Origin of the sequence: Paenibacillus sp. UNC451MF, assembly GCF_000686845.1 — a bacterium.
GTDB lineage: Bacteria > Bacillota > Bacilli > Paenibacillales > NBRC-103111 > Paenibacillus_S.
Window position 1 is genome coordinate 1 of the sequence record NZ_JMLS01000030.1, and the last position, 55,646, is coordinate 55,646.

Here is a 55,646-nt window from a genome sequence, read left to right on the forward strand (position 1 = left end):
TACTATAACTCAATTCGCATTCAAACGAAACTAAATAACCAGTCGCCTATAGATTTTCGGCGACTGGCTGCTTAAAACTTGAAAGGTGCTTTGATCCCTGTCTCACAAACGGGGGTCAGTCCCTAAACAAAGCTAGAGGGTCTTTTGCTATTGAACTTATGCTTTTTGGAAAGAAGGATCTGCAAATGGGTGAGCAATCCAACCTTCGGTTTCGATAAATAAACGAACAGCTACGATTTGACGATTATCCATCAAAGTGAAGAAATGCGGCTTGTGTTCAGGGACGGAGATAACATCGCCGGCTTCAAGCTCCACATCGAAATAACCAACATCTTCGGTGCCTTTGATGATGAAAATACCTTTACCAGCAGTAATGGCACGAACTTCATCTTCAGTATGTGTATGAACTTGCTCAAACTTTTTAAGCAATTCATCCAGATTTGGAGTTGCATCGGACAGGGCGATAATATCCCAAGTCAGATAGCCGCGGCGGCTTGCAAGGTCTTTGATCTCAGGATCGAAAGTAGATAGAATTTCAGCTTTATCTTCATCAGTAAATACGAATTTATTTTGCAAATGTGCAGGAAGCTTGGTAGGATTCCAGTGCTCATACAATACTTCTTGTTTATCCAAAAATGCTCTAACATTTTCTTCGCCGGAAATACGCTCATCGGTGCTACGAATACGAATTTCTGCCATGCTCATCCCTCTTTCAATATCATAAATAAGTTCTTTACTTATTATAATTTAATTTTTCAATTCTGTCGATAATGTATTTACGACAATACCAATAGGAATTATATGAAATATATATAAGCACAGTAGTCGGGAATACCTTTTCATTAACGAACGTTTCTGATAAACTTAGGGTTACAATATTCGCCTTTTTATGGTCTGCATGAAGAGATAAAATAGACGTTTTCATAGAAAGTTGTCGGAAGGATGTAGGTGAAAGGAAGATCGTGATGAGTAAACCATCTTTGAAAGAGCAGCTACAAAAGAAGATTATGATTTTGGACGGCGCCATGGGCACGATGATTCAACAAGAGAATTTGACGGAAGCCGATTTTGGTGGCGAGGATTTAGACGGCTGTAATGAGTATTTGGTCGTTACCCGTCCAGACGTTATTTCTAAAATCCACGAAGCTTATTTTGCCGCGGGTGCGGATATTATTGAGACAAATACTTTTGGTGCTACAAGTGTAGTATTGGCGGAATACGATCTGCAAGATCGTGCTCGTGAACTCAACTTGCGTGCAGCCAAATTGGCGGTTGATGCAGCTAATAAATTCAGTACGCCAGAATGGCCTCGTTATGTTGCGGGTGCGCTTGGACCTACAACGAAGACCCTATCGGTCACAGGTGGCGTAACCTTCGATGAACTGGTTGACAGCTATTACGAGCAAGCTTTGGCCTTAATCGAATCGGGTGTGGATGCACTGCTGCTTGAAACGTCCCAGGATACATTGAACGTTAAAGCTGGCAGCATAGGTATTCGTAAAGCCATGGATACTACGGGCATTGAACTACCACTTATGATTTCCGGTACGATAGAACCAATGGGTACTACGCTGGCCGGTCAAAATATTGAATCCTTCTACATCTCCTTGGAGCATTTGAAGCCAGTATCCATTGGGCTAAATTGTGCGACAGGACCGGAATTTATGCGAGATCATATTCGTACGTTATCTGAGCTGGCAACTACAGCGGTTAGCTGTTATCCGAACGCAGGTTTGCCTGACGAGAATGGTAAGTACCACGAATCTCCTGAGTCGCTGGCTAAAAAGCTGGCTGGTTTTGCAGAGCAGGGTTGGCTTAATATCGCAGGGGGCTGCTGTGGCACGACTCCGGATCATATTCGCGCTATGGCAGAAACGTTATCCCAATACAAGCCTAGAGAAAGCGCAAAAGGCCATCTGCCAGCGGTATCGGGTATCGAGACGGTTTATCTAGAAGATGCTAACCGACCTTATATGGTTGGGGAACGTACGAACATATCGGGATCCCGTATGTTTAAACGCCTTATGAAGGAAGGCAAGTTTGAAGAAGGTGCTGAAATTGCACGCGCTCAAGTAAAGAATGGTGCGTATGTCATCGACATTAACGTACAGGACACAGATATCGATGAAGCCTATGCTATGGAAAACTTCCTGAAGGAAGTTGTTAAGAAGGTTAAGGTTCCTTTGATGATTGACTCGACCTATGACCATATTATCGAGCTTGGCTTGAAATATTCCCAAGGGAAAGCGATTATTAACTCCATTAACCTTGAAGATGGGGAAACGAAGTTCCAAAATATCGTACCGTTGATTCACAAATACGGTGCTGCCGTAGTTATGATTCTTATTGACGAACGCGGTCAAGCGGTATCACGTCAAGCGAAGATGGAAGTTGCAGATCGCGCCTATGAGCTGTTAACTCAAAAGTACGGCTTGAATCCTTCGGATATTATATTTGACCCTAACATGTTCCCAGTAGGCTCTGGAGACCCGCAATATATCGGTTCAGCAGTAGAAACCATTGAAGGCATCCGGATGATCAAGACGAAGTATCCTGAATGTAAGACGATTCTAGGATTAAGTAATATTTCATTTGGTTTGCCTCCGGCTGGCCGTGAGGTGCTGAACTCTGTTTATTTGTACCATTGTACGAAGGTTGGACTAGATTACGCGATCGTTAACACACAAAACCTGGAGCGTTACGCCTCTATCCCTGAGCATGAGAGAGAACTGGCGGAACGCTTAATCTTCAATACGAATGATGAGACTTTAGCTGAATTCGTCGCGCACTTCCGTGAGAAGAAAGTAGAGAAGAAGGAAAAGATCTCGAACCTGACTTTGGAAGAGCGTTTAGGATCTTACGTTGTTGAGGGAACCAAGGAAGGTCTAATCCCCGACCTGAACGAGGCAATGACGAAATATGCACCACTCGAAATCATTAACGGACCTTTGATGAGAGGGATGGAAGAGGTAGGCCGATTATTTAACAATAATGAGCTTATCGTTGCCGAAGTACTGCAAAGCGCTGAAGTTATGAAAGCGTCCGTTGCCCACTTGGAACCGTTCATGGAGAAAAATGAAACTGCCGTAAAAGGGAAAATCATTTTAGCAACGGTAAAAGGCGATGTTCATGACATCGGTAAAAATCTTGTGGAAATCATCTTATCCAACAACGGATATAAAATAATTAATCTGGGTATCAAAGTACCGCCGGAGCAATTGATTGAAGCCTTCCGTAAAGAAAAGGCAGATGCGATTGGTTTGTCCGGACTGTTAGTCAAATCCGCTCAACAAATGGTCATTACTGCCCAGGATTTGAAAAATGCGGGTATTGACGTGCCTATTATGGTCGGCGGTGCTGCATTAACCAGAAAGTTTACGAAAACCCGTATTGCACCTGAGTATGAAGGTTTGGTTCTTTATGCTAAGGATGCGATGGACGGCCTCGATATTGCCAATAAGCTAAGTGATCCGAAACAAAGAGAACAGCTTGTTAGAGAGCTTAGGGAAAGTATGGAATCCGATGTTAAGGAAGTAGGCAAAAAGACGGAGACCATGCCGGAGCTGACCCGGGTTAGAACTTCAACCATAGACCGCACATTGCCGGTTCAAGTGCCGCCAGATTTGGAGCGCCGCGTACTTCGCGATTTCCCGATCAGCCATGTGATGCCTTATATTAATATGCAAATGCTGCTCGGACATCACCTCGGTCTTAAAGGCAAGGTCGATAAGCTGCTTGCAGAGAGAGATCCTAAAGCCGTTCAACTGAAGGAAACGGTAGATGAGATTTTAGATGAGGCACAGAAGGATAATATTATTCGCGCACATGGAATGTATCAGTTTTTCCCTGCGCAGTCGTCCGGAAATGACATTTTAGTTTATGACCCTAATGATTTCACGAAGGTGATTCAGAAGTTTAGTTTCCCGCGGCAGGAGACAGAGCCGTATCTATGTCTTGCTGATTATTTGAAATCTACAGAAAGCGGAGAAATGGATTACATCGGTTTCCTCGTCGTTACTGCAGGTCATGGAATCAACGAGAAAGCAGCAGAATGGCGTGAGAAGGGCGATTATCTGCGTTCCCATGCGTTACAGTCTACTGCGTTGGAGACGGCAGAAGCGTTGGCTGAGCGTGTCCACGAACTGATGAGGGATACATGGGGGTTCCCCGATCCGGCTGAAATGACAATGCAGGAACGCTTTGGGGCGAAATATCGCGGCCAACGTTTCTCGTTTGGTTATCCTGCTTGCCCGAATTTAGATGATCAGCAGCAGCTGTTCGCTTTGCTGAAGCCTGAAGATATTGGCGTACATTTAACTGAGGGCAGTATGATGGAACCGGAGGCTTCGGTTTCGGCGATTGTTTTCGCTCATCCGCAAGCACGTTATTTTAATGTAGAGAAAGTTTAGGCATGATAAACAGAGTGGAGTTCGCATATTGGACTCCGCTCTTTCCCTATAATCCAGCATAATGAAACGGAGCAGCGTACGTGGAACTTTATTTTTTGGGCACAGGGGCGGGAATGCCTTCCAAAGAAAGAAATGTGTCTTCAATTGTTTTGAATTTGCTTGCTGAACGAAACGTATATTGGATGTTCGATTGTGGTGAAGGGACCCAACACCAGGTACTCCATTCGCCAATTCGGATCGGAAAGCTTGAGAAGCTGTTTATAACTCATCTGCACGGGGACCATTTATACGGACTGCCGGGGCTACTAACCAGCCGTTCCTATCAAGGTGGAGATACTGGCACTCCTTTTAAGATCTATGGACCAAAGGGGACAGAGACGTTTGTTCGAACGGCGCTAGACGTGAGTCAGGCGCATTTGGGTTATGAATTGGAGATCCAGGAGTTCTCTGTTTCCGAAGAAACCGTGCTGTTCGAAGATGAGCAGTTTACAGTCAGTACGGCTCCGTTAGTCCATAGAATCGACAGCTATGGTTATCGTATCGTTGAGAAAGAACAGAAGGGACGCCTGATGGTTGAAAAGCTGAAGGAGCTTGGACTTACCTCTGGTCCTTTATTTGGACGAATAAAACAGGGTATAGATGTTGCTTTGGAAAATGGGAAGCAATTAAAAGCCGCAGATTATATTGGACCTTCGTATCCCGGGCGCATCGTAACCATTTTGGGCGATACTCAGCCGTGCGAGTACTCGTCGAAGCTGGCGCAGGGAGCGGATGTGTTAGTGCATGAGGCGACGTTTGCCGAGCAGAAAAAAGATCTGGCTGTCGCTTATGATCATTCCACCGCAATGGATGCTGCTCGAACAGCTCGGGAAGCGGGTGTAAACATGTTGATCTTGACACACATCAGTTCACGGTATCAAAAGGATGAGGCCGAGCTGCTAACAGAAGAAGCTAAGCAAATACATCTGAATACGTTTTTGGCAAGAGATCATGTCTCGTATGAAGTGTTGCGAAAAAAACTAAATTGAAGATCGCCTGCTCAAAAGAAAAATAAAAATGCCCTGTCCGAAGACGGGGCTATTTTTGAGTCTAAAAGTAACTGTTTGATACTAGTGGTTTAAGATTCTTGACTCGCTTCATCCTTCATCTCTTCACGGAAGGAATTCAGACTTTTTTCTCTACGCTCATTTTTAGATTGCAGGGTTTGTTTCTCCTGAGGGCTTATTTCGTCAGCATGTTCGGCTAAATATTGCTCCGTTTGTTCTAAATTTTCAATAGTGTTATTAATGCTTTTTTGTAAATGCTCTGCATTGTCTGCACGATTGTCCGGTTTTGCCATGAGTTGAATTCAGCTCCTTAGTTATATTGGTACACGATAATCGCATACCAGAAATACAATCCCACATTGAAGCATTAAATATACATAGTAGCTTAAGAATGGTTGAAGAGGAGAGGTGAACAATGCTAGGGTTAACCATCCTGGTTGGATTTTATTTTCTAGGTTATGTACTACATTCCGCGGCTCATATTCCATTGCCTGCTAACGTCATAGGGCTTATTCTATTTACGGCTTGCTTATTTTTGAAACTGGTGAAGCTTGAGTGGGTGGAGGATGCAGGAGAATTTTTAATCAGACATATGCTGCTCTTTTTTATTCCTTTTGTTGTTGGTACGATGGTGTTCTTCCATTACATTGGTATTTATGCAGTCCAGCTGCTAGTCAGCTTATTTGCAAGCACAGCGGGGGTGCTCTTGGTGGCAGGATGGACAGTCAAATTGATAAATCGCAAGGGAGGAAAGCAGCGTGAGTCCAGATGAGTTCACCCGGCAGCCACTCTTCGGAATAGCTCTTTCTTTGATTTGCTATACGTTGTCCTTGACATTAAATCGAAGGCTGCCCTGGCTTCATCCTTTATTCTTAAGTTCAGGCTTGATTATTACGTTCTTATTGTTAGGTCACATCCCATATGAAGCATATCAGCAAGGGGGGGACATGCTTGTCTTTTTCCTAGGTCCGGCAACGGTGGCGTTAGGGATTCCTCTTTATAAAAATGCGCTTCGTATTCGTGAGCATATCCGCGCTATCTTGGGGGGAATCACTGCAGGAACGGTTAGTGCTCTTGTTCTGTCTGCGGGCTTCGTATGGAGCTTAGGAGGTACCAAAGAGATGATGCTAACGATGATGCCCAAATCAGTTACTTCACCAATAGCATTGGAGATTTCCCGACAAGCTGGGGGAATACCGGAGCTTACGGCTGTATTGACGGTCTTGACAGGGTTAATTGGAAGCATGTTTGGTCCCTATTTGTTAAGGAAATGCGGGGTCCGTGATGATGTATCGATTGGGACCGCCATGGGGACGGCAGCACACGGAATTGGCACTGCACGGATTATTAGGGATTCGGAGCTTCAGGGGAGCATTAGCGGGTTTGCAATGGGGATTGCAGCTATTATAACGTCGATCTTATTTATACCCTTATATGCTTGGCTTCGCTAATGAATAGAATATGCTGATTAAACAGGGTGCCGTTAAGGCGCGCTGTTTTTATTTTGAAAAGATATTCAATCATTACAAAATATTAACAACAAGCAAATGTCCGTTTAATAATCATCTGTTACGCTAACTATGTAGTTCATTCCACTTTCCTGAGAAAGGCGTGTTGTCCATGATCCAAACGGCTGCTCAAATCAGCCCTCAATCTTCAAACTTGTACGTCAAGCTGGTCACTCATTCCGATGAATTGGAGCAGGCTATGCGTTTAAGGTATCAAGTTTTTGTTGAAGAGGAAAAGAACATGCGGTTGTTGAACGACACAGGCTTGGAACAGGATGAGTACGACTTTTTGTGTGATCATTTAATTGTAAAAGATATGAACCGGGATCAAGTTGTTGGGACATACCGACTGCTGCCGGGAGAACGTGCTGTGAGCAGCAATGGCTTTTATTCGGAAACGGAATTTGATTTGTCCGCCTTTCAGGAACATAAGGAGTATTCGCTGGAGCTTGGTCGCAGCTGTATTGATCCGGCATATCGCGGTGGGAAAGCTATACAAATGCTGTGGGAAGGAATTGCCCGTTACATTGCGGTTCGGAATTATCGTTATTTAATTGGGTGTGCGAGTGTTCATTTGCAGTCATTGGAGGATTTAAACGTCATCTACAGTATGCTTAAAATGAAGCAGGTCATTACGGACCGATTCGGTATTCAGCCTTTAGCTACTCATCAAATTCAAGGCCTACAGCTTTCAGAATATGAAATGACAGATAAGGAAGTATTCCGCAAGCTTCCTCCTTTGATGAAGGGTTACCAGTGGCTGGGAGCAGAAATAGGCGGTGACCCGGCTTATGATGAATGGTTTAATACGGTTGATTTTTTCATTGTGTTGGAAAAAGATCGCGTAACCCGCAAATATCGAAAGCATTTTTTAATGGATGAGGATAAAGGATTGTAGCATCCCATCAACCCTTGTTTACAGGGGAAGGATTTGGAGGGCTTTTATTGTACGAGTGGATAGGTGCTATAACGAAACAGCGGAAAGTATGGGGAAAGTTAGAGTCGGCGTGCTCCAGGATTCCCAGGCCAATTATGCTGTTGATATGCAAATGCCTTGGAATGATATGGTTTATAGCTGTGTCGAGAGGGTTTGGGAGACGAGTAAAGCACAATTTGCAGGAACTGTTATCAGAGCGTTCAAAATTAAAGGTTAAGGGCTATCAAGTATCTTATTATCAAAACCTTATTATCACTTTATATGAGCTATGGCTCGATACGCGTCGATTAAATGAAATAGGAGCACGTCGCTTTCAGGCCGAAGGGGAAGAGCATTTGGAAGAGGCCCTTCGATTAAGCCGGGGAGCGATCGTGTATACACCGCATGTTGGTAATTTCTTTTATTACTATTGGTATTTATGCCAAAAGTATTCATGTCTCACTATCGTAACCAGCGGGTGCGAAGAACTGCAGCCACTGTATTATCGATTCCGGGATATGGGCTGCGCCGGTCTGGATTATGACGATACGCCTCCATTGGAGCTGGTCCGCAAGCTACGCAGCCATTTGGCAGCTAACGGGGTTGTATTTATACTGGGTGATTTTTACCGTCCTACATTTCCGTTGTCCCGATTCTTTGGAAAAGCCACGAGGACCCCTGAGGGTGCAGCTTCTCTGGCGATTGATTACCAGGTTCCTATTATACCGTTCCACGGACATAGAGAAAAAGGGTTTAATCATAAGCTAAAGTTTGAACAGCCGCTTCACCTGTATGCAAGCTTTCAGCGTTCCCAAAGAACTGAAGCGACAAAAGTGCTGAACCGGTATATGGAACGTGTTATACGAGAATATCCAGCCCATTGGTTTTACTGGTTTAATGCGGATGAACGCTGGGAAAACGAGTGTTTAACGGATTCTAAAGAAGATTCCCATTCCATGGTCAATCTCTCTGCTGGTAGGGAGCTGAAAAAGCAGCATTCTGCTTGAAATGTAGTGAATTTTTCCTTTGGAAAACACAGTTAGCGCTTAAGAAGGTTTGCCTTCGCAAAACTCGGAGGAGGTGCGCATGGACACAGCAAGTCACCTTATGTTCGGAGCAACGCTGGGAGGGCTAGCTTTACTTGATCCCGCAGTTGCTCAGCAGCCTGTTCTTGCACATGCTATAATGGCAGCCACCTTGGTTGGGTCGAATGCTCCGGATTTCGATACGATTGTACGGTTAAAAAGTTACTCTGCCTATATCCGTATCCACCGTGGAGTTACGCATTCTATACCCGCCTTACTGATCTGGCCCCTTCTAATATCTTTTCCGGTAACAGGCTTATTTCAAGTATGGGAGCATTTTCATTTGATTTTCTTATGGGCAATGGGGGCTGTGCTTTATCATGTATTATTGGACTGGTTTAACGTGTATGGAGTTCAATGCTTTAGACCTTTGTCGAATAAATGGAAAAATATGGATATATTATCTTTATTCGAGCCATTCCTATTTGTGATACATGGTGCTGGACTGATCATCTGGAGCTTTATGGGGTCGAAGGTTCATACGGGGTGGTTATTTCTTGGGATATATGCCGCAACACTCATTTATATCGTTGTACGATCCTATCAGCACCATAAAGGTCAAAGCCTTCTTGTACTTTGCGCAAAGGGTGCATGTCAGCTGTACGGAGCAAGGTGACGGTTATGTTGTGAAATGGAGAGATGTACGCTTCTGGTACAACCACCGACTTCCATTCGGTGTTGATGTGCAGTTGGATCGCAATTTGAATGTGGTAGACCATTCCTTAGGCTGGTGGAAAAAGGCATGGGATCCCCCGTTTGTCTGAAGGAGGCCTGAGAGGGCCTTTTTTTTTTTTCTGTGAGTTCTATTTCTCGGGTAATGAAGGTAAGCATTGAATGAATATCCTCTTATTGGGATAGAATAGATGAAGTGAAAAATGATAGTCGAGAGGGTGTGCGCTATGGATTTTACAAGTCACGATATTGCTATAATCGAACAAGCGTTACAACGGGCGATTAGCTCGGAACCAAAAGACTCGAAGGTCAATCACTACCGTGAAGTGTTGAGCAAGCTGCGAAACAATGCGGCTGCAGCTATGATCGGATCAGATAAACGGGCGGTCCTTCATGATGGATTACGTTACGACTATGATGATTCATCGGACATGCTCTAAAAACTTTTCCCGGGAAAGCGCAGGAAACGACATAACATTCTGAAAATTTAAACATTTATCCTTTAGATTTCTTACACCTTTCGACTGCATTTCGGATGTTCCTGCCTAATACAGCAAGACGTGTAACGAATTAACGATGAACTGTCGAAATAATGAACCCTTGCGGAATTTCCGTATAGGGTTATTTTATTTATTTGCCGATGATTCGCGAAAGTTACATTCCGTAGTAGAGATGCTAGATTCGATAAGACGAACTCCCGAAACAATATTACAAGTGACTTATTGGTACATGATACCTCTAAGGGACTTATCGTAATGACTTTACCGAATAAATCCTTGACAATTATAGGTTGAGGAACTATATTTATAACAAATAATATGAATATGTACGGCGAGGGCTTGAGTCTTGGAGAAAACCTTATCCCGTAAGCATACACATCATTTTTTGGTGAGTCATGTTTACTTTGATAAGGTTTTTTCAGCTTTTGTCGGTTATAAATGTAAGCGGAAACATGGTTCGAAAACACTTCAGCTTTATGTAATGTCAAGACAACTGAAACATGAATAAACTCGAATTATTATGCAAGCTTTGAACTGACAATCATGATACGTTATCGCGGCGGTGGCGGCGAATTCAAAGGCAGTAAGGGTGGTGGTTAACGATCGACTTTCCAAGTGTAAGCACTTGATACGATTGTAAGCGCAAACAAAATGATTAAAGGGGGAGAAAAAAACATGTTCAAACCGTTGAAAAAAATTTCTTTGCTAAGCATTATAGCCATCATGGCGTTAACTGGTTGTACCTCTGGCAGCAAGCCGGCTGCAGAACCAAAACCCGAGGAGACAGAATTTAAGGTATCTACGGAGCCTGTAACGTTAAAGTTTTATGTCAATGTAACTAGACTTTCACCTCTTGAGTACAATACGTTCTTTGTAGAGCCAATCAAAAAGAAGTATCCGCACATTACGCTGGAAAAAGTTGAGGGGGATCTGGAAAAGCTTATCGTCGCTGGGCAAACGCCAGACCTTATTTTCTCAGACAACGATTGGCATATGCCGCTAGTTTCCTTGGACCTGCCTGCGGACTTAACTGATTTGGTCAAGAAATCCAAGCTGGACCTCGGTAAGTTTGTCCCGGAAACAATTCAAGCGATCCGAAATCTGGATCCTAATGGGAAAGAACTGCAAGGTATTCCTTTCAGCCGTAACACGGGAGTGTTATTTTACAATAAAGATATTTTTGATAAGTTCGGTGTTCCTTATCCGAAGGATGGCATGCTCTGGAGCGAAGTACTGGATTTATCCCGCAAGTTAACGAGAATGGAGGACGGTGTTCAATATATTGGCTTTGACCCGCGTTTTCCTGATCATATGATCAGCCAGTATTCCCAGCCATTTGTAGATCCAAAAACCAATAAAGCGCTTGTCGATATACCTCTTTACCATAAGATTCTGGAAGTGTTCCGTGCGAATTACGATCAACCTGGTGTTGTCAATGGGACTTCGTATGCTTACGCAGATGGTACATTTATAAAAGAGAAAAGATTGGCCATGCAGCCGGATTGGGCATCGAAAATTATGAGTGACCTTCTTCAAGCTGAAGCGGATGGCCTTGCTCCGAATTGGGATATGGTGACGAATCCTACCTTCGAGGATAAAGTCGGGAAAGGACGTCATGCGTTGGCGGATATGCTGGTCATTACGAAAGGAAGCAAGTATAAGGAACAAGCGATGCAAGTAATTGAGCTGCTCACCTCTTCAGAGATGCAGATGCTGATTAGTAAGCATTCACGGATTACGGTTTTGAACGATCCGGAAATTATAAAAGCATTCGGTTCGGAGAACCCATCGCTTAAAAATAAAAATACAGCAGCCATTTTCAAATATCCTTCATCTCCTACGCCGACACCAAATAAATATGACAAAGAAGTACAAACGTTGATTCGTAACATGCGTAAAGATATGGCTTTAGATAAAAAGGATATCAACACGGTGCTTAGAGAAACGCAAGCAGCGGCCGACAAGAAAATAGCTGATTTAATGAAGCAGCAATGAGAAATAACCAAAAGCACTGACCCTACGGGTCAGTGCTTTTGATTTAATTAAGGTTTTGAATAGAAAGGGGCACGTGCACTATCCATTTCTTTCATTGAGTTACGAACATGTATTCGATATAATGGATATAACTAAGGGAAGAACGGAGATGTTGCAATGAACCCGTTAACAGGAAAGGTATCTTCGATAGAAGAAATGATAGATTTGGTTAAAAGAACGCCAGAAATTATGTCACAAGTAACTTATTGGCACACGATTCCTCCAAGGGACGCATCATATGAGGCTTTCCCGGAGAATATTCATCCGATTTTGAAGGCTGCTCTAATGGAAAAAGGAATTGGGCAGCTTTATACGCATCAGGCGATGTCGTTTCGCGAAGTGCAGGAGGGGCGCCATCTTGTGACTGTAACACCGACGGCTTCAGGTAAGACGCTTTGTTATAATCTTCCCGTACTGCAAGGGATTCTGAATAATGATAGTGCGAGAGCACTCTATTTGTTCCCTACTAAAGCTTTGGCTCAGGATCAGGTAGCTGAGCTTCAGGAGACCGTGAATCGAATGGGGGCCGATATCAAGACACATACATATGACGGCGACACACCACCGACGGTACGGCAAGCGATCCGCAATGCAGGTCATATTGTCGTTACTAACCCGGATATGCTGCATTCCGCCATTTTGCCGCATCACACCAAGTGGGTGAAGCTTTTTGAAAATATAAAATATATTGTTATCGATGAGGTTCACTCGTATCGTGGAGTATTCGGCAGCCATGTTGCCAATGTGATCCGTAGACTAAAACGTATCTGTCGCTTCTATGGTTCTTCTCCGCAATTTATATGTGCCTCTGCAACAATCGATAATCCCAAGGAGCATGCGGAGAGACTGATTGGAGAAGAAGTATCCTTGGTCGATCGTAACGGAGCTCCTGCTGGGGAGAAGCACTTTGTATTTTATAATCCGCCGGTAGTCAATCAGCAGTTGGGTATTCGGAAAAGCAGCGTGCTGGAGACACGGAAAATCGCAGGCTTGCTGCTTAAGCAGGGAGTTCAGACTATCGTGTTTGCCCGAAGTCGTGTGCGTGTGGAAATCCTTCTGACGTATTTGCAGGATCTTGTTGCTCACGAGCTCGGGACCAAGTCGATTAGAGGGTATCGCGGAGGCTATTTGCCAAAGCTGCGCCGGGAGATTGAACGTGGATTGCGAAACGGTGAAATTCGAGGAGTAGTCAGTACTAACGCGTTAGAGCTCGGGATCGACATAGGGCAGCTGCAGGCTTGTGTTCTGAATGGTTACCCTGGTACGGTTGCAAGTACTTGGCAGCAATCAGGACGTGCTGGACGCCGGCAGGAAAGCTCGATCACCTTTATGGTGGCGAGCAGTAACCCGCTTGACCAATATATGATTCAAAATCCCCAATTTTTCTTCGAGCGCCCGCCGGAGCAAGCATTGATCCATCCTGACAACTTAATTATTTTGGTAGATCACGTGAAATGCGCCGCATACGAATTGCCCTTTGAACAAGGAGAGAAATTCGGTGATGAATCCTTAAAAGATGTACTGGAATTTTTAACGGAGGAGCAGATCCTTCACTATGTTAAGAATCGATGGTATTGGATGGAACAATCGTTCCCTGCGCACGATATTTCACTCAGATCGGCTGCGCAAGAAAACTTCGTAATTATCGATATGACAAATGGAAGCAGGGTTATTGGCGAAGTGGATCGTTTTAGCGCCCCGACGATGATACATGAGGAAGCAATCTATATCCATGAAGGTGTTCAATACCAAGTAGAGAAGCTGGATTATGAAGAGAAAAAAGCATATATCCGAGAAGTAGACGTCGATTATTTTACGGACGCCAGTATGGCTGTTCAGCTTAAAGTGCTTCACGTCCACAGAGAATCGGAGGAAGAAGGACTGCTGCGTCAATACGGCGAAGTTACGGTGAACGCCAAACCGACCATTTTCAAAAAAATAAAACTGAGAACCCACGAAAATATCGGTTCCGGTCCTATTCATCTTCCGGAGGAAGAACTGCATACGAGCTCTTATTGGTTTACTTTCTCCGATGAAATAGCAGCCGCGTCAAGCACGAACGATATGCAGTTTGCTTTGCTCGGCATTTCCAACGTACTGGTCCATATTGCTCCACTTTATTTAATGTGTGATCCACAGGATATTCGAGTCGTGCCTCAGGTGAAGGCGGTTCATAACAAAAAGCCTACGATTTTCTTCTATGACCGTTATCCAGGAGGTGTAGGCTTAAGTGAGCGGCTGTACGAGGTACACGGGGAATTGTTGGATGAAGCGAAACGGTTGATATCCTCTTGCGGCTGTTTGAGCGGCTGCCCGGCATGCGTGGGACCTATAGAAGAGGTGGGACTCACAGGAAAACAGCTATCTATGAAGCTGCTGGAGCAACTGGAGGTGTCGCAATGAGCAGTCTGCGCGAACGGCTGTTGCGGCATAAAAAGACGGATAACGGTTCACAGACTTCCAATACAGCCCATAAAGAGATGGAGCAGGAAGAGGCTCATAACGAGTGGGATGTTATCGAAGCAAGTATGGCTCATAATGAATGGGGATCGTTTGTACTGCGTCGAAGGGTCTATGAAAGCTCCTTTTTCCATGGTTGTTATGCGTTAGGAGAGTTAGTGGGTCAATCGGATCCGCTGATGTCCATCCTGCTAAAAGGGGATGTCGATGCGACGGAGAGTTGTCTGCCTCATGATCGGCTCCTATACTTGGACACAGAAACGACAGGGCTTGGAATCGGAGCGGGGAATGTCCCCTTCATGATAGGAATAGGATTCTACGAGGGAGACTTGTTTGTTGTTGAACAGATGTTCATACGCAACCCGGCAGAAGAGCTGGCGATGCTGTATCACTTGCAGGAAAAGCTGGAAAAGTATCCTTACCTTGTATCATACAATGGAAAGACATTCGACTGGCCTATTATCAAGAACAGGTACATTCTGAACAGGATGCCCTCTGAACCTGATATATCAGGACATTTGGATTTCTTATATCCTTCGCGCAGTCTGTGGAAGCATACGCTGCCCTCCTGCCGTTTAGGAAAAGTTGAGGAAGAGCGGCTCCTTGTAACAAGACACGAGGATGTTCCAGGTTCCTTGGCACCGGCTTTGTATTTTCAATATTTAGCGGAGAACGACGTCTCTGTAGTGAAAGGTGTATTTATTCACAATGAGCTCGATATTTTATCGTTGGCAGGCTTATCAGTGCACTTTTCCCGTGTAATTCAAGGAAAGATTGATTGGACAGGCATGGGGCTCGAGGAGCAATATCGGTTGGGGCTCTGGTTTCATAAGATTGGTCTGGAATCACGTGGGGAGAAGATATTGGACCATTTGTGTGAGAGGTTGTTCGAAACAGATAACGAAGGGGCTCAAGACGAATACTTGCTTCCTCTTGCGCAGGTATATAAGCAGCAGCATCGCTATACAACTGCTTGCCGTTTATGGTCAGCTTACGTGGAACGTAAGGGGCATCGGAGCACGGCTTCCCTGGAGCCGTATATTGAGCTTGCCATACACTATGAGCACAGGGAGAAGCAATTGCCGAAGGCTCTGATGTATGCGGAACAGGCATTGAATAAGGCATGGCAGCGTGAATCCTTGAGGAGACCTCAGCGCCCTGCAAAGGGCGGTAAGCGGGGAGGAAGGGGAATGTCACCTGAGGAACGTAAGCAGCAGGCCGAAGTCGCCGATTTAGAGAAACGAATTCAGAGGCTTCAAACGAAATCTACACGGGGAGTATCAAAAGAATTTCCGGAGCGGCTTGCTCCAAAGAAAAATACAGAACCCAGAAAAAGACGTTTGAAGGGTCCTGAGGAGCAGTTGGGGTTGGTCATGGACAGCTTGATATAGTGCATGCGTGATGAAAACGGCGGTATATGTAAGAATCCCTACCTGGAAGAGCATAAATCCGGCCTGTAATGGAAATAGTTGTAAGCATCTGCACAGACGGGCCAACTTTTCACAGGAGGGGAAGAAACTATGCCGGAACTGCCGGAAATGGAAAACTACAAGCTGCTGTTAAACCAAAGAATTATCGGCCGCATCATTACAGATGTCCAAGTTGAAAGGGAGAAATCGATTAATGTTACGGTCCCACTATTTCAACATGCGTTGATCGGGTCATCTGTCAGAGAGGTGGAGCGAAGAGCCAAACACCTGCTTTTTCATTTAAGCAATTCTCATGTGCTCGTGCTTCATTTAATGCTCGGGGGCATGCTGTTCTATGGAACAGAGAAGGAGAAGCCGGATCGGACGGTTCAAGTCACTATAAGCTTCGGTTCAATGAGTCTTTATTTTATCGGATTAAGATTAGGATACTTGCATTATTATGATCCGGTGGATGCGGAGAGATTTCTTCAGAAGCTCGGACCAGAACCAATGGAATCAGCATTTACTATATCGCGCTTTGGTCAGCTTATGCAGAAGCAGAGCGGTACTTTAAAATCAGTGTTAGTCGATCAAAGTGTGATGGCAGGCATTGGCAACTGCTACTCGGATGAAATATGCTTTGAAGCGGGGCTCCTTCCCTCCAGGCGCTGCAAGCAGTTGGCAGATCCTGAAATGGAAACATTGTATCACTCGATGCGTCATGTTCTTGCAGAAGCAACGCGGAGCGGCGGATACATGGAGATGCCATTGTTCGTTGAAGATCGTTTAACGGGTGGGTATGATAAACAGTGTAAAGTCTACGATCGAGAAGGAGAGCCATGTGTGCGCTGCGGCAGACCGCTCATCCGGCATGATGTATCCTCCAAAAAATCGTTTTGCTGTCAGCATTGTCAGCGATAGGAGGTGCAGAATGAACGTAGGTTGTCATTTGAGCATACGCAACGGTTTTCTCGAAGCAGCAAAAACAGCTGTAAAGCTTCACGCAAATGCTTTTCAATATTTCCCGAAGAACCCGCGCAGCTTGTCTGTCAAGCAATGGAATGCAAAGGATGCGCAAGCATGTAAGCAGTTTTGCCTGGAACATGGGCTTTATTCAATTGCGCATACTCCTTATCCGACGAATTTGGCTGTGGACGATTCGGAGCTTCGTAAAGCTACGATTCAATCACTGAGAAACGATCTGAGCATTGCGGATGCCTGCGGTTCTGTTGGTGTTGTTGTCCATTTCGGCAAATATAAAGGGGCTGACCCGTTACAAGGCTACAAAAATATTATACAATGTTTACATGATGTGCTTTCCGATTGGGAAGGAAGAGCTAAGCTGCTTATTGAGAATCAAGCAGGAGATGGCTCCATGATGGGAACTGCGTTGGAAGAGCTTGTACAAATTCGGACGCTATGTGCTTATAAGGAACATATAGGTTATTGCTTCGATACTTGTCATGCCTTCGCCAGCGGGTTATGGCCCGTAGGGAGTGACGGATGGACTCAACTCAAAAGCCAAGCTGCTCGATTAGGCTATTTCGACCATTTGCTTGCTGTGCACCTTAACGATTCCATGTATGAAGGCGGGATGTTTAAGGACAGACATGCTATGATTGGTAGTGGGTATATCGGGGAACAGCGCTTTCGTGATTTTTTGCGGACGATACGCGGGATGGACCTGCCGGTTGTGTTGGAGACGCCGGTCCTCCGAGGTGAAACTCATGCGCCGGAGATTCAGCTTGTGCGGCACTTAGCTGATTCATAACGTTACATATCGGACAAATAAAGCATTTATTGTCTTAAAGTCTTTTTTTACATAGGCATTTCGGCTTTCCTTAGGAGGTTGACGGACTATCATAAATGTTTTTCTAGATGATCAGAGGGCTTGTCCCGAAGGCTTTGTACTCGCGCGCAGCTCGGAGGAATGCGGACTGCTTCTGCAGGAATGCGAGATTGACGTGTTATCACTGGATTATGATTTGGGATGGGATCAGCCAACGGGAATGGATGTGGTCCGCCTCATGATTTCCACCCATCGTTATCCCCGAGAAATCTACCTTCACAGCTCCAGCTTTGTAGGCAGAAAAAACATGTATGAGTTGCTGTATCAAAGCAAGCCGGAAAGCGTCAAATTGGCCAACGGCCCCATCCCGTATGAAAAACTTCTCCACATCGCTAAAACTAGACAAGAATAGGTTGTGATTTTACATGCAGATTATTTCATTAGAAAACATTCATTTTATCCGCGAGGAGCGGGCGATTTTATCGGAAGTAGGAATTCAAGTCAATAAAGGAGAACATTGGGTTGTTCTTGGGAAAAACGGGTCAGGCAAGACGACGATACTCGAATTAATCAACGGATACCAGTTCCCTAGCAGAGGCGAGGTTCGCGTATTGGATCATCTTTATGGTCAATGCGATGTTCGTGAAGTACGCAAGCAAATTGGCTATATTAGCCAATCGTTATATGAAAAATTGAACCCCGGAGATCCGGTGTGGGAAGTCATTGCAACAGGAGAGTATGGCTTTTTGCGTTTTTATGAAGAGATTCCTGCCGAAGTACGTGCTAAGGCTCTTGATATGCTGGAGGAAGTCAGCTTGAGACACCTTGCGGATCAGCCATTAGGGACTCTTTCCCAAGGGGAACGTAAGAAGGTAATGCTGGCACGCGCACTTATGACTAGTCCTAAAATTCTTATTATGGATGAGCCTTGCTCTGGCTTGGATTTATTTGAACGGGAACGGCTTCTTGAGACTATTAACCGTCTTGGAAAGCAGCAAATTACGGTCGTATATGTAACACATCATATTGAGGAAATTATGCCGATGTTCTCCCATGTAGCCTTGATCGACCAAGGTAAAATCATTGCATCAGGCCGTAAGGAAGAAGTACTTAATGAAGCTAACCTTCTTAAAGCATTTCAAGTTCCTGTTGCGTTGGAATGGTTTCAAGGAAGACCTTGGATCAAGGTGCTATGATGACAGAAAAAGAACAATCAAGACAAGGCAGCACGTTTATCGGCACAGCAAATCACGGCTTTGGCCAGCATGCGCAGGAAGAAATAAGACGTTTGTTTGAAGCCGGAACACAGTTTCGTCATATTATCCCGGCTGAAGTATTTATTTTCACGGTTCAGGAAGAAAAAGAGGCTGTTATTCACAAGCTCCTTCATAACGAACCGATGTTTTTACGGCATATGCAACCCGTAGATGTGGAGCTAGATTGGGATGGTTCCATGGAGACGCTGCAACAATTTATAGGTAGGGAGCTTAAGCTGGAATCCGGATTGAAAGCCGCCGTGCAAATCCGCAAAACGGAGCAGGTTGGATCCGATATTTCTACTACCGAATACAAGCGAGCAGTAGATGATGTGCTGATTAAGCAATGGTCGATTATTCCTGTTGCCAAAGATGCGGATATTATCGTCTCTATCTTTCTAACTCCGGATAAAGCTTATTTAGGCGTGTCCAAGCCGGAACACAATTTAAGCGACTGGTCGGGAGGAGCGATCCGCTTCCGTAAGGAGGAGGGTCAAGTATCTCGCGCCAAGTTCAAGCTGCTAGAAGCAGAGCGTGCCTTTGGACTGGATTTTCAACAGTACAGATCTGCGCTGGATATTGGAGCGGCACCAGGGGGTTGGACATCCCTACTTCTCGAACGGGGCATGAAGGTGACGGCTGTCGATCCGGCGAAGCTAGATTCAGGATTACTGCGGCATCCGAAACTCACTTTCCTTCAAAAAAATGCAGGTGAGGTTAAATTCCAGCCGCAATCATTTGATTTGCTAGTATGCGACATGAGCTGGAGTCCGCGTCAAATGGCCAAGCTTGTAAAGGGTCTGCTGTATTCACTGCAAACTGGCGGTACAGCAATTATTACGGTCAAGCTGATGCACAAGAAACCGTTTCAAGCCGTTCGTGAGCTTGTAGAGGACTTATCGCCTGATCTGGCGCTGCAAAAAGGAAAGCAGTTGTTTCATAACAGGGAAGAATTGACGGTGTTTCTAATTAGAACTTAGTCTCCCGTTGAATGGAGATGGATATCTATGAAAGACGGAAACCAATATTGGAATCACATCTATACGGATCTGGAGTTGTCTAGGCCGGAATATGATGAGTGGCTTATTAAGCATGAATCAATTTTGGAAGGTTCGCGAAATATTCCGATCATAGACCTTGGCTGCGGTGCTGGTGGGGACAGCTTGTTTTTGACAGAGCGCGGTTATCGAGTTATTGCGTGTGATTGGTCGGAGGAAGCATTGAGTAAATTACAGCTGCATATTCCTTTAGCAGAGACATGTAAAGTAGATTTAAGGGAAGAGCTTCCCTTCCTAAGTGACAGTGCACAAGTGATCATTGCAGACTTGAGTCTTCATTACTTTTCATGGAAAAAGACGGAACTGATTCTCCAGGAGCTGCAGCGAGTGTTGCTTCCTGGAGGTCATCTCCTGTGCAGAGTTAATTCTATTCATGACATACACTTTGGTGCAGGGGAAGGCATCGAGATTGAACCCAATTATTACGAGCAGAATGGACAGTACAAGCGTTTTTTTGATAAAGACCAAGTGATTCAGTTGTTTAAAAGGTGGAGTCTGGTTTACTACCTGGAGACTACAATGAATCGATACCATAAACCGAAAAGGTTATGGGAAATTGCTGCTGTAAATCAAAAATAGAGCTTGAACTGAGTGCTATGGGGGAGGATTTGCTGTGAGAAGGCTCCTTGTTCCAGTTGGCTTGTTTCTAGTCATTGCTGCACTGGGATTGATTTTTCTGCCTCATGATACTTTAAATCCGCCGCGATCGGAGAACAATGGTTCATCTATGATATTAGAAGTAGATTCCCACACAGCAGCATTCAGTGGTAATCAGATTGCTGAAGCTTCTAATATCCGCTGGACACCGATAGCTGACACTATTGCTTACGAGAGGGTACAGGAACAGGCTGCTCCTGTACATTCGTGTGAAGGGCAGGTTATGGATAAGCCTCGTTGGGTAGTAACGGTCCCCGTTGCGACATTATGGAGCGAACCGAATCAAGCTCGATCCATCGATCGACCTAGTCTTGGGAATCCGGTTCAATTGAAAGCATGGCTTCAATCCATGAGCCTTCCAGATAAGCTGTGGTTGGTCGGTAAGCTGGAAACCCAGGCGCTTCTGGGGACAGAGGTGACTTTACTCGATCGAAGGGATGATTGGTTGAGGGTAGCCGTTTCAGGTCAGAACACTCCGAAAAATGAGAATGGCTATCCTGGCTGGGTGCCCAAAGATCAGCTTGCTGAACAAACCCGTCAGTATGACTCTTGTCCTATAGCCGTTGTGTCAAGACCGACTGCATGGTTGTATGAGGATGCTTCGAGCATGCTACGGCTTGAAGAAATCAGCTTTAACACGGAGCTGCCGATTGTTTTCCATGAAGAGTCGCGAATTGGTGTCGTCTCAAGAAATGAAGAAATTCGTTGGATGAACAAGTCAGATGTTATTGTACGGGACCCGTCACTGGATCAAGGGGAAAGTAAGAGTCAAGTTACTGGAGAAGAGTTGGTTCAAACAGCAAATAGCTTTCTCGAGCTCCCTTATTTATGGGCAGGAACTTCTGGGTTTGGATTCGATTGCTCCGGGTTTACCTACGCGGTTCACCGAAACCACGGTATTACGATTCCTAGAGATGCGAAAGATCAGGCCAAAGCAGGAACAGAGGTAAATACGGATGATTTAAAGCCGGGTGACTTACTCTTCTATGCTTATGACAAAGGGAAAGGTAAGGTCCACCATGTGGCAATGTATATCGGGGAAGGCATGATGATTCATTCTCCTAAAACAGAAAGAAGCATTGAGATCATCTCCATGAAAACACCGGCATATGCGCAAGAATTCGCAGGAGCAAGAAGGTATACGGAACTTATTACTTGAGCCATCATTTGTTTTTTTATTCAAGCGATAAATCGAAAAGACTATAGAGGGTAACATCATGAAGCATCACTTTTCAAGACTTGTTCTTGCCGGTGAGTGCTTTTTTCATAGCGTAACCGCGGAGGAATAAAGAATAGAATGAGGGGGCTATTATTGTGCGCTTGACTGTATTGGGACCATGGGGGGCTTACCCAACAGCTGGAGAAGCTACAGCGGGATATTTGCTTGAACACAACGGCCAGAAGATATTGCTGGATTGCGGAAGTGGAGTTCTTTCCGTTGTTCAGAAGTATGTTAAGCTGGAGGAGCTGTCAACTGCGTTCATCAGCCATCGTCATCACGATCATATTGCAGATTTAGGTTGTTTGCAATATGCTTGCCTAATTGATTCAGATCTGGATAAGAGACGTGATCCTCTGCAAATATACATCGGGGGTGAAGCTGTGAGTGAAAGTGACCCTTATCGTACGATGAAGGGTTCTGTAGTCCACTCGGTTCTAGAAAACGACATATGGAATCTTCACGGTATGGAGTGGTCTTTTTTTAAAACATTTCATGAGGTTTATTGTTTAGGTGTTAAAATAATTGTTGATAACAAAACGCTCGTTTACACCGCGGATACTTATTTTGATGAGTCGTTAATCCGTTTTTGTAAAGATGCAGATGTGTTAATTGTTGAGACCTCATTTTATGCGGACATTCAGAATGCCAGACAATACGGCCACATGAATAGCATGGAAGTCGGCCAATTAGCCAAAATGGCGAATCCGGGAAAAGTCGTTTTAACTCATTTACCTCATTTCGGTAATACAGCTTCTCTTGTGGAAGAAGTCAAGCAGAATTATTCCGGTGAAGTAGTGCTTGCAAAGAGCGGGTTGGTCTTTGATTTATAAATGGGAGGTTCATTATGAATGTAGAACATCAGCGCCTGTGTGAGGATCTTCGCATTGCGCTGCTTCAATTATTTGCTGACGCAGGGTACGAACATAAGGGGTTGCTTCGAAGTATTGAGGCGCTTGAGCGGGAAACTGGATATAAAGAAGAACTGGAGCAACTAACAATGGAGAATGAACGTTTGAAGGAGCAAGTTAGAAGGTTGCGGAACACAGTGAATTCGAAGGAAAGCAGCATGTCTAGCAAGCTGAGGGAAGCTTTAAGGGAGTAGTCTTGAAAGAGGTGACCTGGATGGGCAGCGGTTGGTATACAACGATAGTCATTGGTATTATCATTGTGATTGGAATATTATTCGTTATACTTCGCAGGAGAATCGGTTCAAGGTCACAACGGAGCAAGAATGTTATCCGAATGACAGAGTTCAAGAAGCAGGATAAACGCAATGGGCATCAGCAGAAGTGCTCATATTGCAAAAAGAAAACGGACCGATTAACCTTTTATGCCGGGGGTCACGGATCCGCTGTAGGTGTTTGTAGAGAATGCAGGCCCAAAGCTGAGAGACAGGATCTACATCCTATTTGAAAAAATAAGAAAGAAGGCGACAAGCTCGCTTAACGGTTTAATGTAATTGTCCGGACTGGCCGTTAGAGCTCGATTGCTTGGACATAAGGTCCATACTCCAATCAATCATTCCATTCATCATGCTAAGAACGAGGTTAATTGCATCTTCATCGCTCAATGGCTGACTTTTGGAATTGTTGGAGATGTATTCTTGCATTTTTGTCTCTAATTGACTCGTTAGGTCTTTCAGTTTGGAAAAATCTTTGGCTATATCGGATATAGAACCGGAGTTGGAATTGGAAGCGCCGCTATTTTGCTGTTGCGATTGGCCTCCACTTGATTGTTGGGCATCTTGTCCGCTTGAATCATCCGATTGACTTTGGAGCAATTCTTTTATTTGCTGCAATTCATCAGTTAAGGACTGCTGTTGTTCAGTAATTTGCTCGATTTGCCCCTTCAGTTCACGGTTGCTTATCATCTCTTAAGCTCCTTCATTTTATTATGAGGATAGTATATCCATGAACCGTTTATTTAACCAAAAAAGACCATTCAACAATAAAATACATAAAATAGTTGAAAAAACCATATTTTATGTTATTATATAAACAAATATGTGATTCGCAAGCGGAAGCACCGCTGATCAAGAATATTATTCTTGTTCAGTTGGTGCTTTTTTTGCGTGTTCGTTTCTAGGAGGCGATATGGAAATTACCAATAAAGTAAAAGCCGCGATTGTAGTGGCCATTTTATCGGCGGTTCTGGTGGCAAGCGGGATTTTACAGCTTAAGGGGGCGATGTGAACCAAGATTGGATGAAGCAATTGATCAATAAAGGGGGAGGGGCCCGGTTCAATGTCAAAAATGAAGCTAGTCTTACTGGATGCAGATACTTATTTTATTGATAGGATAACGGCATATACAAGAACATCAGATTATGCTTCGACTTTTACGGTATCGGCTTTCACAAACAGGGAGCAAGGATTTTCATATATCGAAAGGAGCAGCGAGAACTTTATTCTTCTTGTTCATGAAAGCTTTATTCCACTGCCAGAGCTTGTTTTTCAAAGACAGCATGGTTGTATGCTAATAGTTAGTGACTTTCCAGCAACGGGAGATATTGTTGAATATCCAGTAGTCTGTAAATTCCAGCCTTTGAACCAACTGTTAGCGCATGTGATTTCGCATTATAACGAGTTTACATCAAGTCGCATGCTGAAGGGGGATAAAACGTCTCAGGTTGTCTCCGTATACTCCGCAGTGGGCGGAAGCGGTAAAACGTTAACAGCTCTGCATCTTGCTAGAGAATTAGCGTTAGTAGGTAGAAACGTATTTTATATTAATTTGGAACAGCTGCCGTCGACGTTGTGGATTGAACAAGGGGAGAGTGTAGAGGAGCATTGCTTTTCCCGGATGCTTTACTATGGGAAGTCGGATGCCAAACTTCAAATCGCCAAAGTAGAGAGGTATAAAAGGCGACACAGTGTCTTTGGCTTTGATTATTTTCCAGGGAATGGCGAGTCGTTAGAGCTAGCAGAGATGTCAGAAAAAGACACGGAATCACTTGTTAAAGCTGTACTCGCTACTGGAGCATACGATTGTGTATTGCTTGATCTGGACTCTTCCTTGTTTCCCCGAGTGAAGGCTTCGTTGAAAGTTAGTGACCATGTGCTGTGGCTGGTACAGGATGATAGCATTCAGTGGGAAAAATGCCACACGAGAATGAGTCAATGGATGGACTGCCAGATGGAAACGGATTGGAGACATAAATGTGCAATCCTTGTTAATAAATTCAACGGGACTCTGCATAACAGCGAGTCGCAGCTTCCTTTGCCAATTGCAGGCTATTTACCTTATATTCCTGAATGGAAATCATTTGGCAGGACTGAGATAGTACTGAAACGCAGTGCGTTCAGCGAGAGCCTGGCATCACTCAATTGGTTCCGTTCTCTTGTGCAGGAGGAAACTTCAGATGTGGAACGATGAAACGGTGGCGGAGCTTAAGCAGACTGTGAAGGAAAAGCTGGATTTGTCCATATCGTTAACTGATGTTCAGTTAATGGAATTAATCGAGCAGGAAGTATTTGGATTTCGCTTTGACCAATACTTTACGGCAGGGCAGAAGCATCAATTAATTATGCGGTTGTTTCATTCGTTCAGAGGATTGGATATATTACAGCCCCTAGTGGATGATCCAACGGTTTCTGAGATTATGATTAATCGGTATGATCAAATCTTTGTTGAACAAGATGGCTGCATAAGCCTTACGGGAATGAAATTCGAGAGCAAAGAAAAACTGGAGGACGTCATTCAGGCTATAGTTGCTCGAGTGAATCGCGCAGTTAATGAGGCAAATCCTATAGTAGATGCAAGATTGCTCGATGGTTCAAGGGTTAATGTTGTGCTGTCTCCGATTGCATTGGAAGGGGCAGCAATGACGATTCGTAAGTTCCCTGATTCACCGATGACATTGGATCATTTGATCCAGAAAGGGTCATTGACGCAATCCGCAGCATCCTTCTTGATCCAAATGGTTAAGTCCAAATATAACCTCTTTATAGGAGGGGGAACCGGGTCAGGAAAGACGACCTTTCTCAATGCTTTGTCACAATACATTCCTGACGACGAACGATTGATTACAATCGAGGATTCTGCTGAATTACAAATTCGTACTGTGCCTAATTTGGTACGTCTGGAGACACGGAACGCCAACACGGAAGGAAAAGGCGAAATTACGATTCGAGACCTGATCCGTTCTTCTTTGCGTATGAGACCTAATCGAATCATCGTCGGCGAAGTGCGTGGAGCTGAGGCGTTGGACATGCTGCAGGCAATGAATACCGGACATGATGGTAGCCTATCAACGGGACATGCTAATTCAACTGTTGATATGTTAAGTCGACTTGAAACGATGGTGCTAAGCGGAGCATCGCTTCCTGTAGAAGTGATTCGCAAGCAAATTTGTTCAGCAATTGATATCATGATTCACCTGCAAAGGCTGAGAGATCGGTCTCGCCGAGTTACCGAAATTAGTGAAATTATCGGATTGGAAGGTGGAGAAGTAAAGTTGAACCGCTTGTTTGAATTTGTGGAGCAAGGGGAGGATGCTCAGGGGAGGGTAATTGGAGAGCTCATACCAACGGGTAACCCTTTGATGCACACGGATAAGCTATCTATGGCGGGAATTGCTGTTTAAGCATCTAACCTATACTTGAATAAAAGGAGACCGCTTTTGATTTATATCATACTAACAGTTCTCGTAGGAGTCCTGTGCTGGCTTGCGGTGACGATCTACCAAAGTTCTTATAAGAAAAGAAAGGCAGTCGAAAGCAATGACAGCTCAATTCTACAAAAGTCACAGCATCCGTTTAATAAAAGGATGGTAAAAGCACCTATACAATCTTCAACTTCATTGATCCGTTATAACGAATATCTTTTAAGTACAACAGAAAGGATGCTATGTACTGCTGCTGGATGTGTAGTATTGGGTACTATTGGATTTGTTTTTTACAAAAATGGTATTGCAGCAGTAGTTCTTGCCTGCGGTGGACTATATTATCCGGTCATCTGGAGAAAGCAAATGATTAGAAAACGTAAGACACAGCTGCAATTGCAGTTTAAGCAGGCGCTTTCATCGTTGTCTTCAGCACTTGGTGCAGGTAAATCGGTAGAATCCGCGTTTAAGGAAGCATTGACGGATTTACGGCTGCTCTATCCAGATCCAAAAGCGTTTATTGTGAAAGAGTTAGAGACAGTAAACCGTCGAATTGAAAACGGAGAAACGATTGAATTAGCCCTAAAGGATTGGAGTGACAGGGCAGGTGTGGAAGATATTCAGCAGTTTGCGGAGGTTTTCATAACCTGCAAAAGAACGGGCGGCAATCTGGTTCATGTCATTCGGCGTACGGCATCGATTATTCAAGAGAAGCTTGATATTCAACAGGATATACAAGTGATGATGGCGCAAAAACGTTTTGAATCCAAAGTCCTGACTTTTGCTCCTTTGGTTGTAATTGCTTTATTGAATTTCAGTTCACCGGATTATATGGAGCCATTATATCAAGGCTCGGGGTTATTGATTATGACTACGGCGCTATTAGTACTAATAGGCTGCTATGCTATTACAAATTGGATTATGGACGTTAAGGTGTGATGTTACATGGCGATGCTAATCGTTCTAGGCATCGAGTTCACGTTATGTGTTTTGATTTCTTGGACCGCTTACTCGCAATATATTAGTTTTGTAAAGGAGCACCGCAAGCAGATCAAAATCATTTGGCTTGCGCCGCTAGCCTTATATTTGATGGATCGGCTTCATTTAGCAGACCGTTTGGCGGAAGCCGTGTCAAGAGTACATCAGCAAATGATTGGATTGCATGGAAGTAAAAACGCTTTGATGCGGACAAAATGCTTCATTGCAGACATTTTGTCACTCAGTGTTGTTATTCTAATTGGCTGTACGCTGATCGGGGTAATGGCAGAAGGGAATAGCGAGATGCTTGGCTATGGAGTGGTCCTAATCCTGTTCGTTCCATTTGTACTTTATAAGGAATTGTCTAACCAATTGCGTAAGAAGAAGCGTCTGATGCTCTTGGAACTTCCGGAAGTACTGAATCAAATCGTTTTACTGGTTAACGCGGGCGAAACGGTGCAAAAAGCACTGCAGCGTTGTATTGAGAGCAAAACGTCCATCGAAAAAAGTCCCCTTTTATCCGAACTTGCTATTGCTTCTTACGAAATTAGCATGAATGCTTCCTTTACTAAAGCGATGGAGGATTTCAATAAAAGATGCGGAGTGCAAGAGGTGTCCTTATTTACCACGACACTGCTTTTAAATTACAAACGCGGCGGCGACGAGCTTGTAATGTCATTGAAAGAGCTTTCGTCGACTTTGTGGGAGAAACGGAAGTCATTAGCCAAAACATTAGGTGAAGAAGCATCTTCGAAAATGGTATTTCCAATGGTTCTGATTTTTTTCATCGTTATGGTCGTCGTTGCAGCGCCAGCCATATTGTTAATGAATTAGTACAATATATCGAGGCTAGAGAGGAGAAAGTTTATATGAATTTGATTGGTCAGGCTATGCGCCGATTTTGGAAAGAGGAGGATGGCCTTGGGACGCTTGAAATCTTATTGATTTTAGCGGTATTGGTTATTATAGCGATAGCTTTACCTAAGTGATCAAAGGTATGAACTATTACGCCCATACCACATTTGTTATTGACCATTTATCATCTGTTTTGGTGATCTCGATTCCCTTAAAAATAGTGTTGATAAAATCTTTCCTTGTAGCTCTTTCCAAGTAAGCCCAGTTTTCTTTCAAATGTGATATCGTTTCAATAACTTCCTGCAACGTTATTTTTACGTCTGGTTCCTCTATAATGTTCTCCAACTGCATTTTCAGATCCTCAACACGGAGCATTTCCTCGTCAATCAAATTTACATAATCCTTATAGGGTAGCTTTCCATCTCCAAAAGCATATTGCCAATTTTTACGACGTTGATCACTTTTCTCGAGCTCCCTTTCGATTCGGTGACGGTCCATCTTAGGCGAATCTTTCGCCGCAGCAACTTCTTTAAATGAAATCCCTTGATTTTGCAAAACGAAATGTTCGAAAAACAGGCGTTCAAACTTGAGTTCGGAAAGATCGCCCTGGTCGCATTTACCGCGGAGTTTGTTAGAGCAGCGATAAAAATAATAGTTTCTTCCTGATCTTGGACCCATAAGTCCATGGTATGGTCCGCCACATTTTCCACAACGAACAATCGATGAGAAAGGATAGTCATAAGAAGATCGAGACATTTCCTTGCGGGAACGCCGTTCAATGATTGTGTTTGCTTTTTTGAATGTTTCCACATCGATGATGGGATCATGGCCGGCTTCAACGATAATACGTTCAGACTCCGGAGCTTCTTTAAGCTTCCAATGGTTTTTACCAGTATAGGTATGATTCTTTAAAATGACTTCAATGGAACTGCTATGAAAAGAACCTCCACGTATTCCAGGGATGTTCTTTTTGTTTAGATGTTTAGCTATGGTCAGATAACCCCATTTTTTTTGGATTAACAGCCCGAAAACCTCTTTAATAATCTCAGCCTGTTCAGGCACGATGATTAAACTGCCATCCTCTGATCTTTGGTATCCGAAAGGGGCAAAGGTGCTGCGTAGTCCTAACTCAGCACGTTTAACCATTCCCTTTTTAACTTCTTCACTAAGGTTCTCACGAAACATCTGTGCAAATATACCGAGCAGGTACACAAACATACGACCCATGGGAGAAGAGGTATCTATGTTTTCACTGATGGAGATCAGTTTTACATTCTTTTTATTGACCAACTCGACAAGATCGTAAAGGTCGGATATATTCCGTGTGAGTCGATCAAGTTTATGTACAAGAACTGCTTCGAATTTGCAGGCATTAAGGTCGTCGATCATTTCCTTAACACCAGTCCGGTTTAAGTCTTTGGCAGAAACACCAGGATCGGTATATATGCGAATTAATTCCCAACCCTGCAGTTTCACGTACTCCACTAATCGATCATACTGAGCTTGAAGTGAGAAACCATCAGTTAACTGTTTATCAGTACTAACACGTGTGTAAATTGCAACTTTCATATAAAATGACCACCTTTGCTTGTTTGGGTAAATTACCATTTCGAGTAGTGCCTCAATATGATTCCAATTCGTAAAATGGTCTAACAACCATGCAAAGCAGCTCCTCAAGGTCGTCGATTTGAATGATGAATTGCTCGATGTCATTATAATCAAAATCGAAATGGTCTCGTTTCTTCATCTTATCCATGCGTTCTACAACGTGAGTGAGAGAAATACCAAAATAATTAGGCCATTCTAGATTCATAATAAGATCTTCAAAGGCGATCGTTACACTCATGATCTCGTCATGGAAATCGGCTATAAAATGTCTTTCAAAAGGAGCCTTAATAGGAAGGTATACAGCAGACTTGTCCCATTTTATTTTGCCGCGAGGAAAACGCACAATCATTTTCATCGGTACCAACCCAATATCATCAAGTTCAGGATGTTCTTCGTAAAATACACTTATTTTTGTTTTCATCTATGTACCAAACCTCGCTATCCTCTGACGCTCTATTTCTTGTTGTCGAAGTTTTACATACTCGGGAGTGATATGACTCGTATCGGTATCTCGTTCCCGCCATTCTTTTTCTTGTTGTCCTATATAAATCCGTCTGCTTATTTGATCAATCCTCTTCTGCACAAAGGGGATGGGGAGTATGAATTCTTCAGCAAGTACCTTTTCTAACGCAGCGTAGGAATATACGTCATGAATAATTTCTTGGATCATATAGATGGGCATAGCTGCGTAAAGTTGGAAGTGTGACGCTTGGGATTCCTGTAGCTCCATAAAAGATTTAGGTAATTTATTTTGACAACCAATATGTCTTAAAAAGTGGCCAAGCTCATGGAAAAACGAAGCTCTTTTTATCTCTTTGGCATAATATGCGTGGAGTAAAATCATGCCGAAGTCGTCGTCCCAAACAATCCTGGTTTCATCTTTAGTAGTGTACACCATCGTATTGAAGATGGAGGCGACAAGGTCAATGTCTTCCAGATCAGATGCATAATGAATCCCATAACTACGATATTTTTGATAAATCCATGACTCAAGTTCGGTAGGTTTGTACAATGATAAATCCATGAGATCCCTCCATGATGTGGATATATTAGTAATAATGTGGATGGCTAGGAACGTATGTTCGTTTTAAATTTTAAAAGAAAAGCCTTTACAGGCTAATAATAAGAAAGTATTCTTATTGGATGTTCTCATATTTTTTACAATCTGTTCGTATAGTATAATTGACAATTGGAAAGAATTGATTTAAAGTTAGTTTTAGGGATCGAGGTATCTCGGTCGACCGCCCAGCTTTGCTGTGGCGGATTTTATTTTTTATGGACTCCATATTTTTAATCCCCAACCAAGATATTTAGGGAATTTGTAGAATTTCTTTTCTATTAGCTGAAATGATATATCTTTAAATTTTTCATCACACTGGTTTCTTGCATATTTGTGAATTGGAAACGATAAGAGATCAGCTAATTCCAAAACCACAAAAGTAGATTTATCATTATCTGACGTCCACCATTTAGGATTAAAATACACTCCTGCAATGTTATTAAAGTGGCTTGCCTTGTTTTGATTAGTCCCTTGTTCGAGTATCTCAACAATATGTTTCAAAACAAATCTATCTTCTTTCTTACCCCGTGATTCAATAATTATAATTCCTTTTTTGTTTGCTTCGTTTAACCCTTTGCAGTATCGTTCCATAATGAATCTAATAGCAATATGATAAGGGTGGTCAGGAGTTTTATACTTTAAATAATGCTTTTTCTTGTCAATATAACATGAAATAATTTTAGTTGGAATTTTATCTATCATATTAGAAATTGCAGGCATGAAGTCATCATAATTGATCCTATTGAAAGGATATGATCTTTTCCTAATTTCACTCGAATGAAAACAAACTCGTTTAAGACTACCTTTATAATCACAAAGACCTTCATTCCAAAAAGTGAATTTGATATCATTCATTTCTTTTTTTAAAATATCGTAACGTTTTTTATCGAAAATTACCCCTGTTAATGTAAAATCTTTAATAGATGAATCAATTTCATTAGTTTTATCTGCATCAACTTTTCTTTTGATTGACAAAAGATCAGAAGTTCCATTTTCATCGACACCCATTACAAAATCAACGTCATCTGGCCAATATTCAATTAATCTAGGACGTTGTTTCCATTCCAATAAAATCGCCTCGTAATAATCCCCATCGGTTGGAGTATTTGCTAGTGATCCTCTTGATTTTTCTTCCACTGTTTTTTCAATTCTTCAAAAAGCTTTATATCCTCTTTAAGTCTACGTGCGACCTCAGGAGTCAATTCATGTTTTACCCCATCTAAATAAGCTACATTGATGTCTGGCGGAATATCAAGTTGAACTGAAGGTGAACGGTCATCTGTGCGACCTAATAAATAATCAATAGAGACATCAAATAAGTCAGCAATCTTATGTAGAGTTTCTTCTCTAGGAAGTCTGTTTTTTTCCTCTGACTCATAACCAGCAATTGTAGGGCGTGAAACACCGAGCTTTTCTGCCACTATATCTTGCGTCCAACCGCATTCTTCTCTTAAAATTTTGAACCTTTGGTAGAAGGTCCCCATTGTATCACCACCGGAACATTATATCTTTATTTTACAGTTACATGTTCCTAAAAGAAACGTAAATATAAGGAACAAAATGCATTGACAACGTTCCGTTTAGGAACTATTATAGAGATGTAATAAGTTCCTAAACGGAACAAAGAAAGGGGTGAGTTCAATATGAGAACGGAACTAGTAAGACGTCGTAATCAACTTGAAATGACTCACGATGTAATCGCTGATAAAGCAAATATATCTAGACCGTATTACACGAATATTGAGGCAGGTAGGAAAGATCCTTCTTTTAAGGTAATGAAAAGAATTGCTGATGTTTTGGAAACGACAGTAGATAGTATTTTTTTTGATCAAGACGTTCCGAATCGGAACATGAAATCCACAGCAATAGAAGCTAATTAAGGCGGTGCCTCATGGATATTCTCCTAAAATGGCAAGTCTTGAGCTTAAGTACAAATTGCTCACAACAATGGATCTATCTAAAGACGACCCAAATTATGAACAAGAAGATGCGGTAAACGACCTTAGTTAAATATTAAAGATCCTGGATGGGTTAGAAGCTCAAGCAAGAAAGGAGGGATAGCATGCAAGAGTATTTTTCTTATGATAACAAGGTACCGATTGAGAAGAAAAAGCTGGTGGCATCAACAAGTAAATTATCGCAGGAGCTACTTGAGCGAATGGCGTTAGATATACGCAACAATAAAGCAAAGCAAGAAGAAAAGGCTGTTGGAGGGAATTAGCCCACTGGTCAGCAGTGGGCATGGGAAGTCAGGAAGGAGACTAACGGGGAATAAAAAGGGGATTTGCTTACGCGGAATTTAGCAACTATATAGAGGATACTTCCTTTCTCCAGTAATTACCATTCGAAATTCGAAAGGAGGTTTTTACAAAATGTTTACTCTAACAGCATCGGATATGAGCGAGAAGTTGAGAGTACTACGAATGAAAGCCGGTTTCACCCAAGAAAAGTTAGCTGAATTTCTATGGACCACTGAATCGACAATAAGCAAAGTTGAAAATGGACATCAAGTTCCAGATGCAGTTATGTACGAAAATTGGATTTGGGTTTGTACCCACCAAGTAGTGAGATTTACATACATCCATAATGGAAGGAGCAAGCAGCATGCATAATATTTCGGAAGCTCAATATAAAGCCAAATTGGAGGAATATCGAAGACGGTTGTTTCGGGATCCAAAAGTCGATTTAGATACAGCTTGTGGATTCTTTGATTGGGCAAGAGTCAAGCTAACTGATATGGAGCGTGAAAAATTACAGGTGGAAGAAATGAAAAAAGCCGCCCTGCCAGGCGACTTAGATGTTAATAATAATAAAGTTCTTAGAAATAGTATACCTAATATTGGAAAGGTTGGCAAGGTGGTGCACAACTATGCATGAGCAAAAGCTATTAGGCCAAATTATGGGATTGGCATTTCGCTTGAATCAAAATTCAAAATTCAATGTATTCGTCGAATTTTCAGGTCATGTAAATGAGCTTAGTGTAGAGATTCGTGATCCCATGTCCAGAAGAAGGCTAGTACAATGCAGTATTTATGTCACACGACCGGATGCAGAAGCTAAATTAGTTGAAGTCGGCTCCCAGTTATCAGACATTCTAACAACTGGCGAAATTGATTATTCAAGGCTTTATAAAGGCAGATATGGTCATAGAGAGGCTTATTTCTTTTGTTACGATTCTTTAAGTTGTAATCCTAGATACATAGCAAGAGAGCAGTTAGGTTGATTTAAAGGATACACACAGCCTGTTTGAAAGGAGGTAGATTCAACTGGCAAGACCTCAAAAAGAAGGATTGGATTACTTTCCACTGGATGTAGATATGGACCAGGATGATAAGCTCATTGTTCCTATAGCGAGATTTGGCATGCAAGGCTATGGAATTATAGTGAAACTGATGGGCGAGATTTATAGAAACGGATACTTTTATCAATGGGGCGAAAGGGAGCAATATGTTTTCGCAAGCAGGATTAATGTTGACATAAACACCATAAGCGAAGTCATAAATGAGTGCATTAAATGGGGTTTCTTCCATCAAGAACTATATGAAAGACATAATATTCTTACTTCCAAAGGATTTCAAAAAAGGTACATTGAAGCAGCAAAGCGACGTAAGGAAATAAATATGAGTCAAGACTACATTTTAATTGATGCAGCAGAGATGAGTGAGAGGTTCAAAATCACACTCATTATAAATAATGCTGACGGAAATAAAGTAAATGTTTACATTAACAAAAGTAAAAACGACGAAACGTCTACCGAAAGTACACAAAGTAAAGTAAAGGAAAGTAAAGTAAATAAAAAAGAAAGTAATAATAAACCTAAAAGACCTCCCTCTCGGCAACAAAAAGCGTATGCCGAGGACAGTTCTCCATATCGTATGGCATTATACCTTCATTCAAAAATCATGGAGTATGCTGAGACGTTGGGAGTTGTTCACTTAGTTCGTGATGCGAAGCTTCAAAGCTGGGCTGATGATTGTCGCAAGCTTCTTGAAAACGACAAACGAGACAAAGAAGAAATCAAACAGGTCATCGATTGGACAACTAGTAACAAGTTTTGGCGAAAAAACATTCTAAGTGCTGGCAAGCTACGTGAAAAATATAAGGACCTTTGTATCAACATGGTTGAGGAGTTAAACCAAGGAGGAGGTGCTGGAGTTGCTGAAAAAGGCGGTAGCAGGAAAGGACATGACTCAGTTCATGGCAGAAGTTCGAGCCAAAGCGGAGCTCTACAGGTCCCAGATGACGAGCTCGACAAACTCCAAAGACAGTCTTTACAAATGCTTGAGGTGTCAGGACACGGGCACCATTAACGAAATTATCAGAGTGGACAAGGGGGACCGGGACAAACAAGGTAATGTCATCTATCGAGAAGTTCTGAAAGTCGATGCTAACGGCAACCCTCCACTATGTGACTGCTACAAAGAACAAATCTTTGTTAATTGCAATGCAACCTCTGGAATGAAGCCAGGCGAGCAAAATCGTTTCTTCGAGAATGCTATCTTAGATCAAGAAAACAGGCACTTTTTCCAGCAGGCTAAGAAGTTCGTAGACAGTATTGATGTTCATTTAAAAGCAGGAACTTGGCTTTACATACATGGTGATAAACAGAGAGCAGAACCACGCGGGCTGAGTGCCTTTGGTACTGGAAAAAGTTATTTGACTCATTGCATCGGGAATGAATTGACAAGGCTTAAGTATCGTTCCATTTATGTAACCGAACAGAAATTGTTTCAGGACATCAAAAGCACATACCGCAAAGACTCGGAAGAGAGTGAGGAAGAGGTCCTTTGGAGATATCATAATGTACCAATCCTGTTGATTGATGACCTATTTAAGAGCCAATACAAAGACTGGGCAGAAGATAAAATGTTTCATCTTCTGGAGGCGCGAAATTGTCCAGGAAGGGTAACTATTATCAACGGCAACTATGCACCTAACAGGATCGATATTGCTATGGAGAGGAACGGCAGCGCAGTATCAAGCAGAATTTTCGGACAAGCTGTTCTCATGGAAATGATCGGTACTGATCGGCGCCGCAACAAACTAAGGGGGCCAGAAAGCGCATGAATAAACATGTTGATGACTTCGAGTTCGACTTAAACACAGAAAAATTATGTGAAATGATGGCTGAAGAGTTGCGCCGGGAATATGAGGAAATGCGTAAGGAGGATGCCAAAAATGCTCGATAGCTTGGTGGTCCTTAAACATCAGCGTCAGAATCTTTACGTTTGCTTGGAAGATTTAGATTTTGTTTGGGATGAGAAAAATATTTCAACAGCTAGTCAGATGTGGAATGAAGGGTTAAGTGTTTGGGATATGGCCCGATCTTTTGAAAGAGATATCGATGAAGTGACTTTGTTAATCATGGACTTAAAACGCCGCGGTCGCATACAAGATAGACCAGGCGGCGCATGGGGAAGGAGGATGCCCCTTGATATCACAGCAAAAGGATGTCCGACCTGCTAAGCAAGACATGCAGCCCATATACGACATGTTCGTAAGCTGGGCTGGACGTCCACTTAAACGGCAGGAGTCTAATCTGATAAATCATGCATTTAGTGATAATAGGACGATCAATTTAATTACCAAAGTCATTTTCTCCATTCGTCCTGCAAAGGCAGCAGTGATTGCCGACAAGAATCAAACAGTTATAGAGGATTATTTGAAACTTTAGGAGGTAGGAGCTCATGAGAAAGGAACAACGGAATTTAGTTGAAGATATGTTGCTGTTGCGCACGAAATGGAATCCTGATAGCAAGTATCCGCTTATGGCTCAAGCAGCTTGGTTAGAGGCTGTGGAGCGCGCAGTTGAAGCTGAAGCTAAGGTAGAGCAGCTTAATGAAATGTTAATTGAAAAGGACAAGGAAATAGAGCGTTTAAAGAATGGCCTCTAGGTTGTTAGGTAACAAAATGAATAAATTTGTCCATAAGGAGTGTTCGTATGAAAGCAATTATAACGGTAACAGTAGAAATTGAAATTGATGTGCCTAATGAATATTATCCCCCTGAGTGTGACACAGACGAAAAAAGACTCGCTTACGAAATAGAAAGTTATGATAATGGCGAGGGCGATATTATGCAACTACTTTCAAACGAGTCAAAAATGACAATTGTAGGTAAAGTAATTCGATGAATAGGCGGGAAAAGTACATGAACTTATTTGATAATGTGATTGGTTTCTTCAAATCATTCTGCTCCTACTGGAGGTTGAACATAGATTTTCGAATATCTTTAACTATATCTGTAATTGCAATTTTCATTCAATTTTGAGGATAATTATCTCTTAAGGATCGAGATAACAAGAGCACAAACGGAAATTGCTATAGGTAGGAACTTCCATAAAAGCTCCCTTTTCCTTTCTGTGAGGTAGTCCAATCCCCTAAGTGAAATGATCCAATTATCGCATTCCTGTTTTTCGCCAGTTGGAGTCTGAGTCGAATCGACAACATAGCACTCAGTAACGTGTTCAACGTACTTAACTTCTTCTAACTCTTGTAAACATGAGAGCACGATCGCATTGCAATGGATGTCGGCAAGCTCTTCTACAGAATGGGGCCGTTTTAAAAGTCTCTTTATGATTGCTCGTTTGTATTTGTTCATATTAATTGCTCTCTTCCTTGAAATTGTAAAACCTAGATAACTTCCATTATTCGACAATGGAGAAGAATATCCTCTTTCATGGAATGATGTGACCGGCATCTGTCTGGAATTGGTAACAAAATGTATATTGAGGAACTTGGGCATAAAAAAAACCTCCCTTAAGTGGGAGGAGAGTGGAGAGTGAAGAGAATGGTTTTCACATTAATAGTATACAGCATTGATAGAAAAGAGTGCGTAGGGTACCATCACTGAATATTTAAGATTATAGATTGGAGGGGTAACATGCAACAAGGAAAATGGGAACAAACAATTATGTATGTTAAAAGAAACGAACAAGGGGTTATTATTCAAGCTCAAGAGGAGCGACCAGAAGACTATCCTGAGGAACCAGCGTACCGAGTAATTGGAGATTAAGGAGGTCTTAGTGTGCTGCAGTTAATTAAAAACGAAATCATAGTCTATGAAGGTATTAAACAAGGTAAGAGCCGGCACGAGATATCGACTGATAGCGGTCTTCACAAAGCTACTGTTAGTAAATTTATTAATATCCTGCATAGGCTTTGGCTCATCGAATATGTGGGAAGAAAGGAAAAAATAAAGATTTACCGGGCGGTGTCTTGCGAATATGTCGAAGTAGGGGGATACCAGGAAGAACCCGATGTCGATAGATTGTTACAAAAAAGCATAGATATTCGATTAACAGATGATCAAATGTTCTATCTTCGGAATCACAAAAAAATGAAGCGTTCCGTTTTAGCAAAAAAGTTAGGAGTCACGAAACTGGCACTTAATTTCACGTTAGACAAGCTTAGTAAAAGTAATTGAATTAAAGAAGATTCCCCAGCGTATGCCTTGGTCGGAGGCGCTGGGGAATATACGTTCCTATCATCACTATATCATAGAGGATGGTGTTAAGGAATATGGGACAACTGAAAATCACTTTTCCAATGGAAATTGATAGAGAAGCAACGCGGCAGGCCGTAGAGGAACGACTTGAGTCTGCCCGGATATATAAACAGCTCGGTTTTATACGCAGGGAAACAAAAACTACAGCTTCATATGAACTAAGAGAAGGTGGGACCACTAATATCATATCTAAAGCAGCGGAAAATGCAGCGATTTATAACGTAGATACTGAAGCTAGGCTGCAGCAAAAGCAGGAACAAGTTGAAATGGCTGTATCCAAACTAAATCGGACTGAGCGGCAAATCATTGAGAAACGATTTATGGAAGATGATGAAATCTTTGATTATCATGTGTTTAATGATTTGCATATGAGTGAGAGGAAATACTACCGGATGAAATCTAGTGCAATCTACAAGCTGGCTTTTGCTCTCCGACTTGAGGTTTATGTAGAGCCGCGAGATATAGGGAAGCAGCCATCTGAAATAGCTTAGAATTACACAGATAATTGGCAGGTAGTAGGTGGAAGTCGTGTATGTGGCTATTTAGAACATGATCCCCATTTCTAAATGAATACCTTTGGGTGCTATATTTTTATATTAACTTTGAAAATATTGTATACTATTTTTAAAGAAAGAAATGTTGGGGGTGATGGTAATTGGTAAAAAAATATTGGGAAAGCATAGTACCATACTTAACCATAGCAACAGTATTGCTAGTAATGTTATTTGTTATAACAGTCTGGCTTAAAGCTTTGGGATTCGAATCAACTTATATTGTCGCTTGGATTGGTTTTCTTGGTTCAATTCTTGGTGGAATTATTGGAGGGGTAGTTACTTATTTAGGGGTTAAGCTGACATTAGAACATCAAGAAAAAAGTAGGTTTTTAGAAAGTTTCAATAAAAAGATAACAGTGGTAGACGAAGCAGTGGATAATTTAAAGTCTATAGTTTCATTAAGTATGTTATTTGTTAATTATGGGGATCCAGTTGGGATCGATAAAGGAAAATATATAATAAATCAACTTATTATTTTTAACGAGAAACTTGAAGTCCAGTTACCTAAATTAAGAGAAACGATAGATTTCGATGTGTATTATATGATTGACCTATATTCACGCAAACTTTTGACATTAAAACCACCAGAAGGCATAAGCATGGATGAACATTTGCTTTGTTATTATTATGATTCGGAAAAGATTGATGAATACTTAGACAGTGCACAGAGAATCTGTGGAGAACTCTTTAATTATAAGGATAAATTAGTAAAGAAATACTACGGGCACTCATATTGAATATCTAATTGCTTTAGCGGCATCTAAGCAAATATTGCAACCTAAAAAGTGGCGGATAAAAAGCAGATTTTTGGCAGTAAAACGACAGAACATTTGCCTCCGGAGGTGTTATAGTAATAGTGTGGAAAATAGAAAGACGGTACGTGCAAAGAAGTCGTAGTCAAAATGCTGCGGCTCTTTCGTGCGTATGTCTAGCTTCCTTACGCTCTTATCATTATATATTGAATTTGAATTCACCACTTTACAATTATAATGGCCAACGTGACAAGGCTTATGAAAATGGCAGATACACTGATAATAATCGTTGAATACTGGATGCGTGTACTGAAATTAGTTTAAAGTGGCAGACAAATGGCAGATATTTGGAAGAAATATGGCAGAACATTTGTTTTAATGTATGCTATATTTGTATTGGGATAACTTGAAAAGATGGATCGTTGAGGTACAGGAACCCGCCTAGTGTTGTAAAGATTGCAGGTAATTAGTAGCAGTGTATATTAGTAAGAGAGCAATTCCTGCTGCAAATGCACTAATTAGTGTCTTTCTCAAATTGACCACCTCCTTTTGACCTATATTGCTTTCAACGGAATAGGAGGAAATACCTTCCTAATGTCGAAAGTAAATTCAATTGGAGGGAATTATATGAGCGAGTACAAAGATAAAAAATGCTTTATTGTAACACCTATTGGTGGTGATAATACTGATATAAGGAGAGCTGCGGAGGGAGTTATCGATGCAGTAATAATGCCACTTCTTATAGAATTTGGTTTTGAGCCTGCTAATATTACTGTGGCGCATAGAATGCCTCACCCTGGTTCAATTAATAAACAGGTGATTACAAGAATCTTAGAGGATGACATTGTAATCGCAAACTTAACCAATCTCAATCCAAATGTGATGTATGAACTGGCTGTTCGACATGCATCAAGGAAACCTGTAATACAAATATGTGAACAAGGCACGAGGCTTCCTTTTGATATTATAGAAGAGAGGACAATCTTCTACACTAATGATATGCTTGGAACTGTTCAACTTAAGGAAGGACTCTCATCTACTATTGCTGAGATTCTTAAGGGTGACCATCAGCCAGATAATCCTATATATAGAGTTATTGAAAGTAATTTGATTCAAAATGCAGATTTAAAAGATGCAGATAAGTATATGATTAGTCGTTTAGACCAACTTGAGGGAGTAATTCTGAAATTGGTTAACAAAAACAATAAGATATCAACTAACAAAAATAAATCAAGAGTTCGTAGTAATAGAACATTTTTTATTCATTTTATAGGTGAGTCAAAGGAGTTTAATGATGCTATTGGAGAGATACAATTTGAATTATTTAGCCATGGCGTATTTATCGATAACGCTAATGAGTTGGTAGTACCTCCTTCATTAAAAGAAGCTGGAATCAAAGCAGCAGCAATAAACATTGAAGACCCCGATGGTTCTATTAATCTTGATATTTTTCAACACATTGTTAACTCAGTGTTTGAAAAGCACAACCTTGAAATTGATCATATCAGCTTATCATGAAATTAGGGAAGGTTATAATTCGAACGCTGCTGATAAGCAGCATTTCGCTCAAAAAGTAAGGCAGATTATGAAAAGAGTCGCTTATTACGGCTCTTTTTGTTTTGGAAAGATCACGCATTTGACAGGGGGAGCCGATGAAGAAATTGAGTGTCAAAAACCTTCAATTAGCAAGGCAGTAGAGATGCTTGGCTACGAATGGGGAGTAAGAAATATTCTACTTGCGCCCGCTTGATAAGGACGGTGATTTGAAGTGAATACGGTCGAACCAATTCGCAGCACTGAGATCATTGCTGCCATTAAACGCGATCTTAAGGAAAGGTCATATCGCGACTATGGTCTATTTATCACTGGGATCAATTCAGCATTAAGGATATCGGATATCGTCAAATTACAGGTTTTGCATATGAAGAAGCCAGAGCTATATATAAGAACGACCAAAACCGGGAAAGAAATTTTTTTACCCATCTCAGACTACTTACGGAGGGAACTAAGACCACTTATGGAAGGTAGAGGGGATCATGAATACTTATTTCTTTCCCGTCAGAGGAAGAAGAAGGAGGGTCTACGTAAATCGATTGACCGAAGCGTTGCATATCGTCTACTGAACAGAATTGGTAAAAAATATGGATTGGAGCGTATAGGCTGTCACACTCTAAGAAAAACCTTTGCGTACCATCACTGGAAGAAAAACAAAAACACGGCGATCTTGAAGAATCTCTTAGGTCATCAGGATGAATCACATTTACTTCGGTATATCGGCATCATCCAGGATGACATCAATTCAAGCATGAAAGGGTGGCATTTGTAACAGTGCATCATATTGAGCAGATGTCGCACTCGTTTTTATAAAGGAATGCAGAGCTAGATAGATCAAGGAAATTCGGCGTGTAGTGAGTGCACCACAATATAAGATATGGTGCACTCACTAATATTTAACATTTAGTGGTAACGATGGAATAAAACATAGGGAAATATCGTGAAAAACGGTGTGGAATGCCGCTTGTTATGGAAAATCGTGGGTCCTTCTGACGTCCAAACTCATGCGGGTGCTAGCGACCCCAAAATCGAGCTAGATACAAATTTTTTTTGATCGCTTCGTTTCTGTATGCGTGGGCCTGTATAAAAATTCAGAAGCCAAAAAGCCTTGATGTGTCAAGGTTTTTTTGTGTTTTAAGGGGGTGTACACCGTCACTTATGCGAAAAAGAGAACCGTCAAATAAGACACAAAGCGAAATGATTTTTACAACCAATCAGCTTGCGGAATTGTTAAATGTGACGCCTCGAAGGGTGCAGCAGCTGGCGGAAGATGGCACCCTTGTTAAATCCGAGCGCGGCAAATACAAAGCATTCGAGAGTATTCAAAATTACATCAAGTCCATTCAAGGAAAACAAGGGGATGGAAACACTGATGTTGACTATTTCAATGAGCGAGCCCTTCATGAAAAAGCAAAACGAGAAATAGCCGAGATTGAGTTATCCGTCATGCGTGGGGATCTTCATCGATCCCAGGATGTAAAGTATGTCATGAATGATATGCTTGCCGCTTTTCGTTCCCGTATGCTAGCTTTGCCTGCCAAACTATCGCCGCAACTGCTTGGAAAAAATAAGCTGCCGGTGATTAATAGCCTGTTGACGTCTGAGATCCGCGAAGCCTTAAAGGAGCTATCTGAGTATGATCCACAAGCTTTCTATGCTAAAAGCGAGGAATATGTGGAGTTGAGTGATGATGAAGATTCCGAATAAGACAAAGCGGTTATTTCAAGAGATTGCTTTGCTTCTAGCTCCGCCTCCAGATCTTACCGTTTCCGAATGGGCGGATGGTTATCGCAAACTATCCTCCGAAGCTTCAGCAGAGCCGGGACAATGGCGGACGGATCGGGCGCCATATCAACGCGGTATTATGGACGCAATTAATGATATTGATGTGGAAACGGTTGTTGTGCAGTCGTCCGCCCAGGTCGGAAAAACCGAATTTCTTTTAAATATGATCGGGTACCACATCGACAATGACCCGGCTCCGATTATGCTGGTTCAGCCAACGTTAGACATGGCACAGGCATTCTCAAAGGACCGGCTCGCACCGATGCTTCGAGATACGCCAGCCATTCGCGGCAAGGTGAAGGACGTTCGCAGCCGGGACAGTGGAAACACGCTCTTGCACAAGGTTTTCCCTGGTGGTCATATCACACTCGCTGGGGCAAATTCCCCTGCATCCCTTGCCAGCCGTCCTATCCGTATTGTTCTTGGGGATGAAGTGGATCGTTATCCGGTGTCGGCTGGAGTGGAGGGTGACCCAGTTATGCTCGTTTCCAAACGGACAAATACCTTTTGGAATCGAAAAAAAATATGGGTAAGCACACCAACAACAAAAGGGACATCACGGATCGAAGCCCTTTATTTGGGGAGCTCTATGGAACAGTGGTGTGTACCCTGCCCGAGTTGTGGCGAACACCAGCCGTTCAGCTGGGCACAAATCAAATTTGATTACGATAAAGAAACTCAGATGTGCACCAAAGCAGAACATGCTTGCCGGTCATGTGGCGCGCTTCACCCAAAACAAGATTGGCATCAAGAAGATGGGAAATGGATAGCTCGTAAACCCAATGCGAAAACACGCGGCTTTCATCTCAATGAGTTCGCCAGCCCATGGAAGCAATGGGAAACGATTGTCGAAGAATTTCATACGGCCAAGCTTGGCGGACAAGAAACCCAAAAGGTATGGACGAACACCTCACTGGGGGAAACGTGGGAAGAAGAAGGAGAGCAAATTGAAGACGAGCAGCTGATGAAGCGTCTAGAAGGCTATAAGCATGGTGTTCCCAATCAAGTCAAAGTGCTTACCGCAGCGGTCGACGTCCAGGATGATCGTTTTGAAATTGAAATTGTTGGATGGGGTGCTGGTAAAGAGTCTTGGGGCATTCGGTACGATAAACTTTATGGCGATCTGAAGCAACAAGACATTTGGCGTCAATTGGATGAATACCTTTCGCGCAGTTGGAGTAATGCCGAGGGAAAGAAATTTGTCCCTGCCATTACATGCATCGACTCAGGCGGTCACTTCACGACCGAAGTTTATCGCTTTTGCAAACCAAGGGAAGCACGCCGTATCTATGCGATCAAAGGAAAAGGGGCTCAAGATGGGGAGTATGTTCCTTTCTTGAATGGTAGCAAACGTACTCCACGGGAAAAAACCGTTTTGTTTAATCTTGGAGTCGATGAAGGAAAAGCGAAAGTCGTTTCCAGACTTCAAGTTGTTGCTGAAGGCCCAGGTTATTGTCATTTTCCGATCGATCGAGGGTACAACCAGGACTATTTCAAAGGGCTTACAGCTGAAATCATGGTAACGCGCTACCGTCTTGGGGTTGGTTACAAGGTATGGAAAAAGGTTCGTGACCGCAATGAGCCGCTAGACCTTCGGGTATATAACACCGCAGCCCTTGAAATTCTAAATCCTAACCTGGATGAAGACCGCAGTACGGGACCGCCTGCAGCCGTACAGCGTAGTAAGCGCAGGGTGATAAGTAAAGGACTTTAAACGGGAGGTGAAAGGAACCATGGCATGGACATTAGAAGATGCAAAAAAACACTTGGATGCTTGGCTTGCTGCTGAATTGGCCGTTTCAACGGGTCAATCCTACCGTATCGGTACACGGCAGCTAGAACGTGCAAGTTTGTCAGAGATCCGCCAGCAAATTACCTTTTGGCGGAATGAAGTCAGCAAATTAGCTGCAAATCGCCGTGGCAGCCGAGTCATGCGCGTTGTTCCGCGTGACTTATGAACCGATTGGACAAGATGATAGGCATTTTTGCACCCGAAATGGCATTAAAACGGCACACAGCGCGTATGAAAATGGAATTTTTAAACTCTGGATACTCCCATCATGGAGCCAGCAGGACCAAGAAATCGATGATCGGTTGGCTTTTTGGCGGTGGATCTCCGGACGAGGACATCATCGATAATGCTGATACGTTGCGGCAACGGTCAAGGGACCTGTACATGGGCGGTGCAGCTTTAGCAACTGGAGCCATAAAAACAGCCAGAACCAACATTGTCGGTACTGGGCTGCGACTCAAACCGTCCATTGATGCGGACTTTCTAGGGTTATCCAATGATGAAGCGCAGCAGATCAAACGGACAATCGAGCGAGAATTCACCTATTGGGCTGAATCTGTCGATTGTGACGCAGCTCGGGTCAACAACTTTTATGAGTTGCAGCAGCTCGCTTGCTTATCCCAATTTATGAGTGGAGATTGCTTTGCCCTACTGCCCGTCTTTTCACGGAGACATTCTGTTTATGATACTCGCATTCGATTAATCGAGGCGGACCGCTGCTGTGACCCTGATAATAAAAAGGGCAAAGATATCAAAGGTGGCGTTGAAGTCAACGAAAATGCGGAAGTGGTCGCTTATTGGTTTGTTAACCAGCATCCGCTTGGTAAATCCGAAAAGCGAAAAGAATGGGCTCGCGTAGAAGCGTTTGGCAATCTGACGGGGCGGCGGAATGTGCTGCATTTAATGGAATCGGAGCGACCCGAACAGCGCCGAGGCGTACCGATGCTTGCGCCGGTTATCGAACCGCTTAAACAATTAGGGCGCTATACCGAAGCTGAGTTAATGGCCGCAGTTGTGTCCGGGATGTTCACGGTCTTTATCGAATCGGAAAGCCCGGAAACCCCATTAGGGCAAGGTATCAACCCGGAATTGCAGGTGGATGATGACGATCCAAACAGTTACGAGTTGGGCAACGGTTCGATTATTGGTCTTGCTCCAGGTGAAAAAGCAACGTTAGCAAACCCCGGACGACAGAACACAGCCTTTGACGGCTTCGTAACAGCTGTTTTAAGACAAGTTGGTGCTGCTTTGGAAATACCCTTGGAGTTACTTGTCAAACACTTCACAGCGTCCTATTCTGCGAGCCGTGGCGCGTTATTGGAAGCATGGAAGATGTTTCGGATGCGCCGTTCGTGGCTCGCCTCCGATTTTTGCCAGCCCATATACGAAGAATGGTTTACTGAAGCCGTCGCAAAGGGACGTATCCCAGCGCCCGGCTTTTTTGATGATCCTTTAATTCGAAAGGCGTATACAAAAGCCGAGTGGCACGGACCGTCTGCAGGTCAGTTGGACCCACTAAAAGAGGCGACAGCGGCAAAACTCAGGGTCGAGGAAGGATTTAGTACCCGTGAGCGTGAGACAGCAGAGTTAACCGGTGGTGACTTCGAAATGAATCACCGGCAGCGCGTGTTAGAAGAAAACATGCGCCGTAAAGACGGCTTAATCGTGGAAGGAGGTGAAAACAACAATGACCAAACCCAAAAAGTTCTGGAATCTAAATCAGATGACGAAGAATAGCGCTGAAATCACGATTTATGGCGATATCGGGAACAGTTGGTGGAACGATTCGATATCCGCCAAGCAGTTTTCAGATGATTTGAAAAGCCTGGGCGATGAGGTAGAGCAAATTACGGTTCGCTTAAACAGTGCGGGCGGCAGTGTATTTGAAGGATTAACCATTCGATCTATCCTAAAAAATCACAAGGCGGATGTAACAGTCCATATTGACGGCTATGCAGCTTCCATCGCCTCCATTATTGCTATGGCTGGTGACAAAATTGTGATGGCTAAAGGGTCCATGATGATGATTCATAACCCGATGAGCTCCATGTATGGAGGCGAAGCAAAAGACTTTCGCGAAGCTGCGAACTTACTGGACAAAATCAGAGATTCGCTGGTTTCGGTTTATGCCAACCGAACCGGTCTATCCACCGATGAACTCATTCAGATGCTGGATGATGAAACGTGGATGTCAGCAGAAGAGGCCGTACAGTACGGTTTTGCTGATGAAATCGAGGATGGAAGCCCCGTAACCGCCAGCATTCGTGGAGCAGTCGCCAGCGTGAATGGGGTGAGCTTGGACTTTTCCAATTTCCATAAGGCTCCCAAGCTGCCGAGTGCAGCGGCTTCCTTTGATAGGCAAGCTCCACAAAACAAACCGATACCTAACGATCCTAATAACGGAGGTGCAACCATGTTGAGTTTGGAAGAACTGAAAAACAAATATCCAGATGTATATACCGAGGCCGTTGCTGCAGGTATCAATCAAGAACGCATTCGGATGCAGGCGCTGGATAATCTTGCGATGCCAGGCAATGCAGATATTATTGCAAAAGCGAAAGCAGACGGTACATCCGTAGCCGAAACAGCCGTCAACATTATCAAAGCCGAAAATGCCAAGCGAGCTGCAGCAAACACAAACATACAAAACGATGCTAACGCGTCAGGTGTAAATGCTATTGATCCTGGAGCCGCTGAAGATTTGACTCAGACGGAAGAAGAAAAGTCAGACGCTCACGCGGATGCACTTGCAAAAAAATTCATTCAACGTAGAGGAGGTATAATTTATGGCTGAACAACTCATTCATACGTACAGCACAAACTATGATAATTTGATTGCTGGTTCCGCACAGATCCTAACGGCTGCCGTTACTTTGAAAGCAGGCCGTGCCTATTTACGGGGTTCCGTTATTGCCCTAGCGACAGCCGATAGTAAGGGGTCCTTAGTGGATTCAACGAAAACGGACGGCACAGAGACCCCATATGGCATTTTAACCGACAACGTGGACGCTACAACGGCAGACGCTCCCGGCATTGTCTATCTTGCTGGTGAATTTAATGGTGCTGCGTTGGTGTTTGGTGGAACCGATAAGCTGGATAAACATCATCAGGCACTGCGAAATATCGGCATAACTGTTCGTAAAACGAAGAAAGCCTAAAGGAGGATAACCTACCCATGCCAAACGAAATTAGCATTTATGAACCGCGTACCTTACTCAAAGCCGTCAAACAGATGCCGTCAGCAAGTACCTTCCTCAAAAGCACTTTTTTTGGTGGTAAACCCAACACATTTGTCACCGAGGCGGTTGACGTTGACTATAAAAAAGGCAGACGGAAAATGGCGCCTTTTGTATCTCCACGCCTTGCAGGTCAAGTGTTAGACCGTGAGGGGATTGTCACCCAAACATACAAACCCCCTATGGTTAAGCCGAAGAAAATTCTTACGGTTGGCGACTTGCAGCTCCGAACGATGGGTGAACATATTTATTCTGGTAAATCACCCGACGAACGCGCCATTGAATTGTTGGCCGAGGATCTTCTTGAATTAGAAGAAACGATTACACGCCGTGAAGAGTGGATGGCAGCCCAGGTCATGTTCACTGGGAAAGTGGATATGATTGGGGAAGGTGTCGACCAAACCCTGGATTTTAATTTCACGAACAAATTGATTCTAAGTGGTACCGAAAAGTGGACAGATCCGAACAGCGATCCTATCAAAACGCTGGCAACCTTACGTTTGTCAGTCATTCAAAAGTCCGGCTTAACAGCAGACATGGCAATCCTTGCCTCTGACGTTGTGCCGGACTTTATTAATCATCCACTTGTTATGAAGCTATATGATAACAAAGGCATGAACATTGGCAAAATCGATCCCAAACTCTTACCGAATGGGGTTACATACTTGGGTACTGTCGTAACAACAGGGATGGACCTGTACAGTTATGATGAATGGTATTTGGATGATGATACTGATCCAGATAATCCAGAAGAAAAGCCTATGGTACCTAATGGCTATATTTTGGTTGCCTCCAGCCGTGCACAATCCAGTATGTGCTATGGAGCTGTCACTTTGGCAAAAGGGGAAACCTTTGTTACGTATGAAGGAGCTCGAATTCCGGATTCTTGGATGCAAAAAGATCCTGCTGCCCGTTTTGTACAGATCAACAGCCGACCATTGCCAGTACCGCATGAAGTGGATAGCTGGTACGTCTGCAAAGTGAAATAGGAGGAACCAAGACATGCCCATTATAAGTAAATGGAACATTCAACATGACGGGGAGCTGTTCCCTGCAGGAACCATTGTTCATGTGTTGTCAAAGGATGAAGAACAAGAACTTGTTGATAACGGCCAAGCTGAATTTATCAATATGGATCTTGAACAAACATTACATGAGGATGATTCCCTATCTGTTGAGGCATTCACCAAGCTAAGTGCAGCTGAACAGAAAGCCGAACTGGAGAAGTATGGTATGACGCCGGGTGCCAATGGAAGCGAACGAATTGAACAGTACACCGTTTGGCTCGAACAAGGGCTGTAAGATGCCAGGCCCTTCGTTTAAAGAGTGTATTGCTGTTGATATGGGTACCTTTATCAACCCGTCTGAATTTGCCGACAAACATATCATTGATGGCAAGTCTGTCATTGCTGTGGTTGAAGACGATACCGAAGGAAAGCACCCTCTGGCTTATGCCGAGGGTGTTTCTCTTTATCAGACAATGGTCTATATCGAGGAACATATTTTGCCGCGCCGACCGCCAGAGGGGAGCCAAATGGAGCTTGATGGTGAATGGTATACCGTCATGAAAGTTTCAGTGGAAGACGGGCTCATGATTCTAGCTCTGGAGGCGAACCAAGCATGATGAAGGTGGATGCAGCTGAATTGAAGATAGCAGAGCAAACAATCCGCACCTTAAAAACCGCGGCGCCGCGTGTCTTTGCTTCTGCACTCAACCGAACTGCACAAGGGGTCAAAACGGAGGCCGTAAAAAAAGTACGGGAAACCTACGAAGTCAAAGCGACAGACATTCGCCCTCTTGTCAAAGTGCGGCACAAGGCTAGTGCCCAAGATTTAAGGGCCGAGGTTGCTTCAAGCGGTCGAAGCATTCCCTTGATCCGGTTTAAGACCAATCCACGAAATGTGCCAAAGCGTGCTCCAAAATCGTTAAAAGCGACTGTCAAAAAAGGCGCTGCCAAGCTAATTAAGGGTGCTTTCGTAACAAAAGCAGGCGGTCATGTTGGCGTTTTTTCACGAGTCGGGAAAAAGCGGTTACCTATTGAGCAGCTGTACGGTCCAGCGATGCCAGTCATGCTGAATCAACCTGGCGTCATTTCTCATTTGAGAAAAGAAGCACAGCAGCGGTTAAAAACCCGAATGGATCATGAAGTAAAACGCGTACTCGAAAGGAAGGGAAGCAAGTGACAGCCGTGTTATTGCAGCATGCCATATGTAAGCAGGTGGAATCGATCATTGCTACGATGGCGCTGGAAACCCCGAAAAATGGGGATCGTGTACCTTGCGTCCATGCTGGGTACTTGCCACAGCAGCGCAGCTCCGATGAAGATAACAGCGATATTCCCTATATCCTCGTTCGTGTTGTGAGCGGTGAGGATGATATAGAGCAAGGAACTGTGCGAATCAAGCTATTGTTTGGGACCCATTCGCGAGAAGATGACGGATTTTTTTCGACTTTGAACTTGATGGAAAAAGTGCGTCAAGGATTGTTGAAATCAAGAACTGTTGATGACAAGTACCGCATGGAAATGCCGTATAAATGGCATCTGTTTGAAGATCAACCGTATCCAGAATGGATCGGAGAAGCTGAGACCATTTGGACGGTACCGACCATCATAGAGGAAGTTCAATATTGAAAGGAGCAATTCCATTGGAGAGACATGGTATTTATACGAAACAAGTACCAACTTCGGTTCTATCCACGATTACGGCCTCCGCTGTTCCTGTTGTATTCGGTACAGCACCCGTAAACCTAACCAAGCGGTCTACAGTACCAGTTAACGAGCCGATTCTATGCTACAGCTATAATGAAGCTGTGGAAGCATTCGGATATAGCGATGATTGGGATCGATTCACACTATGCGAATTTATCTATTCGCAATTTAAACTATTCGGACAAGCTCCTGTTGTGTTCATTAATGTGATGGACCCAGCCAATCATAAAACCATCGTTGTACCTGTTAGTATTCCGTTAGTAGATGGCGATGCGGTTATTGAAATGGAAGGGGTCCTGCTGGATAGCATCTCGGTTAAATCGGTTGAGGGAAGCACCACATACGATAAGGAAGTGGACTATACCCTTTCGTTCAATAAACAAGGCTTCGTTGTGGTTACAAGAACCAAAGAAAGCACGATACCGGCACAAGCTGCTGAACTCAAGATCGGCTATGTCAAATTGGACCGGACAACCGTTACAAAGTCTGAACTCATTGGCGGCATCGATGGAGCAACAGGAAAGCGCACAGGATTGGAATTAATCCAGCAAATTTTTCCACGGTTTGGCATGGTGCCGGGGCTCATCCTTGCACCTGGATTCAGCCATGATCCAGAAGTCGCCGCTGTAATGAATACCAAAGCAATCAACATTAATAATCATTTTCGTGCTATGGCCGTGGTGGATATTCCAACAGATACGGTCAATCAATACACCCTTGCACCGGAATGGAAGAAAAACAATGGGTATACGGCAGACTCACAAATCGTTTGTTATCCTAAAATCCGCCTGGCGGAGCGTATATTCCATATATCGACGCAGGTAGCCGGTGTTATATGTCAAATCGATCAACAAAATGGCGGCGTACCTTACGCTTCACCATCCAATCAGCCATTAAAAGCAAATGGTGCGCTGCTTGCGGAAGGTTCTGACCTGTTTTTAGGTCCAGAAGAAGCAAACTATCTCAATGCGAACGGCATTGTTACTGCTTTGAATTTTATTGGAGGATGGAAGGTTTTTGGCAATCGTACTGGTGCTTACCCAGCAATATCCGATCCAGTTGAAGCCTTTATTCCTGTACGCCGTATGTTTGATTGGTTAAGTAACACGATCATTTTAACCTACTGGCAGAAGCTTGATAACCCGGCCAATAAGCGGCTGATTGAAACGATCACTGATAGTATCAATATTTGGTTAAACGGGCTGCAATCATCTGGCTATCTGCTTGGTGGCCGCGTTGAATTCCGCAGCGATGAGAATCTGTCCACCGATCTAATGGACGGCAAGCTTCGCTTTCATATTTTTGCTACTCCGCCGTCACCGGCACAGGAAATTGAATTTTTGCTGGAGTATGATGCCCAGTATTTGGCCGATCTAACGGCCTAAAAGGAGGTAGTCTCATTGAAACAAGTACTAGAAAAGCTGACATCCTATTCGGTTTACTTGAACGGCTCGGATTTCCTTGGTACCGCAGATGTTCAGCTGCCAAGCCTCGAATATTTGACAGAAACGGTCAAGGGTGCCGGTATTGCAGGGGAAGTAGACTCCCCGACAATCGGTCATTTTGGCAGTATGTCCGTCACGCTGAATTGGCGTGCTGTTGATCCCAATGCGGTGAAATTGGCTGCACCGAAAACCCATGCTCTTGATTTTCGGGGTGCACAGCAAACGTTTAATGCAAGCAGCGGAAGCTATGATACATCAAGTGTGAAAGTTTCTGTACGTACTATTCCGAAAAAATTTGATATCGGTAAATTCGATGTAGGGTCCACCACGGATAGCACCAATGAATTTGAAGTCATTTATATGAAAATGGTGATAAATGATGCTACGTTGGTCGAGATCGATAAATTTAATTATATCTGCATTATTGATGGCGTGGATTATCTCGCTAAAGTACGTGAAGCACTAGGAATATAGGGGGAGTAAAACCATGAATACACCTGATGTTATCGACAATAACCAAGAAATGAACAGTCCAATCATTACACTTAGCCGAAGTATTGTCTTTGATGGGGAAACGGTCACCGAATTGAATCTCAACCTGGATGAGCTCACAAGCGAGGATTTACTTGCAGCAGAGCGCCAAATGAACGCGATGAACAAAGGAATGCTGCAGCCTGTGCCGGAGCTCTCCAAATTGTTTCAAGCACTTGTGGCCGCTCGAGCTGCTAAAGTGCCAGGTGAATTAATTACACAACTTTCAGCAAAAGATTTTTCGAAAATCACATTGCGGGTACAAAATTTTTTGCTCGGCTAGGGTTGGCTGAACAAAGGGGGTCACTGCTTCGAAAAGCAGCGGCCTCCCTTTCTATTTCTAGCCATACCCCAATCTCTTATTGGTTGGACATGCCCTTATATGAGCTATTCCAATGGATTCAAGATATCAAATCCATGAAGCCAGAAACGAGGTGAATCATGGCAAAGCAATACGAAATCGCATTTCGTTTAGCCGCACAGTTGGGCTCAAATTTCAAGCAAACCTTCGCGAATGCTGGGAAGATTATTGAGGGGTCAGCCGAAAAGGTTGCATACATCGCCAAGACGGCAGCCATTGCAGCTAGTGCCGTTGCAGCAGGGGCCGCAACGTTAGGTGTTGGGGCAATGATAGCTACAAACGATTACCAAAAAGCAATGAACAAGATTCAAATGTCCACGGATACCACAACAGAGCAAATGAAAGAAGTCAGTAAGATTGCAGAAAATTTGTATGGGCAAAACTTTGGCGAAAATTGGGATGACTTAGCTGCAGCCATATCAACAGCAAAATCGGTGACGAAACTTCAAGGTGATGAGTTAGAACGAGTTACACAAAATGCACTTATGATGCGAGATACGTTCGATTATGACGTCAAGGAATCCATCAAGGCAACCGATACCATGATGAAAAATTTTGGTGTCAGTGCAGAGCAAGCCTATACCTTGTTGGCACAAGGGGCAAAGCAAGGTTTGAACAAATCTGATGAGCTTCTGGATACGGCCAATGAGTATAGTGTCTATTTCAAATCGCTTGGTTTTTCAGCGAATGAAATGTTCGATGTATTTGGTGCGGGACTGGATGCAGGGGCCTTTAATTTAGATAAAGTTGGAGATGCTGTCAAAGAATTCAATATTCGAGTCAAAGACGGCAGCAAAGGAAGCCTTGAGGCTTTTCAAGCTCTTGGCATGGATGCCGATAAGATGGCTCAAACCTTTGCCAGTGGCGGACTCGGGGCAAAAGCAGCGTTTAATCAGGTTGTACAAGCCATATCTGCTATCGAAGATCCTGTCAAACGTAATACCGTTGGGGTACAACTCATGGGGACACAGTTTGAAGATATGGAAGCTGGCGTCATTGCTGCCATGGGAACCGCGCAGAGCCGATTTGATGGGGCCAAAGATACGCTACAAGAAATTAATAGCCTACGTCTGGATTCACCAGGGCAATTTTTAACCATGCTGGGGCGGCAGATTCAAACACAATTCGTCTTACCGTTAGGTAAAGCGGTCATGCCTGCATTCCGAACGTTCTTTTCTTGGACCCAATCTGCTTTACCGGCCATTCAGCAAACGGTCGCAAACGTCTTTCAATCTATCGGAAATAAGATCAGCTTCATCGTTGGGAAATTGTCTTATATAGGTGATGCCTGGGCAGTGGCCAAAAGCATTTTCTCTGGATCTGAATTTAATATGACAGCATGGACCGGATTGGTTGATAAATTAACCGCCCTAGGTATAAGCAGCGAAGTTGCTCAAGGCTTTGCACAGATGTTTACCCGGTCCATGCTCAATGCCAAGAATTCGATGGATGTATTCACGAACGGGGTCAAACTCATCTACAGCCTGCTTGGTGGCGGCGCCGATATGAGCGCTTGGTCTGCCATGCAAGAATCACTTGTCAAGCTTGGGATGAGTAAAGACGGTGCTTATCAGCTTGTCACTCAGCTTTCTAGCGGATTTATCAAGGTTAAAGAGACCGTTATGCAAATCCGCCCTTTAATCTCAAGCCTTATTAATGGTTTTGCCAGTACACTTCAGCAAATCGTTCCGCTTTTCTTCAGTGTGGCATCGACTGTCCAATCAGTTGCTGGACGAATATTAACCGCCATCGCTCCTGTTATCGGGTTTCTCGTCTCAAAATTACTACCTGTACTGATGTCGATTGTCGGGTTTATAGTTCAGTCGGTGATTCCAGCCGTATCGAGTGCAATTACATCATTACTGCCTAAACTTACGGTGATTGGTGATAAAATAGCCCAAGTTTTTATGGTTGTATGGGGTGTAATTCAACCGATCATCCAAAATATGATTACGGCGTTTAATATTGCCTTTCCTATCATCCAGTCTGTCGTTATGAATGCCATTACGGCCATTCGGGGCATTATCGATGGGTTATTGATGGTATTAGGTGGCGTTCTTGACTTTATTGTCGGCATATTTACGGGTAACTGGTCTCAAGCTTGGACTGGTGTTAAGGATATTTTCAGCGGTATTTTTAGTACGCTAGGGTCCGTCTTGGCTTTCCCTATTAACCTTGCGATTGATGCCATGAATGCCGCCATTCGGGGGATGAACAAAGTCAGTTTTGATGTTCCCGATTGGGTCCCTAAAATTGGCGGCCAAAGTTTTGGTGTCAATATCCCTGAAATAGCTA

Annotated in this window: 69 protein-coding genes (1 of these 69 running past the window's edge); 60 read left to right on the plus strand and 9 right to left on the minus strand. The window is 43.3% G+C overall.

The window, feature by feature from the left end; all coding sequences use genetic code 11:
- Window positions 1–75: IS3 family transposase (locus BP97_RS41770; RefSeq protein ID WP_442952371.1), on the plus strand; the 75-nt coding region annotated here is incomplete at its 5' end.
- Between the two features lie 81 nt (window positions 76–156).
- Here the strand turns inward: BP97_RS41770 and BP97_RS0125775 are convergent.
- Complete coding sequence (locus BP97_RS0125775; RefSeq protein WP_028551705.1) at window positions 157–699, minus strand: acireductone dioxygenase; 543 nt, start codon at window positions 697–699, stop codon at window positions 157–159.
- Between the two features lie 266 nt (window positions 700–965).
- Between BP97_RS0125775 and metH the strand changes: the two genes are divergently transcribed.
- Both metH and rnz read left to right on the plus strand, forming a co-directional pair.
- Window positions 966–4,409 (plus strand): methionine synthase, encoded by a 3,444-nt coding sequence (metH, locus tag BP97_RS0125780; protein ID WP_028551706.1) that lies wholly within the window; start codon window positions 966–968, stop codon window positions 4,407–4,409.
- 80 nt (window positions 4,410–4,489) lie between these two features.
- Complete coding sequence (rnz, locus tag BP97_RS0125785; RefSeq protein WP_028551707.1) at window positions 4,490–5,437, plus strand: ribonuclease Z; 948 nt, start codon at window positions 4,490–4,492, stop codon at window positions 5,435–5,437.
- 89 nt (window positions 5,438–5,526) lie between these two features.
- Here rnz and tlp read toward each other — a convergent pair whose 3' ends face one another.
- On the minus strand, window positions 5,527–5,748 hold the full coding sequence (tlp, locus tag BP97_RS0125790; protein ID WP_028551708.1) for a small acid-soluble spore protein Tlp: 222 nt from the start codon (window positions 5,746–5,748) through the stop codon (window positions 5,527–5,529).
- Between the two features lie 122 nt (window positions 5,749–5,870).
- Here tlp and BP97_RS0125795 point away from each other — a divergent pair, with 122 nt between their 5' ends.
- The 19 genes from BP97_RS0125795 (at window position 5,871) to BP97_RS0125880 (ending at window position 23,123) form a co-directional block, all read left to right on the plus strand.
- On the plus strand, window positions 5,871–6,227 hold the full coding sequence (locus BP97_RS0125795; protein WP_028551709.1) for a CidA/LrgA family protein: 357 nt from the start codon (window positions 5,871–5,873) through the stop codon (window positions 6,225–6,227).
- Window positions 6,214–6,906 (plus strand): LrgB family protein, encoded by a 693-nt coding sequence (locus tag BP97_RS0125800; RefSeq protein WP_028551710.1) that lies wholly within the window; start codon window positions 6,214–6,216, stop codon window positions 6,904–6,906. Before BP97_RS0125795 ends, BP97_RS0125800 begins: the two co-directional genes overlap by 14 nt.
- Window positions 6,907–7,075: 169 nt before the next feature.
- Window positions 7,076–7,861: a GNAT family N-acetyltransferase gene (locus BP97_RS0125805; protein ID WP_028551711.1), complete on the plus strand. Its 786-nt coding sequence runs from the start codon at window positions 7,076–7,078 to the stop codon at window positions 7,859–7,861.
- A 47-nt stretch (window positions 7,862–7,908) separates the two neighbouring features.
- Window positions 7,909–8,886, plus strand: coding sequence for a lysophospholipid acyltransferase family protein (locus BP97_RS37435; RefSeq protein WP_064745738.1), 978 nt, complete (start codon window positions 7,909–7,911; stop codon window positions 8,884–8,886).
- A 79-nt stretch (window positions 8,887–8,965) separates the two neighbouring features.
- Window positions 8,966–9,580 carry a metal-dependent hydrolase gene (locus tag BP97_RS37440; protein ID WP_051620969.1) on the plus strand — a complete coding sequence of 205 codons (615 nt, stop codon included), beginning with the start codon at window positions 8,966–8,968 and terminating at the stop codon, window positions 9,578–9,580.
- 10 nt (window positions 9,581–9,590) lie between these two features.
- Window positions 9,591–9,728, plus strand: a complete 138-nt coding sequence (locus BP97_RS41165; RefSeq protein WP_231506424.1) for a hypothetical protein — start codon at window positions 9,591–9,593, stop codon at window positions 9,726–9,728.
- 135 nt (window positions 9,729–9,863) lie between these two features.
- Window positions 9,864–10,076 carry a hypothetical protein gene (locus BP97_RS0125820; RefSeq protein WP_028551712.1) on the plus strand — a complete coding sequence of 71 codons (213 nt, stop codon included), beginning with the start codon at window positions 9,864–9,866 and terminating at the stop codon, window positions 10,074–10,076.
- A gap of 735 nt (window positions 10,077–10,811) precedes the next feature.
- Entirely contained in the window at window positions 10,812–12,131 is a 1,320-nt protein-coding gene (locus BP97_RS0125825; protein WP_028551713.1) for an ABC transporter substrate-binding protein, read from the plus strand.
- Between the two features lie 156 nt (window positions 12,132–12,287).
- Window positions 12,288–14,573: a DEAD/DEAH box helicase gene (locus BP97_RS0125830; RefSeq protein WP_028551714.1), complete on the plus strand. Its 2,286-nt coding sequence runs from the start codon at window positions 12,288–12,290 to the stop codon at window positions 14,571–14,573.
- Window positions 14,570–16,021: a ribonuclease H-like domain-containing protein gene (locus BP97_RS37445; protein WP_051620970.1), complete on the plus strand. Its 1,452-nt coding sequence runs from the start codon at window positions 14,570–14,572 to the stop codon at window positions 16,019–16,021. Before BP97_RS0125830 ends, BP97_RS37445 begins: the two co-directional genes overlap by 4 nt.
- Window positions 16,022–16,150: 129 nt before the next feature.
- On the plus strand, window positions 16,151–16,960 hold the full coding sequence (locus tag BP97_RS0125840) for an Fpg/Nei family DNA glycosylase (RefSeq protein WP_028551715.1): 810 nt from the start codon (window positions 16,151–16,153) through the stop codon (window positions 16,958–16,960).
- A gap of 10 nt (window positions 16,961–16,970) precedes the next feature.
- On the plus strand, window positions 16,971–17,810 hold the full coding sequence (locus BP97_RS0125845; protein WP_028551716.1) for a deoxyribonuclease IV: 840 nt from the start codon (window positions 16,971–16,973) through the stop codon (window positions 17,808–17,810).
- A 91-nt stretch (window positions 17,811–17,901) separates the two neighbouring features.
- Entirely contained in the window at window positions 17,902–18,240 is a 339-nt protein-coding gene (locus BP97_RS41170) for a cyclic-phosphate processing receiver domain-containing protein (protein WP_331281326.1), read from the plus strand.
- Between the two features lie 13 nt (window positions 18,241–18,253).
- Entirely contained in the window at window positions 18,254–19,024 is a 771-nt protein-coding gene (locus tag BP97_RS0125855) for an ABC transporter ATP-binding protein (protein ID WP_197035537.1), read from the plus strand.
- Window positions 19,024–20,064 carry an SAM-dependent methyltransferase gene (locus tag BP97_RS0125860; RefSeq protein ID WP_028551719.1) on the plus strand — a complete coding sequence of 347 codons (1,041 nt, stop codon included), beginning with the start codon at window positions 19,024–19,026 and terminating at the stop codon, window positions 20,062–20,064. Before BP97_RS0125855 ends, BP97_RS0125860 begins: the two co-directional genes overlap by 1 nt.
- A 27-nt stretch (window positions 20,065–20,091) precedes the next feature.
- Window positions 20,092–20,721 (plus strand): class I SAM-dependent methyltransferase, encoded by a 630-nt coding sequence (locus BP97_RS0125865; protein ID WP_028551720.1) that lies wholly within the window; start codon window positions 20,092–20,094, stop codon window positions 20,719–20,721.
- 34 nt (window positions 20,722–20,755) lie between these two features.
- Window positions 20,756–21,958, plus strand: a complete 1,203-nt coding sequence (locus tag BP97_RS0125870; RefSeq protein WP_051620971.1) for a C40 family peptidase — start codon at window positions 20,756–20,758, stop codon at window positions 21,956–21,958.
- A gap of 155 nt (window positions 21,959–22,113) precedes the next feature.
- Window positions 22,114–22,851, plus strand: a complete 738-nt coding sequence (locus tag BP97_RS0125875; RefSeq protein ID WP_028551722.1) for an MBL fold metallo-hydrolase — start codon at window positions 22,114–22,116, stop codon at window positions 22,849–22,851.
- Window positions 22,852–22,865: 14 nt separating this feature from the next.
- Window positions 22,866–23,123: a hypothetical protein gene (locus BP97_RS0125880; protein WP_051620972.1), complete on the plus strand. Its 258-nt coding sequence runs from the start codon at window positions 22,866–22,868 to the stop codon at window positions 23,121–23,123.
- A gap of 348 nt (window positions 23,124–23,471) precedes the next feature.
- On the opposite strand, the gene BP97_RS0125890 is transcribed toward BP97_RS0125880, so the two are convergent.
- Window positions 23,472–23,891: a hypothetical protein gene (locus BP97_RS0125890; RefSeq protein ID WP_028551725.1), complete on the minus strand. Its 420-nt coding sequence runs from the start codon at window positions 23,889–23,891 to the stop codon at window positions 23,472–23,474.
- A gap of 373 nt (window positions 23,892–24,264) precedes the next feature.
- Between BP97_RS0125890 and BP97_RS0125900 the strand changes: the two genes are divergently transcribed.
- From BP97_RS0125900 to BP97_RS39845, 5 genes are all read left to right on the plus strand, one after another.
- Window positions 24,265–25,395: an AAA family ATPase gene (locus tag BP97_RS0125900; RefSeq protein ID WP_028551726.1), complete on the plus strand. Its 1,131-nt coding sequence runs from the start codon at window positions 24,265–24,267 to the stop codon at window positions 25,393–25,395.
- Window positions 25,382–26,605: a TadA family conjugal transfer-associated ATPase gene (locus BP97_RS0125905; RefSeq protein ID WP_028551727.1), complete on the plus strand. Its 1,224-nt coding sequence runs from the start codon at window positions 25,382–25,384 to the stop codon at window positions 26,603–26,605. The genes BP97_RS0125900 and BP97_RS0125905 overlap by 14 nt, the downstream gene beginning before the upstream one ends.
- A gap of 384 nt (window positions 26,606–26,989) precedes the next feature.
- Complete coding sequence (locus tag BP97_RS0125910; RefSeq protein ID WP_231506429.1) at window positions 26,990–27,562, plus strand: type II secretion system F family protein; 573 nt, start codon at window positions 26,990–26,992, stop codon at window positions 27,560–27,562.
- A gap of 6 nt (window positions 27,563–27,568) precedes the next feature.
- The gene (locus BP97_RS0125915; RefSeq protein ID WP_028551729.1) at window positions 27,569–28,435 is read left to right on the plus strand and encodes a type II secretion system F family protein; all 867 of its coding nucleotides are present in this window, start codon (window positions 27,569–27,571) and stop codon (window positions 28,433–28,435) included.
- 35 nt (window positions 28,436–28,470) lie between these two features.
- Window positions 28,471–28,590: a Flp1 family type IVb pilin gene (locus tag BP97_RS39845; RefSeq protein WP_081824367.1), complete on the plus strand. Its 120-nt coding sequence runs from the start codon at window positions 28,471–28,473 to the stop codon at window positions 28,588–28,590.
- Window positions 28,591–28,606: 16 nt separating this feature from the next.
- On the opposite strand, the gene BP97_RS39110 is transcribed toward BP97_RS39845, so the two are convergent.
- The 5 genes from BP97_RS39110 to BP97_RS0125945 form a co-directional block, all read right to left on the minus strand.
- Window positions 28,607–30,025: a recombinase family protein gene (locus BP97_RS39110; RefSeq protein WP_051620973.1), complete on the minus strand. Its 1,419-nt coding sequence runs from the start codon at window positions 30,023–30,025 to the stop codon at window positions 28,607–28,609.
- Between the two features lie 52 nt (window positions 30,026–30,077).
- The gene (locus BP97_RS0125930) at window positions 30,078–30,485 is read right to left on the minus strand and encodes a hypothetical protein (RefSeq protein ID WP_028551730.1); all 408 of its coding nucleotides are present in this window, start codon (window positions 30,483–30,485) and stop codon (window positions 30,078–30,080) included.
- Window positions 30,486–31,088, minus strand: coding sequence for an ImmA/IrrE family metallo-endopeptidase (locus BP97_RS0125935; RefSeq protein ID WP_028551731.1), 603 nt, complete (start codon window positions 31,086–31,088; stop codon window positions 30,486–30,488).
- 249 nt (window positions 31,089–31,337) lie between these two features.
- A complete protein-coding gene (locus BP97_RS0125940) occupies window positions 31,338–32,192 on the minus strand; it encodes a DUF3800 domain-containing protein (RefSeq protein ID WP_028551732.1) in 855 nt (284 codons plus the stop codon).
- A 41-nt stretch (window positions 32,193–32,233) separates the two neighbouring features.
- On the minus strand, window positions 32,234–32,608 hold the full coding sequence (locus BP97_RS0125945) for a helix-turn-helix domain-containing protein (RefSeq protein WP_028551733.1): 375 nt from the start codon (window positions 32,606–32,608) through the stop codon (window positions 32,234–32,236).
- Between the two features lie 159 nt (window positions 32,609–32,767).
- Between BP97_RS0125945 and BP97_RS0125950 the strand changes: the two genes are divergently transcribed.
- The 12 genes from BP97_RS0125950 (at window position 32,768) to BP97_RS0126005 (ending at window position 37,257) form a co-directional block, all read left to right on the plus strand.
- Complete coding sequence (locus BP97_RS0125950) at window positions 32,768–33,004, plus strand: helix-turn-helix transcriptional regulator (protein ID WP_028551734.1); 237 nt, start codon at window positions 32,768–32,770, stop codon at window positions 33,002–33,004.
- Window positions 33,005–33,186: 182 nt separating this feature from the next.
- Complete coding sequence (locus tag BP97_RS40360; RefSeq protein WP_156043327.1) at window positions 33,187–33,345, plus strand: hypothetical protein; 159 nt, start codon at window positions 33,187–33,189, stop codon at window positions 33,343–33,345.
- A gap of 175 nt (window positions 33,346–33,520) precedes the next feature.
- Window positions 33,521–33,736, plus strand: coding sequence for a helix-turn-helix domain-containing protein (locus BP97_RS0125960; protein ID WP_028551735.1), 216 nt, complete (start codon window positions 33,521–33,523; stop codon window positions 33,734–33,736).
- On the plus strand, window positions 33,729–34,001 hold the full coding sequence (locus BP97_RS0125965; protein ID WP_028551736.1) for a hypothetical protein: 273 nt from the start codon (window positions 33,729–33,731) through the stop codon (window positions 33,999–34,001). The genes BP97_RS0125960 and BP97_RS0125965 overlap by 8 nt, the downstream gene beginning before the upstream one ends.
- A complete protein-coding gene (locus tag BP97_RS0125970; RefSeq protein WP_028551737.1) occupies window positions 33,994–34,347 on the plus strand; it encodes a hypothetical protein in 354 nt (117 codons plus the stop codon). The genes BP97_RS0125965 and BP97_RS0125970 overlap by 8 nt, the downstream gene beginning before the upstream one ends.
- A 67-nt stretch (window positions 34,348–34,414) precedes the next feature.
- Window positions 34,415–35,434: a DUF4373 domain-containing protein gene (locus BP97_RS37455; protein WP_051620974.1), complete on the plus strand. Its 1,020-nt coding sequence runs from the start codon at window positions 34,415–34,417 to the stop codon at window positions 35,432–35,434.
- A 13-nt stretch (window positions 35,435–35,447) separates the two neighbouring features.
- Window positions 35,448–36,191, plus strand: coding sequence for a DnaA ATPase domain-containing protein (locus BP97_RS0125980; RefSeq protein WP_028551738.1), 744 nt, complete (start codon window positions 35,448–35,450; stop codon window positions 36,189–36,191).
- Complete coding sequence (locus BP97_RS41475; protein WP_269321928.1) at window positions 36,188–36,313, plus strand: hypothetical protein; 126 nt, start codon at window positions 36,188–36,190, stop codon at window positions 36,311–36,313. The genes BP97_RS0125980 and BP97_RS41475 overlap by 4 nt, the downstream gene beginning before the upstream one ends.
- Window positions 36,303–36,590, plus strand: a complete 288-nt coding sequence (locus BP97_RS37460) for a hypothetical protein (protein WP_051620975.1) — start codon at window positions 36,303–36,305, stop codon at window positions 36,588–36,590. The genes BP97_RS41475 and BP97_RS37460 overlap by 11 nt, the downstream gene beginning before the upstream one ends.
- A complete protein-coding gene (locus BP97_RS0125995) occupies window positions 36,556–36,798 on the plus strand; it encodes a hypothetical protein (protein ID WP_028551739.1) in 243 nt (80 codons plus the stop codon). Before BP97_RS37460 ends, BP97_RS0125995 begins: the two co-directional genes overlap by 35 nt.
- Before the next feature lie 13 nt (window positions 36,799–36,811).
- On the plus strand, window positions 36,812–37,018 hold the full coding sequence (locus BP97_RS0126000; RefSeq protein WP_028551740.1) for a hypothetical protein: 207 nt from the start codon (window positions 36,812–36,814) through the stop codon (window positions 37,016–37,018).
- Between the two features lie 47 nt (window positions 37,019–37,065).
- The gene (locus BP97_RS0126005) at window positions 37,066–37,257 is read left to right on the plus strand and encodes a hypothetical protein (RefSeq protein WP_028551741.1); all 192 of its coding nucleotides are present in this window, start codon (window positions 37,066–37,068) and stop codon (window positions 37,255–37,257) included.
- 143 nt (window positions 37,258–37,400) lie between these two features.
- Here BP97_RS0126005 and BP97_RS0126010 read toward each other — a convergent pair whose 3' ends face one another.
- Entirely contained in the window at window positions 37,401–37,868 is a 468-nt protein-coding gene (locus BP97_RS0126010) for a hypothetical protein (protein WP_028551742.1), read from the minus strand.
- Window positions 37,869–38,006: 138 nt separating this feature from the next.
- Between BP97_RS0126010 and BP97_RS41480 the strand changes: the two genes are divergently transcribed.
- The 21 genes from BP97_RS41480 to BP97_RS39125 form a co-directional block, all read left to right on the plus strand.
- Window positions 38,007–38,138 carry a hypothetical protein gene (locus BP97_RS41480; RefSeq protein WP_269321929.1) on the plus strand — a complete coding sequence of 44 codons (132 nt, stop codon included), beginning with the start codon at window positions 38,007–38,009 and terminating at the stop codon, window positions 38,136–38,138.
- A 12-nt stretch (window positions 38,139–38,150) separates the two neighbouring features.
- Window positions 38,151–38,549, plus strand: a complete 399-nt coding sequence (locus tag BP97_RS0126020; protein WP_028551743.1) for a hypothetical protein — start codon at window positions 38,151–38,153, stop codon at window positions 38,547–38,549.
- Between the two features lie 95 nt (window positions 38,550–38,644).
- Complete coding sequence (locus BP97_RS37465) at window positions 38,645–39,121, plus strand: ArpU family phage packaging/lysis transcriptional regulator (RefSeq protein ID WP_036746548.1); 477 nt, start codon at window positions 38,645–38,647, stop codon at window positions 39,119–39,121.
- A gap of 164 nt (window positions 39,122–39,285) precedes the next feature.
- A complete protein-coding gene (locus BP97_RS0126030) occupies window positions 39,286–39,921 on the plus strand; it encodes a hypothetical protein (protein ID WP_028551744.1) in 636 nt (211 codons plus the stop codon).
- A gap of 642 nt (window positions 39,922–40,563) precedes the next feature.
- Window positions 40,564–41,454 carry a hypothetical protein gene (locus tag BP97_RS39115; protein WP_051620976.1) on the plus strand — a complete coding sequence of 297 codons (891 nt, stop codon included), beginning with the start codon at window positions 40,564–40,566 and terminating at the stop codon, window positions 41,452–41,454.
- A 250-nt stretch (window positions 41,455–41,704) separates the two neighbouring features.
- The gene (locus tag BP97_RS0126045; protein WP_028551746.1) at window positions 41,705–42,262 is read left to right on the plus strand and encodes a tyrosine-type recombinase/integrase; all 558 of its coding nucleotides are present in this window, start codon (window positions 41,705–41,707) and stop codon (window positions 42,260–42,262) included.
- Window positions 42,263–42,648: 386 nt separating this feature from the next.
- Window positions 42,649–43,197, plus strand: coding sequence for a hypothetical protein (locus BP97_RS0126050; protein ID WP_036746549.1), 549 nt, complete (start codon window positions 42,649–42,651; stop codon window positions 43,195–43,197).
- The gene (locus BP97_RS37475; RefSeq protein ID WP_036746550.1) at window positions 43,178–44,989 is read left to right on the plus strand and encodes a phage terminase large subunit family protein; all 1,812 of its coding nucleotides are present in this window, start codon (window positions 43,178–43,180) and stop codon (window positions 44,987–44,989) included. The genes BP97_RS0126050 and BP97_RS37475 overlap by 20 nt, the downstream gene beginning before the upstream one ends.
- Before the next feature lie 19 nt (window positions 44,990–45,008).
- Window positions 45,009–45,233, plus strand: a complete 225-nt coding sequence (locus tag BP97_RS0126060) for a DUF6148 family protein (RefSeq protein ID WP_028551748.1) — start codon at window positions 45,009–45,011, stop codon at window positions 45,231–45,233.
- A 14-nt stretch (window positions 45,234–45,247) separates the two neighbouring features.
- Entirely contained in the window at window positions 45,248–46,804 is a 1,557-nt protein-coding gene (locus BP97_RS37480; protein WP_231506434.1) for a phage portal protein, read from the plus strand.
- Window positions 46,755–47,861, plus strand: coding sequence for a head maturation protease, ClpP-related (locus BP97_RS39120; RefSeq protein WP_051620978.1), 1,107 nt, complete (start codon window positions 46,755–46,757; stop codon window positions 47,859–47,861). Before BP97_RS37480 ends, BP97_RS39120 begins: the two co-directional genes overlap by 50 nt.
- A complete protein-coding gene (locus BP97_RS0126075; protein ID WP_028551749.1) occupies window positions 47,854–48,225 on the plus strand; it encodes a head decoration protein in 372 nt (123 codons plus the stop codon). The genes BP97_RS39120 and BP97_RS0126075 overlap by 8 nt, the downstream gene beginning before the upstream one ends.
- A gap of 17 nt (window positions 48,226–48,242) precedes the next feature.
- Window positions 48,243–49,292, plus strand: coding sequence for a major capsid protein (locus tag BP97_RS0126080; protein WP_028551750.1), 1,050 nt, complete (start codon window positions 48,243–48,245; stop codon window positions 49,290–49,292).
- A 13-nt stretch (window positions 49,293–49,305) separates the two neighbouring features.
- Window positions 49,306–49,605, plus strand: a complete 300-nt coding sequence (locus BP97_RS0126085; RefSeq protein WP_028551751.1) for a hypothetical protein — start codon at window positions 49,306–49,308, stop codon at window positions 49,603–49,605.
- Window positions 49,568–49,927, plus strand: coding sequence for a hypothetical protein (locus BP97_RS0126090; RefSeq protein WP_197035539.1), 360 nt, complete (start codon window positions 49,568–49,570; stop codon window positions 49,925–49,927). Before BP97_RS0126085 ends, BP97_RS0126090 begins: the two co-directional genes overlap by 38 nt.
- Window positions 49,924–50,487 (plus strand): phage tail protein, encoded by a 564-nt coding sequence (locus tag BP97_RS37490; RefSeq protein WP_036746552.1) that lies wholly within the window; start codon window positions 49,924–49,926, stop codon window positions 50,485–50,487. Before BP97_RS0126090 ends, BP97_RS37490 begins: the two co-directional genes overlap by 4 nt.
- Window positions 50,484–50,936 (plus strand): hypothetical protein, encoded by a 453-nt coding sequence (locus BP97_RS0126100; protein ID WP_028551753.1) that lies wholly within the window; start codon window positions 50,484–50,486, stop codon window positions 50,934–50,936. The genes BP97_RS37490 and BP97_RS0126100 overlap by 4 nt, the downstream gene beginning before the upstream one ends.
- A complete protein-coding gene (locus BP97_RS0126105; protein ID WP_231506430.1) occupies window positions 50,933–52,399 on the plus strand; it encodes a phage tail sheath family protein in 1,467 nt (488 codons plus the stop codon). The genes BP97_RS0126100 and BP97_RS0126105 overlap by 4 nt, the downstream gene beginning before the upstream one ends.
- A 15-nt stretch (window positions 52,400–52,414) precedes the next feature.
- Complete coding sequence (locus BP97_RS0126110) at window positions 52,415–52,933, plus strand: phage major tail tube protein (RefSeq protein WP_028551755.1); 519 nt, start codon at window positions 52,415–52,417, stop codon at window positions 52,931–52,933.
- 13 nt (window positions 52,934–52,946) lie between these two features.
- Window positions 52,947–53,273, plus strand: a complete 327-nt coding sequence (locus tag BP97_RS0126115; RefSeq protein ID WP_197035540.1) for a phage tail assembly protein — start codon at window positions 52,947–52,949, stop codon at window positions 53,271–53,273.
- Window positions 53,274–53,431: 158 nt separating this feature from the next.
- A protein-coding gene (locus tag BP97_RS39125) for a phage tail tape measure protein (RefSeq protein WP_028551757.1) crosses the window boundary here: on the plus strand, window positions 53,432–55,646 show its 5' portion. It continues 341 nt past the right edge of the window; 2,215 of the gene's 2,556 nt are visible here — the first part of the coding sequence; it begins with the start codon at window positions 53,432–53,434; its stop codon lies off the right edge, out of view.

What these genes read in the sequence shown, in the direction of transcription:
- BP97_RS0125775 (WP_028551705.1), bottom strand. Translation starts at nt 699, where the DNA reads ATGGCAGAAATTCGTATTCGTAGCACCGATGAGCGTATTTCCGGCGAA.
- metH (WP_028551706.1), top strand. Translation starts at nt 966, where the DNA reads ATGAGTAAACCATCTTTGAAAGAGCAGCTACAAAAGAAGATTATGATT.
- tlp (WP_028551708.1), bottom strand. Translation starts at nt 5,748, where the DNA reads ATGGCAAAACCGGACAATCGTGCAGACAATGCAGAGCATTTACAAAAA.
- BP97_RS0125795 (WP_028551709.1), top strand. Translation starts at nt 5,871, where the DNA reads ATGCTAGGGTTAACCATCCTGGTTGGATTTTATTTTCTAGGTTATGTA.
- BP97_RS0125805 (WP_028551711.1), top strand. Translation starts at nt 7,076, where the DNA reads ATGATCCAAACGGCTGCTCAAATCAGCCCTCAATCTTCAAACTTGTAC.
- BP97_RS37440 (WP_051620969.1), top strand. Translation starts at nt 8,966, where the DNA reads ATGGACACAGCAAGTCACCTTATGTTCGGAGCAACGCTGGGAGGGCTA.
- BP97_RS0125820 (WP_028551712.1), top strand. Translation starts at nt 9,864, where the DNA reads ATGGATTTTACAAGTCACGATATTGCTATAATCGAACAAGCGTTACAA.
- BP97_RS0125825 (WP_028551713.1), top strand. Translation starts at nt 10,812, where the DNA reads ATGTTCAAACCGTTGAAAAAAATTTCTTTGCTAAGCATTATAGCCATC.
- BP97_RS0125830 (WP_028551714.1), top strand. Translation starts at nt 12,288, where the DNA reads ATGAACCCGTTAACAGGAAAGGTATCTTCGATAGAAGAAATGATAGAT.
- BP97_RS37445 (WP_051620970.1), top strand. Translation starts at nt 14,570, where the DNA reads ATGAGCAGTCTGCGCGAACGGCTGTTGCGGCATAAAAAGACGGATAAC.
- BP97_RS0125840 (WP_028551715.1), top strand. Translation starts at nt 16,151, where the DNA reads ATGCCGGAACTGCCGGAAATGGAAAACTACAAGCTGCTGTTAAACCAA.
- BP97_RS0125845 (WP_028551716.1), top strand. Translation starts at nt 16,971, where the DNA reads ATGAACGTAGGTTGTCATTTGAGCATACGCAACGGTTTTCTCGAAGCA.
- BP97_RS0125855 (WP_197035537.1), top strand. Translation starts at nt 18,254, where the DNA reads ATGCAGATTATTTCATTAGAAAACATTCATTTTATCCGCGAGGAGCGG.
- BP97_RS0125860 (WP_028551719.1), top strand. Translation starts at nt 19,024, where the DNA reads ATGACAGAAAAAGAACAATCAAGACAAGGCAGCACGTTTATCGGCACA.
- BP97_RS0125865 (WP_028551720.1), top strand. Translation starts at nt 20,092, where the DNA reads ATGAAAGACGGAAACCAATATTGGAATCACATCTATACGGATCTGGAG.
- BP97_RS0125880 (WP_051620972.1), top strand. Translation starts at nt 22,866, where the DNA reads ATGAATGTAGAACATCAGCGCCTGTGTGAGGATCTTCGCATTGCGCTG.
- BP97_RS0125890 (WP_028551725.1), bottom strand. Translation starts at nt 23,891, where the DNA reads ATGATAAGCAACCGTGAACTGAAGGGGCAAATCGAGCAAATTACTGAA.
- BP97_RS0125900 (WP_028551726.1), top strand. Translation starts at nt 24,265, where the DNA reads ATGTCAAAAATGAAGCTAGTCTTACTGGATGCAGATACTTATTTTATT.
- BP97_RS0125905 (WP_028551727.1), top strand. Translation starts at nt 25,382, where the DNA reads ATGTGGAACGATGAAACGGTGGCGGAGCTTAAGCAGACTGTGAAGGAA.
- BP97_RS0125910 (WP_231506429.1), top strand. Translation starts at nt 26,990, where the DNA reads ATGATTAGAAAACGTAAGACACAGCTGCAATTGCAGTTTAAGCAGGCG.
- BP97_RS0125915 (WP_028551729.1), top strand. Translation starts at nt 27,569, where the DNA reads ATGGCGATGCTAATCGTTCTAGGCATCGAGTTCACGTTATGTGTTTTG.
- BP97_RS39845 (WP_081824367.1), top strand. Translation starts at nt 28,471, where the DNA reads ATGAATTTGATTGGTCAGGCTATGCGCCGATTTTGGAAAGAGGAGGAT.
- BP97_RS39110 (WP_051620973.1), bottom strand. Translation starts at nt 30,025, where the DNA reads ATGAAAGTTGCAATTTACACACGTGTTAGTACTGATAAACAGTTAACT.
- BP97_RS0125930 (WP_028551730.1), bottom strand. Translation starts at nt 30,485, where the DNA reads ATGAAAACAAAAATAAGTGTATTTTACGAAGAACATCCTGAACTTGAT.
- BP97_RS0125935 (WP_028551731.1), bottom strand. Translation starts at nt 31,088, where the DNA reads ATGGATTTATCATTGTACAAACCTACCGAACTTGAGTCATGGATTTAT.
- BP97_RS0125945 (WP_028551733.1), bottom strand. Translation starts at nt 32,608, where the DNA reads ATGGGGACCTTCTACCAAAGGTTCAAAATTTTAAGAGAAGAATGCGGT.
- BP97_RS0125950 (WP_028551734.1), top strand. Translation starts at nt 32,768, where the DNA reads ATGAGAACGGAACTAGTAAGACGTCGTAATCAACTTGAAATGACTCAC.
- BP97_RS40360 (WP_156043327.1), top strand. Translation starts at nt 33,187, where the DNA reads ATGCAAGAGTATTTTTCTTATGATAACAAGGTACCGATTGAGAAGAAA.
- BP97_RS0125960 (WP_028551735.1), top strand. Translation starts at nt 33,521, where the DNA reads ATGAGCGAGAAGTTGAGAGTACTACGAATGAAAGCCGGTTTCACCCAA.
- BP97_RS0125965 (WP_028551736.1), top strand. Translation starts at nt 33,729, where the DNA reads ATGCATAATATTTCGGAAGCTCAATATAAAGCCAAATTGGAGGAATAT.
- BP97_RS0125970 (WP_028551737.1), top strand. Translation starts at nt 33,994, where the DNA reads ATGCATGAGCAAAAGCTATTAGGCCAAATTATGGGATTGGCATTTCGC.
- BP97_RS41475 (WP_269321928.1), top strand. Translation starts at nt 36,188, where the DNA reads ATGAATAAACATGTTGATGACTTCGAGTTCGACTTAAACACAGAAAAA.
- BP97_RS37460 (WP_051620975.1), top strand. Translation starts at nt 36,303, where the DNA reads ATGCTCGATAGCTTGGTGGTCCTTAAACATCAGCGTCAGAATCTTTAC.
- BP97_RS0126000 (WP_028551740.1), top strand. Translation starts at nt 36,812, where the DNA reads ATGAGAAAGGAACAACGGAATTTAGTTGAAGATATGTTGCTGTTGCGC.
- BP97_RS0126005 (WP_028551741.1), top strand. Translation starts at nt 37,066, where the DNA reads ATGAAAGCAATTATAACGGTAACAGTAGAAATTGAAATTGATGTGCCT.
- BP97_RS0126010 (WP_028551742.1), bottom strand. Translation starts at nt 37,868, where the DNA reads ATGCCCAAGTTCCTCAATATACATTTTGTTACCAATTCCAGACAGATG.
- BP97_RS41480 (WP_269321929.1), top strand. Translation starts at nt 38,007, where the DNA reads ATGCAACAAGGAAAATGGGAACAAACAATTATGTATGTTAAAAGAAAC.
- BP97_RS37465 (WP_036746548.1), top strand. Translation starts at nt 38,645, where the DNA reads ATGGGACAACTGAAAATCACTTTTCCAATGGAAATTGATAGAGAAGCA.
- BP97_RS39115 (WP_051620976.1), top strand. Translation starts at nt 40,564, where the DNA reads ATGAGCGAGTACAAAGATAAAAAATGCTTTATTGTAACACCTATTGGT.
- BP97_RS0126050 (WP_036746549.1), top strand. Translation starts at nt 42,649, where the DNA reads ATGCGAAAAAGAGAACCGTCAAATAAGACACAAAGCGAAATGATTTTT.
- BP97_RS37475 (WP_036746550.1), top strand. Translation starts at nt 43,178, where the DNA reads ATGATGAAGATTCCGAATAAGACAAAGCGGTTATTTCAAGAGATTGCT.
- BP97_RS0126060 (WP_028551748.1), top strand. Translation starts at nt 45,009, where the DNA reads ATGGCATGGACATTAGAAGATGCAAAAAAACACTTGGATGCTTGGCTT.
- BP97_RS37480 (WP_231506434.1), top strand. Translation starts at nt 45,248, where the DNA reads ATGATAGGCATTTTTGCACCCGAAATGGCATTAAAACGGCACACAGCG.
- BP97_RS39120 (WP_051620978.1), top strand. Translation starts at nt 46,755, where the DNA reads ATGACCAAACCCAAAAAGTTCTGGAATCTAAATCAGATGACGAAGAAT.
- BP97_RS0126075 (WP_028551749.1), top strand. Translation starts at nt 47,854, where the DNA reads ATGGCTGAACAACTCATTCATACGTACAGCACAAACTATGATAATTTG.
- BP97_RS0126080 (WP_028551750.1), top strand. Translation starts at nt 48,243, where the DNA reads ATGCCAAACGAAATTAGCATTTATGAACCGCGTACCTTACTCAAAGCC.
- BP97_RS0126085 (WP_028551751.1), top strand. Translation starts at nt 49,306, where the DNA reads ATGCCCATTATAAGTAAATGGAACATTCAACATGACGGGGAGCTGTTC.
- BP97_RS37490 (WP_036746552.1), top strand. Translation starts at nt 49,924, where the DNA reads ATGATGAAGGTGGATGCAGCTGAATTGAAGATAGCAGAGCAAACAATC.
- BP97_RS0126115 (WP_197035540.1), top strand. Translation starts at nt 52,947, where the DNA reads ATGAATACACCTGATGTTATCGACAATAACCAAGAAATGAACAGTCCA.